Origin of the sequence: Pseudovibrio japonicus, assembly GCF_014651595.1 — a bacterium.
In the GTDB taxonomy this organism is placed as follows: domain Bacteria; phylum Pseudomonadota; class Alphaproteobacteria; order Rhizobiales; family Stappiaceae; genus Pseudovibrio; species Pseudovibrio japonicus.
The window spans coordinates 517,745-574,457 of record NZ_BMXE01000002.1 but is presented as its reverse complement, the minus strand read 5'-3'; the positions used below and the strand labels follow the sequence as shown (position 1 = coordinate 574,457).

Genomic DNA, 56,713 nt, shown 5'->3' with positions numbered 1-56,713 from the left:
ATTGTCCTTATCATCTTGCTAGCGCTAAGTTATTTCACTTTCTGGCTATTTTATAGAGCGCAAATCTTTGCAGCCTGGCTCTATCTGCCCTATGTCCTTTGGGTTAGCTTTGCAGCCATACTGAATGCCTCTATTGTGGTTCTGAATTAATCTGAGCCTCACCCGAGGCAAATCGATATTGGAGATTTTGATGAGCGGTATTGTTGCCACTCTGGTTCCTATTGCCCTTCTCGCCGTCGCAGTAGTCCTCGCCCTTGGCCTCTGGAACATGATGCGCGGCGGAGATCCCAATCGCTCGCAAAAGCTGATGCGCTACCGCGTTCTGCTACAGTTCGCAGCTATCATACTGATTATGCTGGCTGTTTATCTAGCAAGCACATCCTGATACTGGATTGAAACTGGTACAAAATGGTCACTCTCAATAAGATCTACACAAAAACCGGCGATGACGGCACCACTGCACTCGGCAGCGGTGAACGCAGACCCAAACATGATCTGCGCATCGAAGCCTACGGAACCGTGGACGAAACCAACTCAGTCGTCGGAATTGTCCGCCTCCAAGCCTCAAAAGAAATGCCAGTCCTGGACGAACTGCTGGGCCGCATTCAAAACGATCTATTCGATCTCGGCGCCGACCTGGCCACACCAGACACCGGCGAAGACTTAGGATATGAGCCACTGCGGATCACAGAAAATCAGGTAAGCGCGCTGGAAGACGCCATCGACCAGCTGAACGTTGAGCTTACGCCTTTGAAATCATTTGTCTTACCGGGCGGAACGCCGCTGGCCACCTATCTGCATCAGGCCAGAACAGTTGCTCGACGAGCAGAACGCCTCGTTGCTGAACTCTCGCAAAAAGAGAAGATCAACAAACAATCCCTGCAATACCTTAACCGCCTCTCGGACCTCTTCTTCGTTGCCTCGCGCTACGCAAACCTGAAGGGCGAAGGTGATGTTTTATGGGTTGCGGGCAAAAACAGGTAGCGATCTTTAGGTAAAAATATCGACCAGCAATCGTTGACCAATAGGTAAACTATCAACACTTATGGACAACTATCTACACTATAAGGCCACCCCGCCTTATACAATGGTTGAAATCCAATACCTATTTACCCTAGGCGATCGTTGACAGCCCCCAAATTGCTCATTACGGTCGCCGCAATTGCAATGCAATATGCATTCCCTTTTGGCCCTGGTAGCCCGGCGGAAAGTGTGTCTGAACATCTTTGTTGCGACGCAAACTCCCCTGAATTTCTAGTGGAGGTTCTAGGAACATGAAAATTCTCGTGCCCGTAAAACGGGTCGTTGACTATAACGTAAAAGTTCGCGTGAAGGCGGATGGCTCCGGCGTTGAACTGGCAAACGTCAAAATGTCCATGAACCCTTTCGACGAAATCGCCGTTGAAGAGGCTCTTCGACTGAAAGAGGCTGGTAAAGCGACTGAAATCGTTGTCGTTTCCATCGGCCCTAAGCAAGCAACTGAAACCATCCGCACCGGCCTCGCAATGGGCGCTGATCGCGGTATTCTGGTTCAGACCGACGACATCGTCGAGCCACTCGCTGTTGCGAAGACCCTCAAAGGCATCGTTGAAGAAGAAGAGCCTGGCCTCGTAATCCTTGGCAAACAGGCGATTGATGACGACTGCAACCAGACTGGCCAGATGCTCGCTGCTCTCCTTGGCTGGGCGCAGGGCACCTTCGCTTCCAAGGTTGACCTTGGTGACAACACTGTAGACGTCACCCGCGAAATCGACGGCGGCCTGCAGACTGTTAAGCTGAACATGCCAGCAATTGTCACCACTGACCTACGTCTGAACGAGCCTCGCTACGCTTCCCTGCCTAACATCATGAAGGCAAAGAAGAAGCCGATCGCTGAGAAAACGCTCGCAGACTTCGGTGTAGACGCAACCCCTCGCCTGAAGGTTCTCAACACTGCTGAGCCTGAAGCACGCAAGGCAGGCGTTAAGGTCGCTTCCGTTGATGAGCTGGTAGACAAGCTCAAAAACGAAGCTGGCGTTCTTTAAGATAGGTCAAGAGGAGTTAGCATTATGACCACGCTTCTTGTGGCTGAACATTCCAATTCTGCTTTGAACGAAGCAACCGCTAAGGCGCTGACCGCAGCTGTAGAGATGGGCGGCGACGTTCATATTCTCGTTGCTGGTAAAGACTGTGGCGCAGCAGCTGAAGCTGCTTCCAAACTGTCTGGCGTTGCTAAAGTTCTCGTTGCTGACGATGCAGCATTTGAGCACCAGCTTGCTGAACCAGTTGGCGATCTGATCGTTGCTCTTGCAGGTAACTATGACGCAATCGTTGCTGCTGCGACAACCAACGGCAAGAACACTCTGCCACGCGTTGCTGCAAAGCTCGACGTGATGCAGATTTCTGACATCATCGCCGTTGAATCTGCAGACACCTTCAAGCGTCCAATCTACGCAGGTAACGCAATCCAGACCGTACAGTCTGCAGATGCCAAGAAGGTTCTGACTGTTCGTACAGCATCCTTCGCAGCAACTGCTGAAGGCGGTTCCGCACCAGTTGAAGCTGCTGCAGCTTCTGCTGATCCGGCAATCTCCTCCTTCGTTGGTGAAGAAATCGCTGCTTCTGATCGTCCGGAACTTGCAGGCGCTAAGATCATCATCTCCGGTGGTCGGGCTCTCGGTTCTGAAGAGAAGTTCAACGAAGTCATCACCCCTGTTGCTGACAAGCTCGGCGCAGCAATCGGCGCATCCCGTGCCGCTGTTGACGCTGGCTACGCACCAAACGATTGGCAGGTTGGTCAGACCGGTAAGGTTGTTGCACCAGATCTTTACATCGCTTGCGGCATCTCCGGTGCGATCCAGCACCTTGCAGGTATGAAAGATTCCAAGATCATCGTCGCAATTAACAAAGACGAAGAGGCACCAATCTTCCAGGTTGCAGATTACGGACTTGTCGCTGACTTGTTCGAGGCACTTCCTGAATTGGAAAAGTCCCTCTAATCATAATTGATTAGCTTTTCAGGAACCCCGGGATGTTAATATTTCATTCTGGGGTTCTTGCTGTTTGAGGCAAGACTTGCGATGTATGTTGCTACAACAAGGTCACAGCACACTAAAATGGTGCTTGTAAGAATTTGGATCTGACAATGGTGGTCGAAGTAAAGAAAGTCGGTGTAATTGGCGCCGGTCAAATGGGCAATGGCATCGCACACGTCAGCGCTTTGTCTGGATTTGATGTCGTGCTTCACGACATTGATCAGGAGCGTATCGACAGCGGCCTCGCCAGCATCAACGGCAATATGGCGCGCCAGATCTCCAAGGGAACGATCACAGAAGAAGATCGCGACCTTGCTCTGACCCGCATTAAGACATCCAATGATGTTGCAGCCCTCAGTGACGCAGACCTGGTTGTGGAGGCTGTAAGTGAAAACGAGCAGGTAAAACGCAAGGTTTTTCAGAGTGTTTGCCCAATTCTGAGACCTGATGCGATCCTCGGTACAAACACCTCCTCTATTTCCATCACGCGTCTGGCATCCGCCACTGACCGACCGGAAAAATTCATCGGCATCCACTTCATGAATCCGGTTCCTGTCATGGAACTCGTCGAACTTGTACGTGGCATTGCGACCAGCGATGAAACATTCGAGATTTCGAAGGCCTACACTCTCGGCCTGAACAAGACCATCGCGGTATCAGAAGACTTCCCTGCCTTCATGGTGAACCGCATTCTGCTGCCGATGATCAACGAAGCGATCTACACCCTTTACGAAGGTGTGGGTTCCGTTGAAGCGATCGACACAGCAATGCGTCTGGGTGCAAATCACCCAATGGGTCCTCTGCAACTGGCTGATTTCATTGGCCTGGACACCTGCCTCTCCATCATGCAGGTGCTGTACGAAGGCCTCGCAGACAGCAAATACCGCCCATGCCCACTGCTGGTTAAGTACGTCGAGGCTGGCTGGCTCGGACGCAAAACCCAGCGCGGTTTCTACGACTACCGCGGCGAAGTTCCGGTCCCGACCCGCTAAGGCGACATTCAGAAACACAAAAGCCCGCTAACTGAGCGGGCTTTTTTTTACTAGCTATTCAGCAGCTTACTTGAACGTACCACTGAACCCACCAATAGAAAGCGGATTGTCCATCATAGCTGTCCGGTCAGGCGTGTCAGCTGCGACACCGCCGGTAAACGCATCAAACATCTTCTTCACAAAGCCCTCGGGGAGACCTTTGGTAATGAAGACGAGCCGCGTTCTGTGATCCGCGTCGGGCCACTGAGCAAGCCGTGCAGGCGGATGGAAGACATGTTGCACCCCATGGATCACCAGAGGCTGGTCTGGCTGCTCTACGGTCTTGATAATTCCTTTAACGCGCAGCAGCTTAGGCCCATGTGAGGAACGCAGGAGATCCAGAAACATCTCAAGCGCAGCCTCTGGAATTGCCCTGTCAGTCTCAAGCGTAAAGGCGCGCACATCCTTGCCATGACGGTTCGGGTCATGGTGGTGATCATGACCATGCCCTTCCCCATGATGATGATCATGGGAGGCCTGCTCATCCTTGTACGCCTCTTCGCGCAGCCACTTCTGAACATCCGGAATCTTGCTATCAGGATCGTACAGGCCGCAGTTGATCAAAGCCGCAGCTGTTGCCGATCCATCTTGCGCATTTAGAACGCTCGCTCCCGGGTTCAGATGCTTCAGCTCAGCCATCAGATCATCAGAAGGCTCTTGCAGGTCTGTCTTCGTCAACACGATGCGGTCCGCAACAGCAATCTGCTTCACCGCTTCCTCGTGAGAATGGATCGTGTCCAGCCCGTTGACTGCATCAACAAGCGTGACCACGCCATCAAGCCGATAGCGCATCACCAGATAAGGATGCAGCATCACCGTGTGCAACACCGGAGCGGGATCTGCCAAACCCGTGGTCTCAATAATCACACGATCGATTTTCTTCATGCGGCCATTGTCGATACGGCGCAGAATATCTTCCAGTGTATTGATAAGATCACCGCGAATAGTGCAGCACAGGCAACCAGAGGAAAGCTCGATAATGCCATCATCAATAGTATCGACAAGCAGGTGATCCAGACCGATCTCACCAAACTCGTTGATGATAACCGCGGTATGCTCCAAAACTGGCTCTTTGAGAATTCGATTAAGAAGCGTTGTTTTACCTGCTCCCAGAAAGCCTGTAATCACGCTCATCGGGATCGGTGTTGGCGGACTCCGCCTCTCTTGGGTATTAGCCATTGTTCTGCACTGCCTATAGCTACGGTTACTGCGTTTTACCGAAGATAGGCGAATTAGCATAGAGCCCACCGGGACTGCCAAACAATTCTCGTGTAGACGACGGCTTCAATGGCTGTAGCAATGCACCTTTGCCTACGGGTGCACCAAGCATCCGCTGCTGGATCCCACCAGCCGGATTCGCACTCAAGTCACTCTCAGCCCCTGGCTTGGGCATCGGCAAAGGCACTGAATCTCCAAGCTTTTTCAGCACCACGATAGGATGCTCATTGCCAACGCGAACTCTCACAGGAGCATATGCCTTGGTCTGTGGACCCAGGATTTCTTCATACATCAGGCCCCAGTTTACTTTCGTCTTGGAAAGCTTGATAGATTTGCCTTCTGGACTTGGGCTGGACCCATTGGAATAAGCCAACATACTGACAGAGCCGCGCTTGGACCCAAAGCGATCAACAAGCTCTTGCGCACTTGGTTGGGTATTGCGCTTACAATATCTGTCTGCAGGAGGGCTCGATTTGCCGCTTCCCTGGAAGGAAGAGATATTGGTGCCAACCGTCGTCTCAAAACCGCCATCAATAAGCTTTTTGGCAAAAGCAGCTCGTTCCAGACCCGAAGCCGCGCCCAAAACAATCGCAATAATGGTCCGTCCGTTCCGCGTCGTAGACGTCGCAACATTGTAGCCTGAGTTACAGATATAGCCCGTCTTCATGCCATTCGCACCGTCAATACGCAGAAGAAAGTCTCGATTGCCAGACCGGAAGGTCCTCTTACCAAACCGGATGCCGGGATAGCTCATATAGGATCGGTATTGAGGAAACTGATTCCACAACGCCTCAGCAAGCACCGCCATATCACGCGCTGTTGTCACCTGACGATTATCAGGCAACCCATGCGGATTCACGAAATTGGTATCGTTCATACCTAACCGAGTTGCCGTCGAGTTCATCATCTTAATGAAGTCTTCCTCTGTGCCGCCAATCCGCTCTGCAATGGCAACCGCAATATCGTTGGCGGACTTCACAAGGATCATCTTCAAGGCATTGTCGAGCGTAATAGTCGTCCCGACCTTGAACCCCATCTTACTCGGTGGCTGATTAAGCGCATTCTGGGAGACCATGACCATATCATTCATCGCCATAGTGCCATTCGAAACATGCTGGAAGGCGATAAAAGCGGTCATCATCTTGGTAAGTGAAGCAGGGTACCAGCGGTCGAAGGCGGCGTTATGCTCCAACACGCGGCCACTGTCTGCATCCATCACTAACCAAGCGGCAACATCAGCACGAGCCCCTGTCAGCGCCATGACCAAAGTTATTGCAAAAACCGCAAAAAATCGAATTTTCTGCGCAATCCAATGAACCAAAAAATTCACGATCTCGTTGCTCCACACCTACCAGTTTTCGCAGCAAACATTTTTTGCCTCGCTGCCTTCGATAGCTCCGTTGCCAGTTTAGTTTTTTAAACATCCCAAGCTATCGCTGGGTGGTACCGTAGAGGCAAACAATAAAAACTATGTCACCAGGCACCGGAAATTTGGTTTGGCGCCTATCCCCAAATATTGGGGTAACATTATCAGCAAGGAGCCACTATTTCCAAACATTTCAGGGCACTTTCTTCTAATGGTTATTTGGTCGAAACAGGCTATCAAACAGACACTGCAGCAATCACCCCTTTAGTTGTTAGGGTCTACTCACTTTTATTGACGTGGTTAATGATTATAGGGACCGATTTAACGACACCTCCCCTCCGCTTTGACAGGTTATCCTCAAAGCCCACTTTTTCCCGCTTCCCTTTTTCGCCCTCTGCGCAGATGATCAGGGCCATAAGAGGAGGATCATATGTACAAAGTTATTGGACACCCGCAATCAAGGACCATGCGGGTACTCTGGTTGTTGGAGGAGTTGGGCTTGTCCTACGAGGTTGTACCAAGCAAACCTCATCAGGAAGACGTTTATGCCGTGAATCCATCCGGCAAGATCCCTGCTCTGATCGTTGATGGCGAAACGATCTATGATTCAACCGCAATATGCACCTATCTGGCAGACAAACATTCCGGCCTGACATTTCCGGCAGGAACTTTGGAACGCGCCCGGCAGGACAGTTTCACAAACTTTGCGCTAGATGAAATGGATTCCATTCTTTGGATGTCGGCAAAGCATTCATTTATCCATCCGGAAGACCGCCGGGTTCCAGACATCAAACCGGCCTGCCGCTATGAGTGGACTAAATCAATGAAGCAACTCGAGAAACGCCTCGGTGAAAACACTTGGGTGATGGGCGATACCTTCACAATCGCAGATCTCATCATCGGACACTGCGCAATTTGGGCCAAGCTTTCCAAGTTTGAATGGCCTGAGGGTCCAGTGAGCGAATATTTTTCTCGGGCCCTTGCACGACCAGCACTTGCAAGAGCAAATGAAAAAGCTTCCGCACTACAGTAACCCATAAAGGCACGAGGGTGGCTGGCTCCACCCTCCTCCAACTCTGCATACCACTTCAAATCAGAGGCTCACCTAATCATGAAGGGAGCAGAAAGTCCGGTTAAGTAAATCCACCTACCACACGCACTCATTGCAATAATTATCTAGGACTCATCGCGTCCAACGAGTCCCTATGCAATTTTTTATTTCTAGATAGAAGCTCCTGTTTTTAAGCCAATTTTGGCTAAATCCATCCAGTTTTACGTAGCGTTTTAATGAACTTATCGGAGACATGCAGACCTAGTGACAGTAGGACCTACGAAAGTTCGAAGCATATTCGGTAGACGCCCCAGCGGCAGCTGCCCATAATAAGTTGCAGAATTTGGGTACGGGAGTGCCCGTGGAGGAAATTGGGAGAGTGACTATGACTGGCGACGTGTATCCAGTACCGGCTGAAACTGCCAAAAATGCCTTGCTCAACAACGAGCAGTACCAGCAAATGTACAAGAAGTCTGTTGAGGATCCCGATGCTTTCTGGGGGGAACACGGCAAACGCCTCGACTGGATCAAGCCGTACACCACTGTCAAAAACACCTCTTACGACTACCACAATGTTTCCATCAAATGGTTTGAAGACGGCACGCTGAACGTAGCAGCCAACTGCATTGACCGCCATCTGGCAGAGCGCGGTGATCAACCGGCAATCATCTGGGAGGGTGATGAGCCGGATCAAAGCAAGACAATCACCTACAAGCAGCTCGCGGAAGCCGTAAACCGCTTTGCAAACATGATGCTTGCCAACGGTGTAATGAAGGGTGACCGTGTCACCGTTTACATGCCAATGATCCCGGAAGCTGCCTACGCCATGCTTGCCTGTGCCCGCATCGGCGCCGTGCATTCCGTGGTATTTGGTGGCTTCTCGCCGGACAGCTTGGCCGGACGCATCGAAGACTGTCAGTCACGCTTCGTCGTCACTGCTGACGAAGGCGTACGCGGCGGCCGAACCGTGCCTCTCAAAGAGAACACAGACCGTGCAATCGAGAAATGCGGAAATGTCGACAAAGTCTTCGTCGTGAAGCGCACGGGCGGCGACATCAACATGATGGAAGGCCGCGATCTTTGGTATCACGAAGAGGTAGAAAAGGTCTCCGCAGATTGCCCACCAGCGGAAATGAACGCAGAAGACCCACTCTTCATCCTCTACACTTCAGGCTCCACCGGCCAGCCCAAAGGCGTAATGCACACCTCCGGCGGCTACCTCGTCTATGCCTCCATGACACATCAATACGTCTTCGATTATCATCCGGGCGAGGTTTATTGGTGTACCGCTGACGTGGGTTGGGTAACCGGACACAGCTACATCCTTTATGGCCCGCTCGCCAACGGCGCAACAACGCTCATGTTCGAGGGCGTACCAACCTACCCTGATGCAGGCCGTTTCTGGGACGTCTGTGACAAGCACAACGTCAACATCTTCTACACCGCCCCAACCGCTATCCGCGCGCTCATGGGAGCCGGTGACGAATATGTGACCAAAACCTCTCGCAAATCGCTGCGCATACTTGGTTCTGTTGGCGAGCCGATCAATCCTGAAGCGTGGCTCTGGTATCACAACGTGGTTGGCGAACAGCGTTGCCCAATCGTTGATACGTGGTGGCAGACAGAAACCGGCGGCATCCTGATCACACCACTTCCCGGTGCAACAGATCTCAAGCCAGGTTCCGCGACACGCCCCTTCTTTGGCATTCAACCAGCAATTGTCGATGCAGAAGGCAATTTCCTGGAAGGCGCGACTGAAGGTAACCTTGTCATCGCAGACAGCTGGCCGGGTCAGATGCGTACGGTCTACGGAGACCATGAGCGCTTCATCCAGACCTACTTCGCCACCTACAAAGGCTTGTACTTCACTGGCGACGGCTGCCGTCGTGACGAAGACGGCTACTACTGGATTACAGGGCGCGTCGATGACGTGATCAACGTATCCGGCCACCGCATGGGAACCGCAGAAGTAGAAAGCGCCCTCGTCGCCCACCCAGACGTCTCAGAAGCCGCTGTTGTAGGCTATCCGCACGACGTAAAGGGGCAAGGCATCTACGCTTATGTCACGCTTATGGAAGGCCTGGAGCCATCTGAAGAGCTGAAGAAAAAACTGGTCAAGCACGTGCGAGCCGAAATCGGCCCAATCGCCTCACCAGATCTGATCCAGTTTGCTCCTGGCCTGCCCAAAACCCGAAGCGGCAAAATCATGCGCCGTATCCTGCGCAAAATCGCAGAAGACAGCTTCGAAAACCTCGGCGACACCTCAACCCTAGCCGACCCAGCCGTCGTCGGCGACCTGATCGAAAACCGCCAGAACAAATCTGAAACCGTGTAGGTCAGACCGCCCAATAAGCCCACAAACACAAAACCCCGCTTCATCGGCGGGGTTTTCATTGGGATGGAACTCTGTTAAGTTACTGAGATAGATATATATCCTTGATATCATTGGCAATTTTTTCGAAGGCCTGAATAAGTTTACTCTCATTATCGGCGTGATAGAATGTACTATCGCTTGTCGCGCAATCCTTCATAACGCTTTTCGCGCTAACGCCACTTCCATAATACACAGAATAGATCGTAATTTCTTTCGCCTTCATATTCGTACATATATCTTTTGCCCTGACAGAGGCCGTACCCAATTCGCCAGACGACGACCCTTCTTTCCAAATTACTTCTTTTGCAAATTTAATATTTTCGGGGCCTGTAAAATAATTACTACCGTTTGGATTTGAGCCAGCTTTCCTTGGTCCCCTGTTCTCTCCTTTTTCGATTTTCGAAGCTCTTGCCTGATCTACTTCTTCGTATTTTTCAGCGTAATAGTGCAGGTTGAATTCACCATCTGTCATAAAGATAGCATATTTACGAAGGTTTTCCGTATCATACGGCAAAGGCGCACTGTCTGTTGGCCAGAAACCTGCCCATTTTGGCGAGATTGTATACCATCCCCAAGCTATCCCAGTATGACCTGCTGTGGTCCCCTTAGCTTCCAATTGACCAATAGACGCTTCAATCTTGCTACGGTCTGCTGTAAGCGGGACAACTTCTGCCTTCTTGGGACATTCCTTAAAGATGGATCCAATATAATCGGTTTTCCCATCGTCATCTTCATAATCATGAGCTACGTCAGTGGCCGCTTGATCCCTTACTCGCTCATGGACGCATGAACCGTGGCTCACAGTAAAAGTTGCTTTCTGTGCATCCGAAGCATGAAGTCTGACGCCCTCGCTATACGGCACAAGAGCAACACGGATCCTACTCTTCTGTACATTTGTTCCCACTGGCAGCAAAGCATCCAGCATACTTCTGGATGCTCTTTTTAGTGCACCAATATGAGACCTCATGGAACCGGTCACATCAACGATCACCGTGACCTCAACATGATTGATAGGGAAGCGGGCGCTTGAGCTAGTTCCAACCTCGAGCTTGCGATTCTCTCCATCACCGCCGCCAGTCAGAAGATTGATTATCGGCAAAAAGTTATTCGTTAACTCGATAGAGGCGCTTGCGGAGACCACATCACTGCCCAGCTCATACTTAACCACGGGATCTTTGATGGTGATGCCTTCAGCAATTGAATTTTTCAGATTCGCTTTGTAGTAGTCCTTGATAAGCGTCTCGACGTCAGCTTCTGTCAAATCTTCCGTCGACAATTTATTAGCAGCAGCAAGCACTGCAGCGTCCAATGCCTGGTTAACAGCGCGGCGCGTGTTATAGCCCATACCGAAATCAATCGCCATTCCAGCAAACACAATCAGCAAAACCATGAGAACTGCGACAAGAACCGCAACCACCCCATCTTCAGAACGATTGAATCTTCTGAGTAACGCTGAAAACTGCCTAAAATAACCCATCGTGATGCCCACCAAAGACGCCCATGTAATTATGCCTAACACAATTTTCAGGAGTATCTCAGGGATTATTCAATTGGATTTAATAAAATTTCCAATAAATACCTAACAAATCATTAACTTCATTTACGGCTCGAGCTCACTGTCCCAATAAAGGAAATCCAGCCAGCTTTCGTGAAGGTAATTCGGTGGGAACAGGCGGCCATTGTTGTGCAGGTCCCACACCCGCGGAACAAACGGCATTTGCATCGGGCGCATATTCATTTCCTGCCAGGATTTATTCGCCTTGCGTAAGTTACAGGGCGAACATGCCGTTATGACATTATCCCAAGTAGTCAAACCGCCCTTACTGCGGGGAATGAGATGATCGAAGGTCAAATCCTCCTGCACACCGCAATACTGGCATTGAAATCGGTCTCTCAGGAAAACATTAAACCGCGTAAATGCCGGATTTCTCTCAGTTTCTATAAAGGATTTGAGAGCAACCACGCTTGGAAGCTGCAGTTCTAGGCTCGGACTTCTGACAACCTGATCATATTCAGAAACAATATTCACCCGCTCCAGAAACACAGCCTTGACTGCTTCCTGCCACCCCCACAGGGACAAGGGGTAGTAAGACAAAGGTCGGTAATCTGCATTCAATACAAGCGCCGGGAATGCGCCTTCTGACACGACTGCGTTCACAACATACTCCCGAGTCTCGTCCGGAACATGAGCGTTCCAACGGAAATCATCTTGAGATGTTATTGATATTGTAGGCATCAAATGACAGCGATGTGAAGTCTGTCAAGCGCACTTCTGCGAAGGATGATAAAGCAGGTGTAAAGCACACATACGCAAACCTAAAGTAGATCAGGCAATTAGATCTAGCGCACACAATTCAACAGATCGATTGTGTGAAAACAAAAAAAGCGGGAATAGTCACCTATTCCCGCTTCTCTATAAATTTTTACCTGAGATTACTTCCAGTCACGCACGTCAACAAAGTGTCCGGCAATTGCAGCCGCTGCTGCCATGCCCGGAGAAACAAGATGAGTACGGCCTTTGAAGCCCTGACGGCCCTCAAAATTTCGGTTAGAAGTAGAAGCACAGCGCTCACCCGGCTTCAACTTGTCAGCATTCATGGCCAGACACATGGAGCAACCAGGCTCACGCCATTCAAAGCCAGCGCTCTTGAAAATCTCATCCAGACCTTCAGCCTCAGCCTGCGCCTTTACCAGACCAGAACCCGGTACGATCATTGCACTGACCGTGTCAGCAATCTTCTTGCCTTTCACAACGGCAGCTGCTTCACGCAGATCTTCGATACGGCCATTGGTGCAAGAACCGACGAACACACGATCAATCTTGATATCAGTGATCTTCTGGCCTGCTTTAACATCCATGTATTCCAGAGCACGCTCTTTGGAAGCACGGCGGGTCTCGTCTTCAATCTCAGCTGGGTCTGGAACCACACCGGTCACAGACACAACATCTTCCGGAGAAGAACCCCAGGTCACGATTGGAGGCAGGTTCGCTGCATCCAGAACGATTTCCTTATCAAACTCGGCGTCTTCATCGGTGAACAGCGTTTCCCAGTATGCCTGTGCCAACTCCCATGCAGCACCCTTCGGAGATTTCGGACGGCCCTTCAGGTATTCAAAGGTCTTCTCATCCGGGGCAATCAGACCTGCACGCGCACCTGCTTCGATGGACATGTTACAAACGGTCATACGACCTTCCATGCTCAGATCACGGATTGCTTCACCAGCATATTCAATAACATAACCCGTACCGCCAGCAGTACCCAGCTCGCCGATGATAGCCAGAACGATGTCCTTCGCGGTCACGCCTGCTGGCAGCTTGCCATTCACAATCACACGCAGGTTCTTGGCCTTCTTCTGGATCAACGTCTGGGTTGCCAGAACGTGCTCAACTTCAGAAGTACCAATACCGTGTGCAAGTGAACCAAACGCACCATGTGTGGATGTATGACTGTCGCCACAAACAATGGTCATGCCTGGCAGCGTAAAACCCTGCTCCGGACCAATAATGTGCACAACACCCTGACGTTGATCCAGCTCTGAATAGTACTCAACACCAAACTCAGCAGCATTTTTCGCCAGCGTATCAACCTGCAGCGCGCTTTCAGGATCATCAATGCCTTTGGAACGGTCGGTTGTTGGGACATTATGGTCAACAACAGCCAGTGTACGCTTTGGGTGACGAACCGGACGGCCAGCCATACGCAGACCTTCAAACGCCTGCGGGCTTGTAACTTCGTGTACCAGGTGGCGGTCAATGTAAAGCAGGCAAGTGCCGTCTTCTTGCGTGCTGACCACATGGTGGTCCCAGATCTTATCGTAAAGAGTTTTGGCCTGCGACATTGCGCTTGTCTCCTGGAAACGACTGACCCTTGCCTACAACCCAGTTCTGATCGCACCTGCCAAGCGCTCAAGATCCGGGAGAACAGGATCATTCACTTATTACCTGCAGCTCTCTGCGGCCGCATAAATCTTCAAAACACGGAGAATCTGAAACAGCAAACTCCGCTATGCTGGCCCTATTAATCCTCCCGGATCGGAAAAATATCAAGCTTCTTTGCATTGAGATTCTCTCAAGACCAGGGTGTAATCATAGGAAATTCAATGGGAACACAGGGGCGACCGTGGCTGATCAATGCTCTGTGATCTAAGCGTATATTTCGACAAGTAAAAGTTCTGGCCTACAGAGAAAACGGATTGGAAGCCCCGAGCACCCCAGCCCGCTCCCAACAATAAGATTGCTTCCATTTTCCTCAAATGCGCCCTTCGCATACTTCCGGTCAAGTTGCGATGGAATGGTCAATGCACCAACGAAAGGCAGACGAACCTGCCCGCCATGCGTATGCCCACTCACCGTCAGATCTACGAATTCTTGCGCTTCTGGGAAAATATCGGGCTCATGAGCCAGCAAAATACGTGGCGCCTTGTCATCCTCAACCTGACTTAAGGCAGCCTCAAGGTCATCCCGCCGACCCATTCCATGTATCTGACAGGCATCTCCATACTGATCCCCAAGCCCTATGAGCCAGATGTGGGAGTTCCCACGTATTGAGACCCGCAGAGCCCTATTCTCCAGAATAGTCACGCCGTGAGCTTCCAGAGCGTCTCTGGCATCCTCACCACCCTCGAGCCAGTCATGGTTGCCAAGCACACCGAAGGCACCCAAAGGAGCGGTCAGTCGCTCCATCGGCTGCGCCCAATGCGAAGCAGTTGCCAGTGGTTTTGCAAAAGGAGGGTGCATGGCAGTGTGATAATCACCGAGAAGAGCAACTAGATCAGCTTCCAGCCCGTTCACACGGTCCACAATGCCGCTTATTCGCTTTGGCCGCATCCATGGCCAGCACGCGTGCAGGTCCGTCAGAACAGCAATGCGCACGGGTTGCTGCCCAAGCGCCTCAGGAGACACAACAACCTTGTGTCGGGTCACCTTCGGAGAGAGCAACGGCTCGACAAACACAGCGTAGACGCCCAGCCCCCCGACAAAAACGATGATAAATGCGATCACCATTCCTTCTCAAGTCTCCCTTTCCTAAGCATCTGCCTACCTCGTCTCGCAGCATCCTACAGCAAATAAGTTGACGGTATCCCTATCCAATCTGAAGGCTTATACCGGGACTGAAGATGTTCTCTGAACACAAAAAACCCCGCCGATTACTCAGCGGGGTTTTGGAAACCATAGAGGCTTGAGAGTAAATCTTACTCTGCAGAACCTTCAGCTTCAGCAGCCTTTTCAGCAGCTGCAGCAGCTTTTGCAGCAGCAACAGAAGCGCGAGCTTCGTCATTAAGGCGCTTTGCGCGTACGTTGGTAGCTTCAACGATACGTGCGGACTTACCGCGACGTTCACGCAGGTAGTAGAGTTTCGCACGGCGTACTTTACCGCGGCGTACAATCTCCAGACCTTCAACCATTGGGCTGTAAACTGGGAATACACGCTCTACACCTTCGCCGTAAGAGATCTTACGAACGGTGAAGCTTTCGTTGATGCCGCCGCCGGAGCGTGCGATGCATACGCCTTCATAGGCCTGCACACGGGTACGAGTACCTTCAGTAACGCGTACGAGAACACGTACGGTGTCACCTGGGGAGAACTCAGGAAGCTTACGCTTCTCTTCGATGCGCGCCATTTCTTCGGCGTTGAGCTGCTCAATGATATTCATGGCAGTTTCTTCCATTTTAATCTTGGTCAGAGCGTCCCCTAATGGTCCAGCCATCGGGACGAATTCACCAAACCTTGGCATCATGCCGGGAAGTGAAGTGGAACTAAGACCCTAACGGTAAACGCTAGACAGATTCCACTCCGGTCGGCGCGGGTTTAGCCGATTTTTCTAGATTTGTCATGAAAAAATTGTAGAAAACGCCCTACCCACGGTTATTTTTTAAGTATTTCTGCCAAAGATCTGGACGCCGTGCTTCAGTAATCTTCTCAGAGAGCTCCAAACGCCACTGATCAATCAATTTATGATTGCCGCTTTTAAGAACAGCGGGGATTTCCCGGCCCTCAAAGTCTACCGGACGGGTATAGTGCGGGTGCTCCAGCAATCCGTTCTCGAAACTTTCCGTTTCACCGCTCTCTTTGTTGCCCATAACGCCCGGTATCAAGCGTACAATACTATCCAGCACCACGTGCGCGGCAACTTCTCCACCAGACAAAATGTAATCGCCAATGGAGACTTCTTCGAGCTGACGGCCTTCAATGACGCGCTCGTCCACCCCTTCAAAGCGACCACAGACAATGATAACGCCGGGACCATCCGCCAGCTCACGCGCTCTAGCCTGCGTAAACGGCTTCCCACGCGGGCTCATCAGCAGACGTGGACGCGTATCGCCCTCTTCCGTCACATCGTCGATTGCTTTGCCGAGAATATCAGGACGCAGCACCATCCCAGCCCCGCCACCAGCTGGCGTATCATCGACAGAACGATGTTTGTCAGTTGCATAATCGCGAATATTCTTTGCGGTCAGAGACCAATCCCCACGCTCCAACGCACGCCCAGACATGCTCATACCAAGATTTCCCGGAAACATCTCAGGGTACAGCGTCAAAATGGAGGCGCGAAAGCTCATGGTAATCCTGCTTTATTGGTTATCTCGACGCGTTTGCATTAACGCAAGTCTGCTCTGAAAAAAAGCTCGTCAATAAATATGACTTCAAAAACAACCAATCCAACTCCGACCACAAATGAAACAACGGTCAATGTACGTAACCAATTAAGACGTAAGCGAAATACATCATCAGATGGCGCTTTGAGGAGGCGATAGATTGCAAACCCAAATAGTATAAACGCCGCCCAAACTGCAACGGATTTGAGAAACTCAAAGATAGCAATCAATTCGCACCTCAGCCCTCACGAAATAAACTCAGTTTCCCCAAATAGAAACACAGCACCTGTACCGACCGCAATAATCGCTAACCCATAGAGCCAGAAGCGAAACGCCGAGCGGAGAGAAAACATAAATTCTTCCCGACTCTTTGCTGCGAAAAGGCGCATACAAAACATGGCACCCATAAGCAGGAAAAAGGCAGCCCCAAAAAAACCGAGCATCACCAATAGACTAAGCATCATTTTACCTAAACTAATAAAATATTTGATCGATGATGCTAAAGTGCTGGCCCTAAGTCAACGTAGCTAGGAAAAGAGATTCAGTTTGTTGCTTTCGGCTTGTGCTCAGAACCGTCTTCCGGCTCTTTTTCGCCTTCCTCATAAAAGCCTTCAGGAGCGTGAACCTCCACAAAACCTTCTTCGAGATTAATGACAGGCACAACAGCCTTCGTAAACGGGAACATCAGAGATCTCCCGGACTTGGGAGCGATTTCGATAAGATCGCCAGCTCCAAAGTCTAACAGAGCCAGAACTGTACCAATCTGCTCTTTGTTCTCATCAATCGCCTTCAGGCCGATGAGATCAGAATGGTAAAACTCATCCTCATCTTCCGTTTCTGGAAGACGCTCACGAGGAATGTAAAGCTTCACGCCATTTAAGGCTTCAGCTTCATTGCGGTCATTCACGCCTTCAAACTTGGTCACCACCACGTTTTTCTGAACGCGCGCCCGCTTCACTTTAAATTTGCGACTACCGTCTTCGCTTTCCAGCTTACCATAATCGCCAAAAGAAAGCGGGTCATCACCGAATGGCTTGACCCGCACTTCTCCACGTATTCCGTGAGCAGCCCCGATCTGAGCCATTAGAATGCGGTCTTCAGGCCTATTTGCCATTACCGGCATCTCCTCTTCTCAGATCAGGTCGCTTATCTTATTCGGAAGCTTCTGCTGCTTCTGCAGCTGCTTCTTCAGCAGCAGCTTTTGCTTCAGCTTCTGCAGCCAGCTTCTCGTCAAGGCGCTCCTGAGCTTTCTTGCCCAGTTTCGCTTTGTTAGGGTTGTTGCGTGGCTCACGCTTCAGCAGGCCAGCAGCATCAAGGAAGCGGTGTACGCGGTCGGTTGGCTTTGCGCCGTGACCGAGCCAATGCTGGATGCGCTCTTCGTTAAGCTCAACGCGGTTTTCAGCGTCTTTAGGCAGCATTGGGTTGTAGCGACCTACAACTTCAATGAAACGGCCGTCACGTGGGGAACGAACGTCTGCGATAACGATGCGGTAGAAAGGACGCTTCTTAGCACCACCGCGTGCCAGGCGAATTTTTGTAGCCATTGTTTGTTACTCCTAGGTATTCAGTCTGTGCTGTGTTCAGCAGCAATAGCTTCATGATGCCGAATGACTTCCTTCACAATGAAGTTCAGGAATTTTTCAGCAAAGTCAGGATCAAGATTGGACTCTTGCGCTAGACGGCGCAGACGCTCAATCTGAAGTTTTTCACGGGCCGGGTCAGCCGGTGGAAGACCATGGGTCGCCTTCAGCTCCCCAACAGCCTGTGTGCAGCGAAATCGTTCAGCCAACATATGCACCAAAGCAGCGTCAATGTTGTCGATGCTGGAACGAAGTCCTCCAAGAACTTTCTTGGCTTCTTCTGTCTTGTCGATCTCGCTCAATTACTTTTTCCCCTTGCCGAGCCCTGGCAAACCAGGTGCGCCACCAAGTCCGGGCAATTTAGGGCCGCCAGCTCCTGGCAATCCCCCGGGAAGCCCACCGCCCGGTAATCCTTTTGGCAGTTCCATACCGCCTGGCAGCTGACCGGACTTGGCCATCTGCTCAAGAGCTTTAGGGTCAATGTTAGGCATTCCGCCGCCCATGCCTGGCATACCGCCACCCATAGCGCCCATCATCTTGCCAAGCATGCCCTTGCCTTTTCCCTTACCCATGGCCTTCATCATATCGGCCATCTGGCGGTGCATCTTCAAAAGCTTGTTAACTTCAGCAACCTGTACCCCAGAACCGGCAGCAATACGCTTCTTGCGGCTTGCTTTCAGCAGTTCAGGCTTGGCACGTTCCTGCTTGGTCATAGAGGAGATGATCGCCATCTGGCGCTTGAACATGTTCTCATCAAGGTTGGCTGCTGCGAGCTGCTTCTTCATTTTGCCAACACCCGGAAGCATGCCCATCATGCCGGACATTCCACCCATCTTTTCCATCTGCTTCAGCTGTTCAGAAAGATCGTTCAGGTCAAAGTGACCCTTCTGCATCTTCCGAGCCATCTCTGCGGCTTGTTCCGCATCAATCGCTTCAGCAGCCTTTTCAACGAGCGAGACAATGTCGCCCATGCCAAGGATGCGATCAGCAATACGCTTTGGATGGAAGTCTTCAAGATCCTCAGATTTTTCACCGGTACCAATCAGCTTGATCGGCTTGCCGGTAACAGCACGCATGGAAAGAGCAGCACCACCGCGACCATCACCATCCATACGGGTCAGCATAATACCTGTGATGGAGCAGCGCTCATCAAAGTTCTTCGCCAGATTTACAGCGTCCTGACCAGTCAGAGCATCGGCAACAAGCAGAACTTCATGCGGGTTGGAGGCAGCTTTGATCTGCTCCATCTCCACCATGAGAGGCTCATCAATGTGACCACGACCCGCTGTATCGAGCATGACAACGTCATAACCGCCAAGCTTCGCTGCATTCAGCGCGCGCTTTGCGATATCAACTGGCTGCTGCCCTTCGATGATAGGAAGTGTATCAATTTCGTTCTGTTCACCCAGAACTCTCAGCTGCTCCTGCGCTGCCGGGCGGCGCGTATCAAGAGAAGCCATCAAAACTTTACGTTTGTCACGCTGTGTTAGACGACGTGCAATCTTGCCAGTTGCGGTGGTTTTACCCGCCCCCTGCAGACCAACCATCATAATGCAAACCGGAGCCGGAGCGTTCAGGTCGATCGGATGGGATTCTTCACCGAGCATTTCCACCAGCTGGTCATGCACGATCTTGACGACCATCTGACCCGGCTTAATGGACTTAACAACCTCAGCACCAACAGCGCGATGCTTCACCTTGTCGGTGAAAGAACGCACGATCGGCAATGCCACATCAGCCTCAATGAGTGCGCGGCGAACTTCACGAAGCGCTTCACTAACATCGGATTCAGAAAGCGCACCACGTTTTGTGAGCTTATCTAGAATGCCGCCTAGGCGATCTGACAGATTATCGAACATGTCGTTCCTTTAAAATCTCGTTTCTGCACAAACGCCCGAAAATAAACTCTCTGGCGCTGTACACTCGTTCCTTAATGAATTTGGTGTCACCCAGTCAAAATTGCCACGGCAAATCAAAAGCACATAGCAAAAAATCACCCGAGGGCGCATCGCGCTGTCGGGTGTTGACCTCCGGGATCTCTTTATACCTTTTCGGGTCCCAGTCAGTGGCTCCAAAATTCATATAGAAGGAGTTAGGTGCGGTATCTACGAGAATACAGATGCTGAGTCAAGCAAAACTGCCATTTCCTAGAGATTGTATAAGCTGGGATAAAAGGGAAAACTGACAAGTGCACCCGGTTTCCTGCCAGGCTGACGCATGATCAGCGAAAAAAGAGGCGTTGTAACGATGCAGTTGAGATCTAAGCTTCTGATTTTACTATCTGTTATTGTTCTAGTTGCTGTATTTCTGATTTATTGGAACAACACCTACGTTTCTCCCTCAATCACATTCAACGCAAGTGAAATCGGTCAGGATCCCGCAGCATACCTCGCCCGGGAAGAAGGTAGTTTTTCAGATATTAAGCCCGGTCTAGAAAAGCAAATTATCTGGCACAACCCCGATACCAGAGACAAAACAGAGTATGCAGTCATCTACATGCATGGCTTTTCCGCCAGTAAAGACGAAATCCGCCCTGTTCCTGATCTGGTCGCCAGCTCCATTCAGGCCAATCTATATTACACCCGCCTTCCCGGTCATGCCCGCACTCCAGCCGCTATGGGCGAACCCACAGTTGATGACTATTTCAATGCATTGGCGGAAGCTCTGGCCGTCGGAAAGATGCTTGGTGACAAAGTCATCGTCATAGGCACTTCATTCGGCGGCACCCTCACAGCGTGGATGGACCTGACCGACCACGCACTAAAAGACCAGGTTGAAGCAATCGTGCTCATCTCTCCGGTCTTCCAGCTCGCAGCCTCAGGAACCTCCCTTCTGACCTACCCTTTTGCGGAGTTTTACACCCCGATCATCATCGGCCAGTACCGCGTTGCAGACCCCAACGCCACCTTCGAGGAGATCTATGCATGGACCAACGCTTACCCAGCAACAGCACTCCTTCCTCTCGCCGAAACAGTAAAGCTTGTTGGCAGTCTGGACGCAGCGGACGCAACCATCCCTGCCATGTTCATCTACGACATCCGAGACCAAACTGCAGATGAACAGACCACCGCAAAATATTTCGAGAACTGGGGCGCTCCCAAACATCGCCTGCTGATCACAGAGTCTGCAGGGCCAAGCCATCACGTCATTGCAGGCGACATTACCAACCCTGAGAACAACCTTCTCGTCGCAAACGCAATCACCGAATGGCTGGGTTCGGTAGGGGTACCGACGATCTATGACAATGACAACACCAATTCCGAGTGATCTCGTTTGATATTTCAGCTTAAGATAGAATAGAGTGGTGCCCTTAAGGAACAAGGGCTCCACTCTATGATTTTTCGTTTTATTGTTATTGCAGTGCTGATTTTGCTCGTCGGCGGCACAATTGCCTACTTGGTAGGCCCAAGAGAACCACGTGATACTGAGATCACTTTCAAACCCGATGTTATGGGTGAAGATCTCGACCAGTACCTGTCAAACAGCGAAGCGAAGTTTCAGGACATCCGTGATGGCACCGCCAAGGAAATTATCTGGTTCAATGACGAGAAGAACAGCAAAACGCCTCTTTCAGTGATCTATATCCATGGCTTCTCCTCCAGCAAGCAGTCGATCCGCCCTGTACCGGATCGCGTTGCAAACGAGATGGGCGCAAATCTGTTCTACACCCGTCTGGCAGGCCACGGCCGTTCCAACGATGCAATGGCAGAGGCGACACTGAACGATTGGATCAACGATCTCGCAGAAGCGGTAGAAATTGGCCGCCGTATCGGTGAAAAGACGATCATTATATCAACATCCACCGGAAGCACACTCGCGGCATGGCTTGCAATGCAAGATCATCCTCTCAAGGATGACATCGCTGCAATGGTGTTCGTCTCACCAAACTTCGCCATTAACTCTCCCGGTGCCTTCTTGCTCGATATGCCATTTGCCAGACAATACGTACCTCTAATACTTGGTAAAACCCGCACCACCTCGGAGGCACCAACTCCGGAAGAACTAATGGGCTGGACAATCAGCTACCCAACCACGGCACTTTTGCCACTGGCAACTGCAATCTCCGTCTTACAAGAGCAGGATCCGGCAAAAGCCACGATACCGACCCTGTTCATCTACAGCGAGAACGACAAGACCGTTGATGCGTCACAAACCAACATCGCCTACGAAAAATGGAGCGCACCAAAGCAGCGACTTCTTATCGAAAGCTCTGGGGATGATGATGACCACCTAATTGTCGGCGATATCGTCAGCCCGCAGAATAACGATCTCGTGATCTCTACAACAATAAAGTGGTTGCACGATCAGCTGCAATAACTGCCAAACAAACACGGGCGAGAACCCCTCGCCCGTTCAAAACTCAACACAATGAAAATGAAGCTTACAGAGAATAGTCTCGCGCACCAAAGACAGCAGACCCAACTCGAACGTGGGTCGCGCCATGCTGAACCGCAATCGGGTAATCAGAAGACATCCCCATTGAGAGTTTCTCCAGACCATTCCGCCGTGCAATTTTCTCAAGCAAAGCAAAATGCATCCCCGGCGCTTCTTCAACAGGCGGAATGCACATCAGGCCTTCGATCTCTAGCCCATACTCATCACGACATTTTGCAATAAACGCATCGGCTTCTTTTGGAGGAATGCCGGCCTTCTGCTCTTCTTCCCCGGTGTTAACCTGAATGAACAGCTTTGGCGCTTTGCCCTGCTTATCCATCTCAGCTTTCAAAGCCTTGGCTATTTTGTCCCGGTCGACAGTGTGGATCACGTCAAAGGTCTGCACAGCCTCTTTCGCTTTGTTGGACTGCAATGGTCCAATCAGATGCAACTCAACACCACCAAACTCTTCAAGAAGCTCAGGCCACTTGCCCATCGCTTCCTGAACACGGTTCTCACCAAACACACGCTGTCCCGCTTCTAATACCGGCTTAATAGCTGAAGCTTCAAAGGTTTTAGAGACTGCAATCAAAGCAACAGAACCGCTCGGACGCTCCGCATCCTTTTCTGCTTTCCTAATGTTTTCCTTGACCTCTTTAAGGCGAAGTGCAGCAGCGTCGCTCATTCCTAACTCCAGCGAAAAATCCATATTCGAGACATGAAATGCGCTCCCTATGGCCCAAAAGCAAGAGGACTCGCGCTTCATTGAGAATTTTCTGACAAATCTTCTCGGTTTTTCCTCTGTCTAGCGCTTGACCAAGCTGGCAATTTCTGGTGACAGTCCGAGCAAACGTAATTTGCCTGTGCAAGGCAAAAAATCAAACACACGGCGGAATAAATGGCTACGGATCGGTATAATGCACGTGCTACGGAAGCACGCTGGCAAAAAGTATGGGACGAACAGAAGGTCTTTGAGACGGACAACGATGATCCGCGCGATAAGTACTACGTACTAGAAATGTTCCCCTACCCATCCGGTCGCCTCCACATGGGGCACGTCCGTAACTACTCCATGGGTGACGTGGTTGCACGCTTCAAACGTGCACGCGGCTACAACGTTCTGCACCCAATGGGTTGGGATGCATTCGGCATGCCTGCAGAAAACGCTGCTGCTGAGAAGAAAGTACACCCAAAAGGCTGGACCTATGACAACATCGCTGCAATGCGCGGTCAGCTGAAAACAATCGGTCTGTCTTTTGACTGGAGCCGCGAGTTCGCAACCTGCGATGAAGACTACTACGCACAACAGCAGGCTCTGTTCCTGGACTTCCTGGAAGCTGGCTTGGTTTACCGTAAAAACGCAAAGGTAAACTGGGATCCTGTCGACATGACGGTTCTAGCAAACGAACAGGTGATCGACGGCAAAGGCTGGCGCTCCGGTGCAGTTGTTGAACAGAAAGACCTGACTCAGTGGTTCTTCAAGATCTCTGATCATTCTGAAGAGCTGTTGGAAGCAATCGATACACTGACCGAGTGGCCTGAAAAAGTTCGTCTCATGCAGAAGAACTGGATCGGAAAATCTGTTGGTCTGAAAGTCAATTTCGAGTTCACAGAAACCGCTCCAACCGGTGATGAAACTCTGGAGATCTTCACGACGCGCCCGGACACGCTGTACGGCGCCTCCTTCATGGGCCTGTCTCCCGATCACCCGATCACCCAGAAGCTGGCTGAAACCAACACAGAGCTGCAGGAGTTCATTGCTGAATGCCGCCGCATCGGAACGACAGCTGAAGCAATTGAAACAGCAGAGAAACTCGGCTTCGACACTGGCCTCCGCGTTAAGCACCCGCTGGACCCATCCTGGGAGCTGCCAGTTTACGTCGCAAACTTTATCCTGATGGACTACGGCACCGGCGCAATCTTCGCCTGCCCTGCACATGACCAACGCGATTTGGACTTCGCTCACAAGTACAAGCTGCCGGTCAGAACCGTTGTATTGCCAGAAGGCGAAAACCCGGCGACTTTCGAAGTTGGCACCGAAGCTTACACCGGCGAAGGCTCCATCTTTAATTCTGACTTCATGAACGGCCTGTCCATCGAAGATGCGAAGAATGCCGTTTCTGACAAGTTGGAAGCGCAAAAAGTGAAGGGCAAACAGCAGGCCCACCGCGAAACCAACTACCGTCTGCGCGACTGGGGGATTTCCCGTCAGCGCTATTGGGGCTGCCCAATCCCGGTTATCCACTGCGATGACTGTGGCGTTCAGCCAGCGCCAAAAGAAAGCCTGCCAATAGTTCTGCCGGAAGACGTCACCTTCGATCGTCCGGGTAATCCGCTAGACCGTCATCCAACATGGCGCGACGTAAAATGCCCATGCTGTGGAAAAGATGCGCAGCGTGAAACAGACACCATGGACACCTTCGTGGATTCCTCTTGGTACTTCGCACGCTTCACTGATCCAAAGAACAGCAACCCGACAGATCCAAAGGTTGCCTCCGAGTGGTTGCCAGTTGATCAGTACATCGGTGGCATCGAGCACGCGATCCTACACCTGCTCTACTCCCGCTTCTTTGCCCGTGCGATGCAGATCACCAAACATCTGGATGTGAAAGAGCCATTCAAGGGCCTCTTCACGCAGGGCATGGTGAACCACGAGACCTACAAGGATGCGGATGGCAAGTGGGTCACACCCGCTGAAATCAACATCATCAGCACCGAAGGTGACCGCAAAGCGGTTCACGCAGAAACCGGTGCGCCGATCTCCATAGGCTCCATCGAGAAGATGTCCAAGTCCAAAAAGAACGTTGTGGACCCAACCGACATCATTGAAACCTATGGCGCTGATACTGCACGCCTATTTGTGCTTTCGGACAGCCCGCCAGAGCGTGACATCATCTGGACTGAAGACGGTGTAATCGGTGCTTGGCGCCACGTACAACGTGTATGGCGTATCGTCAACGAAGTTGCAGAAAAGACCGAAGCCAACATAGCAAAGCCTGCTGAGTTCAGTGATGAGGCAACCGCACTGCGCCGCGTCTCTCACAAGACACTGGCTGCCATCACAAAGGACTTCGACGGCCTCGGCTTCAACCGTGCTGTAGCCCGTCTTTATGAGTTCACCAACGCGATCAGCAAAGCACTTCAGGCAGACCTGTCCAAGCCTGATATGGCCTTTGCACTGCGCGAAGCAGTTGGCTTTATTTTGCAGCTCATGGAGCCAATTACACCTCACCTTTCCGAAGAGTGTTGGGCCATGCTCGGCAACGAAGGCTTGGTATCCACATCGAACTGGCCAGCTCTGGATGAAAACCTACTGGTAGAAAATACCGTTACGCTTCCGATTCAGATCAACGGAAAGAAAAAAGGTGAGGTTTCTGTAGCAAGAGACTCTTCCAAAGAGCATGTAGAAGAAGTTACTCTGGCACATGAAGCTGTTCAAAGGGCTCTGGACGGCAAGGCCCCACGCAAAATCATCGTGGTACCTCAGAGGATCGTAAATGTCGTTGTTTGACCGCGCTGCTAAATCAGGTCTCCCCTCCCGCCGGGTTCTTCTCGGCGGGGCAACAATTGTTGCAGGGGCCCTTCTTCTTTCTGGTTGCCAGTTTCGACCTCTTTATGGAACGAGCACAACGCTAACAGATGATGGAATGGAACGGACACAGACCGTTCCGGATCAGATGGCGTCAATCTCCTTGGATTTCCCAAGCTATGGAGATTCGTTCGCTATCACCAACATCAATCAGGTCATGCGCAACCAGCTGATCTTCGCTTTCACGCGTGGTGGCGAACCACTGCCACCTAAGTACCGGCTGGAGATTTTGTCAGACAGGCGCCGTGCTGAAGTTGGTGTTGAACGCCTTGCTGATGTACCAACCGCTTACAACATTACAGTCAATTCCAGCTTTGTTTTGAGTAACATCGAAACTGATGCTACGCTTTTGACCGGTCGTTCTTTTGCATCCGCATCCTTTGACTTTTCGAGCCAGCGTTTTGCGAACCTGAGAGCGGAAAGAGATGCGGAGACACGCGCGGCCAAAGTTGTTGCCGCCGACATCAACACACGCATCGCAAGCTACTTCGCAACGCATCCTGAAGAATAGGACCATTATGGTAGCCCTCAAAGCTGCTGAGATTGACCGATACATCGCCAACCCGCCAGCCTCTGTAAACCTCATTCTTATTTATGGTCCAGACGTCGGGTTGGTGAAGGAAAGAGCGCAAGCGCTCATCTCCAAAGCAGCAGCAGAGAATGACGATCCCTTCTCTCAGGTGAAATTGGACGCTTCCGATATTGCAGCCGATCCAAGCCGGCTTATTGACGAAGCCCTCACCATCCCTCTCTTCGGCGGCCGCCGCACAATCTGGGTGCGCGACAATGGCACCAAAAGTGTCCTGCCAGCAGTAGAACCGCTCTTAAAGAACAACGATTTCTCAGCATTCGTCCTCATCGAAGCCGGGGACTTGAAGAACTCGTCGGCCCTGCGCAAGAAGATCGAAGCCAGCAAAACCGCTGTCGCTATTCCCTGCTTTGCCGATACCGGTCGGGATGTAGACCGGCTGATTGACGAAGAAACTGCCCTGGCAAGCCTGCAAATCAGCAAGGAAGCCCGCATGGCGCTTCACACCCTGCTCGGCGCAGACCGCATTGCCAGCCGCGGAGAACTCAAAAAGCTGTGCCTCTACGCAATGAATGACAACCGCATTGAAGTCCATCACGTTGAAGAGATCATCGGTGATGCCTCAGCGTTTGCCATGGATGAGCTGATTGATGCAGCCGCATTGGGTGATACGGTCACATTGGACCATGGCCTGGAGCGTCTCTCAGCCTCAGGGATGGACGTTGGTGTCATTGCCTCTCAAGCCCTCAGACATTTCCAGATGCTCCACCTGTGCCGCTTAAAAGCCAATCAACGCATTGCCGTCGAAGATGTTATCGGAGGAATGCGCCCACCAATCTTCTGGAAACGCCGCTCGAAGATTGTCAGACAGGTTGAAATCTGGAATGTGGACTTCCTGGAACGCGCACTCAGCCGCCTCAATGACGCAGTTAAAGAAGCCCGCCTCAACGCCAACCTCTCAGCAGCCATCGTCTCGCATACCCTGCTGGCCATAGCCCAGGTGGCTAAAGCATCCAACAGACGGCGGTAGGCACCATTCATTTCTACAATCAAAAACACCGCTGGAGAGCTCCAGCGGTGTTTTTTCGTATTGCAGGAAGCACCGGCAGGCGTAGCCGACGTTCAACCTAAGAGTTCTGCAAAGCTGGAACGTCTTGCTCAACAGCTCTCGGAGCATCAGCGGTACGTTCTGGAACCAATGCCGCTGTGAAGATAGCGAGATACCCCATCAGCTCAAAAGTTTCTTCCCAGACAAGGTTCGACTGAATCGGAAGGAACTCTTTTTCGAAAAGGTCCCCCAACAGAATGAACCCGAGGGAAGCAATCGCCCAAAGGAAGTTCGGGGTCGATATAAAGGCGCGAAATTCCTGCCAAGTCCGACCTAGATTCCGAGCCCACCGCACACCGAGCACACTCAGAACCACTAGTGCTAAAACGACGGTAAAAACCAACAGACCATTCTCAAGGTTCTTCCCTGCTCCATAGGTCTTAAGAAAGGAAGTTTCTCTGCCAACAACCACGAAGCTAAGCAGAGCAAAGAATGCAGCGATAGAGTAGTTAATTCCGTCATCCTGCGCATTCTGTTGCTTCTTACTGATCGCCAATTTGCCCCAAACGAAAAGGCTGGCAATCATGAAAAGCGTCTGCGCTAGTTCAAAAGGTCCCAATTCGGTAAACAAATGTGGAGCCGGATTGATTGAGAACATGCCACCCAACGCAAACAGAACAAGCAGCAGTATCATTCCAATTTTCGTATTCACTTGAACCCGATCTTTCACTAGGGGCCCAACTTCCAGAAACCTCTCAGCACACCCGCTCAGTTCAGTTCACCACCCAACGCAGCAACGCAAAGAGTGAATGCACCGAACAAGGCACTTCAGCATTTCCAGGCATCAATGATCGGACCCTTCAAATCACGCACCAATTTATCGAAATACTATGAAAACTTATTGGGCATTATTCTTATATGCTTTGACGCATTTGAAAAAGAGAAAATTTTGTGAGGTGTCTAACGAATACCAATCAGATCCTGCCGAGAAACGCAGGCCGCACCAGATCAACGCCCGAGGCGACTCTCTATGACAGACCTGACAGAGTCACTTATTCAAACACCGAGTGAGTTTGTTTCATTCCCGAATCTAACTCAGTTTTGGATACGAAACTAAATAGGCCGCGCCTCAGTTATGAGGCACGGCCTTTTGAATACAAAAGTTGGGCTATAATCAGTTCTGAATGCCCAACAGCCGGCAAACTTCGTCCAGCTGCTCAATGTTCTTGTACTTAATCTTTAGCTCACCAGTACCCTTCTCAGGCTTGTGAGCGATTGCGACCTTTAGTCCCAACCCATCAGCCAAACGTTTTTCGAGTGCGCGCGTATCCGCATCCTTCTCAGGCTTTGGAGCAGCTTCTTTCTTCTTAAAGAGGTCCGGGTTCTGAGCAAGGCGCTCTGCATCGCGAACAGTAAGCCCCTTCTCCACGATCAGCTCCGCCAAAGCGGCTGGATCTTCGGCTGTGATCAATGCACGCGCATGACCAGCAGTGAGAAGACCTTCAGCGAGATAATCCTTCACAGAGTTAGGGAGCTTCAAAAGACGCAGTGTGTTGGCAACATGACTGCGGCTCTTGCCGATAACTTTGGAGAGCTCAACCTGACTGTACTGGAACTCTTCGATCAGCTGGTCATACCCCAAAGCCTCTTCAATAGGGTTGAGGTCAGCACGCTGAACGTTCTCGATGATCGCAAGTTCCAGAGCTTCCTGATCCGTCACTTCGCGGATAACAACAGGAGCTTCATGCAGCCCGGCCTTCTGGGCAGCACGCCAGCGACGCTCACCAGCAATGATCTCAAAATGGCCTGGCATATTCGCACGAGGACGCACGAGAATTGGCTGCACGATCCCCTTCTGGCGAACAGATTCCGTCAGATTGTTCAGATCATCTTCTATGAACGATTTGCGCGGGTTACGTGGGTTTGGCTGAAGATACTCAATCGGAATCTTCCGCACATCACGGTTTCGGTCTGGTGTGGAAACAGCTGGCGCTGAGTTTACGTCACCCAACAGCGTTGCGAGGCCGCGCCCAAGTCGCTTATTGCTTCGCCCTACTTCCTCAGTTTTCGCCATTTCAATTCCACCTATTTACATCCCGGAGCCTAGAGTCGACAGCCCCTTCCCGCACGGTTTACGGGACAAATAATAAAACTCTTTCAAGTAGAAGCGGTAGCCGGATTAGGCAGCCGCCATCCGCATATCACGCTCGCGCTGAATAATTTCGGAAGCGAGTCGTAAATAAGCCTGCGAACCAGAACACTTCAAATCATAAAGCAAAGCAGGCTTACCATAAGATGGAGCCTCAGAAACTCGTACGTTACGCGGTATCACCGTGTCGTAAACCGCATCGCCCATGGTCTCGCGCACATCCTGCACAACCTGACTGGAAAGGTTATTCCGGCTATCGTACATCGTAAGCACAATACCATGGATGCTCAGCTCAGCATTAAGAGACTGTTTCACCTGCTCAACAGTACGTAGCAACTGACTCAAACCTTCAAGCGCAAAAAACTCGCACTGCAACGGCACCAAAATACTGTGAGATGCTGCTAAGGCATTGATAGTTAAGAGATTCAGGGATGGAGGGCAATCCACGAGAACATAAGAATACCCTTGAGCCTGACCAATTTCAGCAGCCTTCGCCATACCGGAAATGGCGTTCCGCAATCTGAATGTGCGGTCTGGTGCAGCAGAGATTTCCAGCTCCACTCCAAGCAAATCCATGGTTGATGGAGCGATCCATAAACGAGGAACAGCCGTTTCAAGAACAGCCTGTTCCAGTGTAGAGTCGCCGCTCAAAACATCATAGGTGGAGTACTCACGATCAGCGCGATCAATCCCAAGACCCGTGGAGGCGTTACCCTGCGGATCAAGGTCAATAATCAGAACACGCTCGCCAATAGCGGCAAGTGCGGTGCCAAGATTGATGGCTGTTGTCGTTTTACCTACGCCACCCTTCTGGTTGGCGATAGTCAATACACGAGGAGATTGCGGCAGTAAGCTCATCCGACAGCACCCTAGTTAGAGGTTTTCGGGTCAATTTTCGAAAGGACCAAAACGCGACTTAGCGGATCTACTAGACTTACTTTTTCTACCAGATCAATCGACCAGTCGGCAGATGCTTCTTCAATTTCACGGCGAAAATCTTGGCCTTTGTGGAAAACAGCTGTCGCGCCCCTTTGTACAAACTGCGAAGAAAACCTGCAAAGAACTTTTAAAGAAGCCAGTGCACGCGCTGAAACTCCGTCAATCGGAGCTTCCCAACCCTTTGTAACCGCTTCGATTCTACCCGCATGGACTTTGACGTTGCAGCCAGTTTCTCTGGCCACGGTGCGCAGGAAAGCCGCTTTGCGCTGATTGCTCTCAACCATATGCACGATACCGCCCTCCCCTTCCTGTCGCAGCAGAATCGCTGTCACAAGACCGGGAAAGCCTGCGCCGCTCCCAAAATCAATCCAGGAACGAGCATCTGGCAAGCTACGCTGAATCTGAATTGAGTCGGCCACATGCCGCATCCAGATATCGTTGATGGTGGAAGGCGCGATCAGGTTCTGTGCTGGCTGCCACTTGCGAACGAGGTCTATATAGATACCTAGACGCTCAAACGTTTCACGTGAAACATCCTCATACATACGCATGACAGATGGAATCTGGCTGTAATCAGCCCGGTTTTCGAATGACATACTAAACAGCACCAGCGATATTTTTGCCTGAGCGGCGAATATAAACAAGCAGCAAGGTCAGCGCTGCCGGGGTAATCCCGTCCATGCGCGAAGCTTGCCCAATGGTTGAAGGACGCACAGCTTCAAGCTTCTGGCGCACCTCGTTGGAAAGTCCAGTCAGGGCGCTATAGTTAATTCCGTCAGGAATAACCAAGTCCTCATCCCGTTTCAGAGCTTCAATATCTGCTGCCTGACGCTCCAGATAGACCGCGTACATCGCATCGATAGAAACCTGTTCGGCAATCTTGATATCAAGCCCCTTCAGTTCATCAAAGACCCGTGTCAGGTCGTCGAGACTGATATCCGGGTATGCAAGCAGATCAAAAGCAGAGCGCTTCACACCATCCTGATTGATCGGCAAACCATGCTTGCGACCCTCATTGGGTGTAATCTTGACGGATTGCATCAAGTCTTTTGTTCTTCGCAGTTTCTCCAACTTTGTTTCGAAAGCGACTCGACGCGTTTCACCAACGCAGCCCCACTCAACACCAAGTGGCGTCAAACGCTGATCCGCATTATCGGCACGCAGTGTAAGACGATACTCCGCGCGCGATGTAAACATGCGATACGGCTCAGAAACGCCCCGTGTGATGAGATCATCAACCATCACGCCGATATACCCGTCAGCACGACCTACGACCACCTGAGCGCCGCCCTGAGCCGTTCTGGCAGCATTCAAGCCAGCCAACAGACCTTGAGCTCCAGCCTCTTCATAACCGGTTGTTCCGTTAATCTGACCTGCGAGATAAAGGCCCTTCTGCTTCTTCACCTCGAGCGTGTTTGTCAGCTCGGTTGGGTCGATGTGATCATACTCAATGGCGTAGGCCGGTTTAAAGTACTCAACCTTCTCCAGACCCGGAATGGTCCGCAAGAACTCGATCTGCACATCTTCCGGCAGAGAGGTCGAAATCCCGTTTGGATAAACCGTCGGATCATCCAGTCCTTCCGGCTCAAGGAAGATCTGATGGCCATCACGATCCCCAAAGCGAACGATCTTATCTTCAATAGACGGACAGTACCGCGGGCCCCTGCCCTTGATCTCGCCAGAGTACATAGCCGAGCGCTTAATGTTATCGCGAATGATTTTGTGCGTCTCAGGCGTCGTCCGGGTGATGTAACACGGCACCTGACGGATCTGAATTTCCTCAGTCAGCGTGGAGAATGGAATAGGCTCGTCATCACCGGGCTGTACCTGAAGAATGTCCCAGTTAATGGTGCGACCATCCAAACGCGCCGGAGTACCAGTCTTCAAACGCCCAAGCCGGAGACCAATCTCCTCCAGAGATACAGAAAGGCCAAGCGCAGGCGCTTCCCCATCACGACCCGCCGGGATCTGTTTATCACCAATATGGATCAGACCACGCAAGAACGTCCCTGTCGTGATAACAACAGCTTTTGCGAAAACCCGGCGACCATCTCCAAGCACAACACCCTTGAGCGCATCACCCTCACGGATCAGCTTGTCAGCTTCACCTTCAACGACATCCAGATTTTCGATCGCTTTGATCTCGGCCTGCATTGCATCACGGTAAAGCTTGCGGTCAGCCTGAGAGCGTGGCCCCTGCACAGCAGGTCCCTTACGGCGATTGAGCATACGGAACTGGATACCAGAGGCATCAGCTACCCGGCCCATCAATCCATCCAGTGCGTCGATCTCTCGAACCAGATGCCCCTTCCCCAAACCACCTATGGCCGGGTTGCATGACATCACGCCAATGGTGTCAAAGCGATGAGTTATAAGCGCTGTATGTGCACCCATACGCGCAGCCGCGGCCGCAGCTTCACAGCCTGCATGGCCGCCGCCAATCACGACAACGTCAAACTCAAGATCAAAATTATCAGACATTTCGGTCCTGCATTTCGCCCGTCTAAGTACAGAGAAAGGCCAAGCACACTCTCTGTGAGCCTCTGGACCATATGAAGGCCGCAGATAAAACTTGGGGGAATTAGAAGGGCAACTACCTATTTTATTGAAGACTTGATACAACAGGTCACGCGCTGGGTCAAAGAAAACAGCGCACTGAGTCGCCAATGCCGCAGCATTAGTTACCCACGGGACTCACTAAGTTTTCCCCACCAAGTCCCATTTCTCAATAAATGTTTCACGTGAAACATCGCACTTCTACATCATTTATTTACCAACGCAGAAGTCGCGAAAGATCACATCCAGCAAATCTTCAACATCAATACGCCCGGTAATGCGCCCAAGCTGATCAGCTGCCCGTCTCAGATCTTCCCCCCTCAACTCAATCGGAAAGCCGTCCGCCTGAATGCCGCGGTTAAGATCTTCCACGCATTGAGTGAGGTGCGCTCGGTGACGTTCGCGAGTGATCAATGGGTTTTCGATCAGCCCTATGTTTTGTTCCGCAAACGACTCGAGGCTTGAAAGCAGTGCGTTCATACCACCCTCTTCCCGAACAGAGACATTGATCTCTGCGGTTGTTTCGAAGGAACCATGTTTCTCAATTGCGCCCAAGTCACTCTTGGTATTGAGCCGCCAGATCTCCGCACCACTCTGCTGCAGGCTATCAGGCAGCTCCTCTGCCACTACATTCGGTGCATGGGTCCAGAGAATGAGATCAGCCTTTTCAGCATGAACAAGCGCGCGGCGGATGCCCTCTTTCTCGATCACGCCAGCACTCTCGCGAATGCCTGCTGTATCGATCAGCGTAACCGGATAGCCGCCAAGGTCAAGATGTACCTCAAGCACATCGCGTGTCGTTCCAGCTTCCGGTGTCACGATCGCCACATCACGCTGTGCCAGCTTGTTCATCAAACTCGACTTCCCCGCATTCGGAGGGCCAAGCAGAACAACCTGCAAACCAGAGCGCAACCGTTCCCCTCTCCGCGCATCGGAAAGGTGGTCGACGATCTGGTCACGAAGTTTCGCCAGATCCACCCAGATTTCGTCAGCTACCGAATCCGGAATATCGTCTTCATCGGAAAAGTCGAGTTCAGCTTCAATCATCGCACGGCTGCGGATCAAGGTTTCGCGCCACTGCGAGTAAAGATCTCCAAGTGCCCCATCCATCTGACGCTGAGCCTGCCGACGCTGCGCATCGGTCTCTGCATCAATCAAATCAGCAAGCCCCTCAACCTCGGTGAGGTCCAGCTTGTTGTTATGAAAGGCCCGGCGCGTGAACTCACCTTGTTCAGCAGGACGCGTCCCTTCAAAGCTGGACAGAGCGCGTAGAACAGCCGCAACAACAGCACGGCCACCATGACAATGCAGCTCAACGGTGTCCTCGCCAGTAAAACTGCCCGGCCCTTCAAACCACAAAACCAACGCATGATCGAGCACGGAACCATCTACAGGATCCCATAATTTCTTAAGGCACGATTCACGTGAAACTGGGAATTTGCCCTTAATGAGCTTTCTCAGGATTGGCCCGGACTGAGGACCTGATAAACGGAGAACAGCAACGCCTGAAGGAAGTGCGCCGCTAGAAACTGCATAGATGGTTTCCTGTTGTGTATTCATTCCACGTCCGGTTCTTTAACTATATGATCTCGTATGAACTGCGTTAAACCTAGCCTTTACGCCAAGCAATACCTTGAACTCAGGATCACCTCTTTATGAGCAGAAATCGCTTAACGAACGCTTCAAGCCCCTACCTTCTTCAACACCAGAATAACCCCGTCCACTGGTGGGAGTGGAGCAAGGACGCACTGCAGGAAGCAAAGCAAACAAACAAGCCAATTCTGCTGTCTGTTGGCTACTCCGCTTGCCATTGGTGCCACGTCATGGCCCATGAAAGTTTTGAGGATGAGGCAACAGCCGCGCTCATGAATGAGCATTTCGTCAACATCAAGGTAGATCGCGAAGAGCGCCCGGACATCGACCAGATCTATATGCAAGCTCTTCATATGCTTGGTCAACAGGGTGGCTGGCCGCTGACCATGTTCCTCACGCCAGACGGCGATCCATTCTGGGGTGGCACCTACTTCCCGAAGGAAGCACGGCACGGCTCTCCAGCCTTCAAAGATATCCTGTACGCGATCGCGCAGAGCTTCACCACAGATCGCGACACTATTGAAGAAAACCGACAGGCTATCAGTCAGGCGCTCAACAAACCACCGTCAGAGGCCTCCCCTCTTTCAAGCTTCCTGATCACCGCTGCCGGCAAACAGCTCTTCACCATGCAGGATGAAGAGGAAGGTGGCATGAAGGGTGCACCGAAGTTCCCTCAGGCCTCCGTTCAGGAGCTCATTTTCAGAACCGCTAAGGCGCAGAAGAACACCTTCATGCGTGATCAGTTTTTGAAAACCACCCGCGCGATTTCACAGGGCGGAATATATGATCATGTAGGAGGCGGCCTGGCTCGTTACGCAGTCGACTCTATTTGGCTTGTCCCACATTTTGAAAAGATGCTGTACGACAATGCCCAGTTCATTGAGCATCTCTGCTGGGCCTATCAGGAAACCAAGGACGAACTGTTTCATGTCCGAATCCACGAAGTAATTGATTGGCTCGAACGCGACATGAAGCTTCCTGAAGGTGGCTTCGCTTCATCCATGGATGCAGACAGCGAAGGTATCGAAGGCAGATTTTATGTCTGGACTTACGACGAACTGAAGAGCCTCATTCCTGAAGAATACTTCGATCTGTTCTCCAACACCTATGAAGTCACTCCAGACGGCAACTGGGAAGGTAAGATCATTCTCAACCGGCGCCACTCCCCTGCCCTTCTGGAACCCTCTGAAGAGGCAGCGCTGGCATCTTGCAGAACAATCCTGCTCGACTACAGAAGCAAGCGTATTCCACCACACAAAGACGACAAGGTGTTGGCTGATTGGAACGCCATGCTCATCTGCGCTCTCGTGCAAGCAAGTGCCGTTGTTTCACATGAATCTCTGCGCTCCTCTGCCAAGGCCGCTTTTGCCTTCATCACAGAGTACATGTTCGTCGATGGAAAGCTCAGCCACTCATGGCGTCAGGGTCAAAGACTAGAAGTCGGTTTTGCCTCTGACTACGCCTGGGCCGCAAGAGCAGCACTCGCCTTGTACCAATCAGAACCAGATCCAGCTGAAAAGCAACGCTACCTGAAGCAGGCCGAAGAGTTCCTGAGCATCCTGAAAGAGCGCTTCACCCACTCCAATGGCGGCTTTTACATGACAGACAAGGATGCTGACGATCTCATCCTCCGCCCATATCACGCCTATGATGAAGCCACCCCAAACTACAACGCGGTGGCAGCCCTCGCCTTCTCAGAGCATTGGATCTTAACGGGGGACACATCATCTCGTGATCTGGCGGATGGAACGTTGAACGCCTTTGCTGCCGATGTCCCAAACAACGTCTTCGGAACGGCCTCTCTGCTCACCGCGCTAGATACCCGCACACGGTTCAAAAAAGCACTTGTTGTTTTGGGCTCTGGTTCGGAGGCAACTCCATTCCTTCAAACACTCCATACTCAGGCTGATCCAGCGCTTTATGTCGATGTGATCCCTGAGGGCGCTGCAAAGCCAGTGGAGTTGGAAAATTCAACATGGAACACAAATGAAACCACTGTCTTTATCTGTTCTGCAAAAGGTTGCTCATTGCCTGCAACGACACTAGAACAGGTGAAAGAACAAATCTGATTTGCAGATAAACTAAACGCTGACTCACAGTTTCACGTGAGTCAGCATCTCTACATACATTATTGAAGCTATTCATGATTCACGTGAAACATCACAGTATTCACAAATCACCCTTAGTGGTTATCCAATCAAGCCCAGGTCTTGGATACGCTTTCAAAACGATCCTTGTTCAAGCGATAAAGCACATGCCGCACCAGCGGGTGGTCAGGCTCCAGCATCGGATGGTCAAAATCGTCTTTCGCATTCCGCGCCATTCCAAGGCGCTGCATCAGCTTCTGAGAACGCAGATTGGTCTCGGTCGTGAAGCTAACAATCTCATCAAGCTTAAGAGTTTCGAACCCGAACTTCAGCCAGATCTTCGCAGCTTCCTGCGCAATCCCCTTCCCCCAAGCTTCGGGGATAAGCCGCCAACCAACTTCAACACAAGGGTCAAACGGAAGCGGCTTTGGGTAGGTCGGAATGTTCAAACCACAAAAGCCGAGAAACCGACCAGATACCCGATCCTCAACAACCGGACACGCATAACCACGGTCCTCCTGCTTCTCCATCAGGAACTCATGCATATGAGCGCTTTTCTCGCGAGGCATCACGTCTGGAAAGAACTCCATCACACGTGGATCAGCATTCATCTCAACAAGACCGTCCAGATCCCGCTGTTCCCACTTACGCAGAACAAGCCGTTCCGTCTCAATGCGCGGGCACTTTTCAATTAACGTCTCAACCATTTTTTAAATCCATAAATCGCTGTTTTGTAATTCGATAAAGAATGTTTCTCGCCAGCGGATCATTGGCATCCATACCAGGCTCAATAAAGTCATCACCTTCTGAATAGACCATCCCCAAACGCTTCATTGTATTCTCTGAACGAAAATTGCCAACAACCATATTAGCGACAATCTCATCCAACTTTAGAGTTTCAAAACCGAACTCAAGCCAAACACGCGCAACCTCTGTTGCAATCCCCTTGCCCCAAGCATCACGTTGGAGCCTCCAACCAATCTCAACGCATGGGCCAATGGGAATATCTGTCTCCTGAACCTTTAGTCCGCAAAAACCCAAAAGACGGCCTGATTTTCTATCCTCAACAGCTGGGAAGCAATAGCCATGCTTGGCTTGTTGGACCAGCACACGATCGAGCATTTTCTCCACTTCAGACGGCGACTTTACAGCACCAAAGAACTCCATGACCTCAGGATGCCCACAAAGTTCGATCAAACCATCCAGATCCCACTCTTCCCATTTCCGCAATACAAGCCGTTCCGTCTCAATGCGTGGGCACTTGTCAATCGCTGCCTCAACCATTTTCAAATTCCAAATACTTTTCTTTCGACAACCGATACAAGAAGTGCCGCCTTAATGGATGCCCCTCCTCAATCAAAGGATGATCAAAATCCTCAGACGCGTCTCTTACCATTCCCAGCCTCTGCATGACTTTTTCAGAGCGCCAGTTAGCAGCCGCAGCAAAACTCACAATCTCCTCTAAACGAAGGGTTTCAAACCCAAATCTAAGCCATACACGCGAGGCTTCTTGAACAATCCCCTTCCCCCACACATCAGGTATCAAGCCCCATCCAATCGCAACGCACGGGCCAAACGGAAGAGGCTTTGGATTTGTCGGGACATTCAAACCACAGAACCCCAGAAACCTTCCGGAGTCCCGCGCTTCAACCACACAAGTGCCGAAACCATGCTTTTCCTGCTTGAACATAAGACGTTCAAACATTCGCTCACTATCTTGTCGGGACATCACAGACGGAAAGAACTCCATCACTAATGGGTCAGCGTTCATCTCTACAAGACCATCCAAATCCCGCTCTTCCCACTTTCGCAGGATTAAGCGTTCAGTTTCAAAGCGTAGGCTCTTATCAGCAACATCATCAACCATGGCTCTGTCTTAAAAATTGTTCTTTTGAAAGCCGGTACAAGACATGTCGTTTCAGAGGATGCCCCTCCTCAATCAAAGGGTGATTAAAGTCCTCCGAAGCATGCCTCACCATTCCAAGGCGCTGCATCACCTTCTCGGAGCGCCAGTTGGTGGCCGCAGTGAAACTTACAATCTCGTCTAAGAGAAGAATTTCGAATCCGAATCCAAGCCAGATCCGCGAGGCTTCCTGCGCAATGCCCCTCCCCCAGGCATCAGGTATCAAACGCCAGCCAATCTCAACACAAGGGTCAAACGGAAGCGGTTCTGGATAGCTCGGAATACCTAATCCACAAAGCCCTAGAAACCTCCCTGTGGCCCGTTCTTCAACCACTGGCGTACCAAAGCCATACTTCTCCTGCTTGAACATCAGCCGCTCAAACATCCGCTCACTGTCTTGTCGGGACATCACAGACGGAAAGAACTCCATCACTAATGGGTCAGCGTTCATCTCTACAAGACCATCTAAATCCCGCTCTTCCCACTTCCGCAGAACTAAGCGTTCGGTTTCAATGTGCGGACACTTATCAATTACAGCTTCAATCATGGTTCTGCCCCGCAAACTTATCTCGTGAGAGCCGATATATAACGTGCCGCCTCAACGGATGGCCCTCCTCAATCTGAGGATGATCAAAGTCCTCAGAAACATCCCACACCATTCCCAGTCTTTGCATAACGGATCGCGATCGAGAGTTCCTGGCAGATGTACAACTCACGACTTCACCGAAACCCTGAGTGTCAAAACCAAACCCGAGCCAGAACCGCGCAGCTTCCGTTGCTATCCCCTTCCCCCAGGCATTTGAGATGAGGCGCCAACCAATCTCAACTTCTCCTTCAAAGGGCCAATCTACCGAGTGATCCAAAATCCCAAGGCCACAAAACCCAAGAAACATCCCCGACACTCTGTCTTCGACAACGGGAAAGCAAAACCCATCTGTTTCTTGTTTAGAAAGCATACGAGACAGCATTCGCTCACTAACAGCATATGAAATTTCTTGCGGGAAAAACTCTCTAACCAACGGATCTGCATTCATCTCTGCAAGACCATCCAAATCCCGCTGTTCCCACTTCCGCAGAGTTAAACGCTCTGTTTCAATACGTGGACTTTTATCAATGACGCCCTCAATCATAGTCCTGTCTCGAAAAATGCTGCCTCTTCATCCTGTAAAGCACTTGTCGTTTGAGCCGGTGCCCCTGTTCCAGCATGGGATGATCAAACTCTTGGATGCGCTCCATCCCCAGACGTTGCATTACCCTCTCAGAACGAAAATTCTGCACGGGTGTAAAACTCACAATCTCATCAAGCTGCAGAGTTTCGAGTCCATATCAAAGCCACTTTGTTGCAGCTTCAGAGGCAATCCCTTTTCCCCACTGACTGAATAAGAGCCGCCATCCAATCTCGACACATGGGCCAAATGAGAGACGGTCCTGATACCCTGGCGACTTTAATCCGCAATACCCCAGAAACCGGCCAGTTCCCTTTTCAGCAATGACAGAAAAGTAAAGCCTATCCCGCTGCTACGCCTCCACATAGCGCGCCAACATCTCCTCACTCTCAGCCCAAGTGAGTACCGAAGGATAAAACTCCATCACCCGCGGATCTGCATTCATCTCTGCAAGACCATCCAAATCCCGCGCTTCCCATTTACGCAGCACCAGACGGTCAGTTTCAAGGCGCGGGCAAAGATCTGCGCCCACCTCAGCCATTAGACTGTCCCATGAACTTATCTGCAGAAAGCCGATACAAAACATGCCGGCACAATGGATGGTCAACATCGACCCCGGGAAAGTCGAAATCATCAGCTGGATCATAAACCATGCCCAGCTTCTCCATCACTCGCCGTGACCTGTGGTTTTGAACAACAGTGTACGCCACCACTTCATCAAGCTTAAGAGTTTCAAACCCAAACCTTAGCCACCGTCGTGATGCTTCCCTTATAATCCCCTTCCCCCAGGCTTCTGGCAGAAGTCGATAGCCGATCTCAACACAAGGCTCGCATGGCAAGCGCCCGGCGGCGTAAGAAGGAATTTCAAGTCCACAAAAGCCAAGGAATGAACTAGTGTCCTTGTGCTCCACTACAGCAAAGCCGAAGCCATCCTCCGCCTGCTTTTGCATCCCTAACTGAAACCCTATTTCACAGTCTTCAATCGATGGATTGGAACGGAAGAACTCATAAACGCGTCGATCAGTGTTTAACCTGATAAATCCCTCCAGATCCCCGGGCTCGCACTTCCGCAGAACAAGCCGTTCCGTCTCAATACGCGGGCACTTATCAATCACTGTCTCAACCATTTAGCTGCTCCAAAAACCTTTTCTTTGAAAGGCGGTATAAAACATTCCGGCATAAAGGATGCTTTGGGTCTGTACCAGGAAAGTCGAAATCATCAGCTGGATCATGAACCATTCCCAGCTTCTCCATCACACGGCGAGACCTGTGGTTTTGAACAACTGTAAAGGCAACCACTTCATCAAGTTGAAGCGTGTCGAATCCGAAACTAAGCCAGAATCTGGCTGCTTCTCCTGCAATCCCCTTGCCCCATGCCTCAGGGAAAAGTTGCCATCCAATTTCAACGCAGGGCTCACAAGGCAGCAGGTCGCTGTAATCCGGAATACTAAGACCACAAAACCCGAGAAAAGCACCGCTTTGCTTATCTTCAACCACGGGAAAACAGAAACCGTTCTCCTCCTGGCTCTTAAGTGTTGATTGCAGAGCCGCCTCACAAACCTCAGAGGACGGCGTTGAACGATAATACTCAGTAACCCTCGGGTCGGAACTCAGCCGAATATACTCATCCAGATCTCGCTCTTCCCACTTCCGAAGAACAAGCCGCTCGGTCTCAACGCGCGGGCACTTCTCAACTAATGTTTCAATCATCCTCGTTCCAAATATCTTTTTCAAAAACGTTCTACCGTAGTGGAAGCTACTCGATGTAAAGAGCATTCTTCACCACGCCCAATCACTGCCTTCCCCTCTGAAATGCTAATTCTGCGCGGAAGGAAGGCTCGCTTCAGATTGTAATGTCTCTTCTTATGAGAGACATCAGATACTTCACGCTGGTACTGGAGAGGATATCAGCTTGAAGCTAGCCATTGAATTTGCGACGACCTCGCCATCTGCAAAAACGGTCGAACGCGCATAGCAAATTGACCGACCGCACTTTGTGTAATCTGTGTCGACCATCAGCCAGGCACCTTTAGCGGCTGCGCTTACAAAATTGGTTTGCAAGGAGATTGTTAAGAGCCCCTTCACCTGCGTGCCGCCAGAACGTAGAACCTGAACGCAAGATAGTCCCATCGCGTTATCCGAAAGCGCAGAAATCAACCCACCATGGACAAATCCGCGCGCATTACAGTGTGGTTCATCCAGATACAGGCCAATCTGAACCCGGTCTTCCAGGACAGACGAGTAAATCGGCTCCCAAGGATCGGTAAGGTTACTCTTTCTAAAGTGGGGTTTAAATCCATCAGGTAGTGTTAGGGTAGTCAAAACATGTCTCCTCATCATTGTCAGTAAGGCAATATCTTACCGCTCTCCCCCCTCGAAAAGTCGGTCAATAATCCAATGACATCGCCATGAAACCATCCTTGAAGCTAGGTAAGCTCTGGTCGAATCGCCAACTCGTGAAAACAAAGGTGATATAAATAAAACAATAAAAACATATACTTAAATATTTTTACCTACTCGTTGCAAGCGTTTCAGCATGGCACGAACAATCCATCTATGAGCTATCCCGACCGGAAACATATAAACCCGCCCAAACATATTATGCACGATTACTGATGACGTAACGGAAATAAAATTTCCTTCTGTCGATATACAGGTCATAACGTCAAGGTGCCGATCCCTCTCCGTTAGGACAAGCGTGGTCTCATCCACATACTCGACCAGAAAAAAGTCGAGAAAATCCCCTTCCCTAATCCTCCCGGTGACCGGAGCACTGAACCCGCCAATCTTCTTCACTCCAAACAGAGATGAAATCCGATCGCGTATCCAAAACGCCGACTGCATGAAAGGCAGCGGATGCCTCACCGAGAAATTCCAAAAATCAACTGGCCGAACTTCGCGTTCAACCTCAGCGACTTGACTGTCAAAATAGTATAGCTCCTCAACAGAGCGTAGAACATAAACATTCCTCCCAGGAAGCCTGATCATCGGATCATGCCCTCTCCTTATTTTACAAATCAATTCACCTCATAAAACCACTGATCCACGGCTTAGAAAACAAAAAAGCCCCACTCACCGAATGGCGAGCGGGGCCGATAAATTTGGACTCCAGAAAACCTAGGTGTTCATGGAATCGAAGAAGTCATCATTGGACTTGGTCTGACGCAGCTTGTCGAGCAAGAACTCAACGGCATCAACAGTACCCATCTGGCTGAGAATACGGCGCAGAACGAAGGTCTTCTTGAGTTTGTCAGCAGGAACAAGAAGTTCTTCCTTACGCGTACCGGAGCGCTGAATATCAACTGCTGGGAACACGCGCTTATCGGAGATCTTACGATCAAGGATAATTTCGGAGTTACCAGTACCCTTGAATTCTTCGAAGATAACCTCATCCATACGGCTGCCGGTATCGATCAGGGCCGTTGCGATGATGGTTAGAGAGCCACCCTCTTCAATGTTACGGGCAGCACCGAAGAAGCGCTTTGGACGCTGTAGGGCGTTTGCATCAACACCACCAGTCAGAACCTTACCAGAGGAAGGAACAACGGTGTTGTAGGCGCGGCCAAGACGGGTGATCGAATCCAGCAGGATCACAACATCACGACCATGCTCGGTCAAACGCTTTGCTTTCTCGATCACCATCTCAGCGACCTGAACGTGACGCGTTGCAGGCTCATCAAAAGTGGAAGACACAACTTCACCATTCACGGTGCGCTGCATGTCTGTCACCTCTTCCGGGCGTTCATCGATCAAAAGAACGATCAGATAACACTCTGGATGATTGGTGGTAATGGATCTGGCGATATTCTGCAGGAATACTGTTTTACCGGTTCGCGGCGGAGCAGTAATCAGTGCACGCTGACCTTTACCAAGTGGCGCAACCAGATCAATGATACGTGAAGAGATATCTTTTGATGTGCTGTTTTCAATCTCAAGATTGAAGCGCTCGTCAGGGTAAAGCGGGGTCAGGTTGTCAAAATGAACTTTGTGACGCGCCTTTTCAGGGTCTTCAAAGTTGATCTTATTCACCTTCAGAAGGGCGAAATAACGCTCACCTTCCTTAGGACTACGAATCTGGCCTTCTACTGTGTCACCGGTGCGCAAAGAGAAGCGCCGGATCTGTGAAGGTGAAACGTAAATATCATCCGGACCAGGCAAGTAATTTGCGTCTGGAGAACGAAGAAATCCAAATCCATCCTGAAGGACCTCTACGACACCTTCACCGATGATTTCAATATCTTGTTCAGCAAGTCTTTTGAGAATGGCAAACATAAGCTCTTGTTTGCGCATCGTACTTGCGTTTTCAACTTCATGCTCCTCAGCAAACGTGAGGAGTTCAGTTGCCGTTTTGGATTTGAGGTCTCTGAGTTTCATTTCCCGCATCAATAGGGATCGTCTTTACTAAGGGTTCTAATTTGCTTTAGCTGTTAAGGCTTAAGAACTTTCGAACACTAAACGTTAGGGGGGAATTGCAGCTCACGGAGGTTCGAACTTAATCGACCTACGATAATCACCAGGAGATCAGTGATCACTTAAGCTGCATCGTGAAGTTGCGGGGACAATAACTAATCGAACTGAATTCGGCAAGTCCTTATTGCCCACTAATTCTCCTTAATTCTGAATATATGTTTCCGAATGCTCGAAACACTTAGGGTTTAAATATCACTAGGAACACAATTGCAACCATTAATAGTGTCGGAATTTCATTAATAATTCTAAAGTATCGCTCGCTATTCTTATTTTGATCCTGCGCAAACTTGGTGACATGACGCGAAAGCATCACGTGATATATCGTCATCAAAACAACCAATGAAAACTTCAGCATAAACCAAAGATCAAAATAAGCGTCGAGCAAATAGACCAGCCACAACCCGAAAATCCATGTGGCCATCATGGAAGGTCCCATAATCGCTTTAAGTAAACGGCGCTCCATAATCTTGAAGGTTTCGCTCTTGTCAGAACCGATTTCAGCGGTTGCGTGATAAACGAAAAGGCGCGGCAAGTAGAAAATTCCCGCCATCCAGGCAATCACTGAAATGATGTGAAGGGACTTAGCCCAGGAAAATGCATCTGCCATGATCCGCGCCTTATCTAGTTCGCAGTACCTGCTTACAGGCCTTTAACCCGCTTCACCATCTCGGCAACATGTTCTGGCGGAGTTTGTGGAACCACGCCGTGACCAAGGTTGAAGATGTGCGGACCATTGCCCAAAACTTCGAGAGCGTGGTCTATTCCAGTTTCCAGTGCACGTCCACCGGCAACAAGACGCATTGGATCCATATTCCCCTGTACAGGAACAATTTTCTGAATTTCCTGTGCCACTTCCGCCGGAACAGTCCAGTCCAGACCTACGGCATCCACGCCAGTTCCCTCAACATAGCGCTTCAAACGAGCCGCTGATGCTTTCGGGAATCCGATGATCTTCGCATTCGGACGCTGAGCTTTCACCCCATCAACAATCCTGCGGGTCGGACCAACAGACCACTGCTCAAATCCGATGTCGTCCAAAACGCCTGCCCAGGTATCAAAGATCTGCAGCGCATCGGCGCCACCATCCAACTGAGCCACAAGATAGGTGATCGAAGCTTCAACCAGCTGATCGATGAACGCTGTCAGAAGCTCAGGATCCTTGTAGGAGCCGATACGAGCGGCAAACTGGTCCTGAGTGGTATGACCAGCCACGGAGTAGCAAGCGACCGTCCACGGGGCTCCGCAGAAGCCGAGAAGGGTGGTTTCAGTCGGTAGCTCCGCTCTCAGGCGTTCCACTGTGGCAATAACGGGAGCCAAATGCTCCATTGTCCTTGCTTGATCAAGTTTATCAACGAGTTCGGTAGAGAGTGGTTCAAGAACTGGTCCTCGACCCTCCTCAAAATTTACAGGGTAGCCAAGCGCATCTGGAACAACGAAGATGTCAGAAAATAGGATGGCAGCATCAAAGCCATACCGGCGAATGGGTTGGAGAGTAACTTCTGTTGCAAGATCGGTATTGTAGCAGAAGTCGAGAAAATTCGGTGCTTGAGCTCGTACAGCTCTGTACTCAGGCAAATACCGTCCTGCCTGGCGCATCATCCAGATTGGTGGGCGCTCTAGTTTCTCGCCTGCCAAAACGCGCATTACCGCTCTTTCATGAGATTCCATAAATCGCCTCTTTTTCCCAAGCCTGCTTAAAAAGAATCTTCTTATTTGGAAGTTTCTATTTCTATTAGTGAGTGAATAGCAGGGATCAATTTAATTCCACAATTCCTAACTGAGAAAAGCGTTCGAGGAAAAGTCAAAGATCAAAAATGGGCAAGACTCTTCACAGGAGTCGAAAACAATTTGTTTTCTCTAATGATTCAATGAGTTACAATCTGTAAAATAACCACAGATCACAGTTTTTCCCGTATGGTGTGCTGTGAATCTTTTGCGTGGGCAATGTGCAATCCCGTTTATCCAAGTCGTTTCCAAATCAGTATTCTCAAAATATGGAATTGTTGACGAAATAGGGTCAGCGGGCATTAATTCGAAAGCACAGCGAGATTTGGCCAGTTTTCCCAGATCTCCCAGGAATGTTGAGGATGATACCTTGGGTAACCACTCTAACTACTTCCATTTACACATGGTTTCGGACTCAACGGGCGAAACTTTGATGACAATTGTGCGTGCCGCGACCGCGCAATATGAGAATATTCAGCCCATTGAGCATGTTTATCCGTTGATCCGACATGATAAGCAGTTGAGTAGAGTCCTCGAAGAGATTGAATCTGCACCTGGAATCGTCTTGTACACGCTTGTGGAACAAGCCTACGCCCGCCGTCTGGAGCGCAAATGCCAGGATCTCGGGCTGCCCTGCGTGAATGTTCTCAAACCCGTCTATCAGGTCTTTCATAGCTATCTGAATGTCACTGAAACGTGGCGCGTTGGCGGTCAGCACGTGATGGATGAGGAATACTTCCAGCGAATGGAAGCGATGAACTACACCATGCTTCATGATGACGGCCAAATCGCTGGCGCTCTGGAAGAAGCGGACGTTATTCTCGTTGGTATTAGCCGCACTTCTAAGACGCCAACTTCTATCTATCTGGCCAACCGGGGCATTAAGGCGGCCAATATCCCGCTTATTCCCAATATGCGCCCTCCCCGGCAGCTTCTGAAAGCCAGACAGCCCCTTGTGGTTGGCCTTATGGCAACAGCTGAACGAATACGGGATATCCGCCAAAACCGCATCCTGTCTCTGGATGCTAAGTCAGACAACGACACCTACGTTGATCGCAAATCCATCGCCAAGGAGATTGCGATGTCGAAACGATTGTGTGCCGAACATGGCTGGCCGCTCATTGATGTCACCCGCCGCTCCATTGAAGAAACGGCAGCGGAGATCATGGATTTGCTCCGAAAGCATAAAAATGAGCTAAAAGAGACAGAAGAATATTGAGAAGCCTCGCGCTTTATCCCAATAAACAGCATAAGAAATCCTCAGATTGAGAAAGCAGAGTATGACTCGACTGGTATTAGCGAGCGGAAGTAAAATTCGCGCGACTCTCTTGGAAAACGCAGGCCTAATCTTCGACCGCATCCCGGCAAATGTTGATGAACGTCAGATCGAGGAACCTTTGCTGTCCACTGGTGTGGACCCAGAGTCAATTGCAGCCAAATTATCTGTTGCGAAAGCGAAAGAAGTTTCCGCCCGAAATCATGGTGCCTACGTTATTGGGGCCGATCAGATCCTCGCTTTTGAAGGAAAGCGTCTTGTTAAGCCGGAAGATCTGAAAGCAGCCCGCAAACAATTGGAGAGCTTCTCCGGCAAAAGCCATGCACTTCATTCAGCTGCCTGTGTGGTCAAAGACGGCGAAGTTGTTTGGGAAGGCATCTCAACAGCTACCCTTCAGGTGCGTGAACTCTCTCCGGATTTCCTTGATTGGTATATCGACCAGACCGGTAGCGAAATCCTCTCAAGCGTTGGCGCCTATCAACTGGAAGCTGAAGGTGTTCAGCTCTTTGAAAAGATTGAGGGTGACTACTTTACAGTACTCGGATTGCCGCTTCTGCCGCTGCTTTCCTTCCTACGCGAAATTGAGGTGCTGAAGAAATGAGGAAAGCTGCGGTTACAGGGCACCCGATAGGCCATTCAAAATCCCCTCTTATCCATGGTTACTGGCTCAAACAGCACGGCATAGAAGGTAGTTATGTTGCTCAAGACGTTCCTCCGGAAACTGCCAGAAGCTTTTACAGCTCTTTGCCAGAACATGGCTTCGTTGGTTGCAACGTGACAATTCCAAATAAGGAACACGCCTACAACGCCGCGGAAAAACTGGATGACGCCGCCAAGATGATTGGAGCGGTGAATACCCTCTGGTTGGATGAAAACGGTGTTCTCAACGGTTCAAACACTGACGGCCTTGGTTTTCTGGGAAATCTCGACCAATTACTGCCCAACTGGGATAAGAATGGGAACAAAGCCATTGTTCTGGGTGCCGGAGGGGCAGCTCGCGCGATTATTTGGGCATTGCTCTCAAGAGGATACACAGAAGTGTATATCGCCAACAGAACCATGGAAAAAGCGCAGAAATTAGCCGATCATTTTGGTCCGAATACTATTGCCATATCGTGGGATACTCTGGGGGAAAAGCTTGGAGAAGCCGATTTGCTGGTCAATACGACCTCTCTTGGCATGACAGGACAGCCAGAATTAAAGATTGATCTTGATAACCTGTCCAAATCAGCGGTCGTAACGGATATAGTTTACTCTCCGTTACAAACCGAACTGCTTCGGGATGCCACAGAGCGTGGAAATCGAACAGTGGATGGTCTGGGAATGCTGCTTCATCAGGCTGTACCGGGTTTTGAAAAATGGTTTGGAGTTCGTCCGGAAGTCACCGGTGAACTTCGTAAAATAATCCTGAGAGAAATGGGGCTTGCCTGAATGGTTATTCTCGGTCTGACCGGTTCAATTGGAATGGGGAAATCAACTACCTCACAACTCTTTGCAGAGGCCGGGGCAGCTGTGTACGACGCAGATGCAGCCGTACATGCGCTATATGCTGGCAAGGCCGTTGAGCCCGTCGGCAATGCCTTTCCTGGCACGATCAAAGATGGCCGGGTTGACCGGGAAGCCCTCGGCAAGGTCGTTCTTAACGACAAGACGAAGATGATGCTTCTGGAAAGTCTCATCCACCCCCTCGTTCATGAAGTCGAAGCAGAGTTTCTCGAGCAAGCCAAAAATGAGCGCCGCAAGGTGGCTGTACTCGATGTCCCGCTCCTCTTTGAGGTTGGCAAACAGCATGCCGTTGATGCCGTTGTTGTGGTTACCGCGCCCTATGATGTGCAGCGAAAGCGCGTTCTGGAAAGACCGGGCATGACAGAAGCAAAATTTGAGGCTATCTACGCAAAACAGTTAAACGACGCAGAAAAACGCAAAAGAGCGCATTTTATTATCGACACTGGCCGTGGTATTGAACCCGCTCGTCGCGCAGTAGAAGCTATCATGCGCGCTGTGTCCTCGATCGCTTCAAGAACGGTGTAATTATGCGCGAAATCTCCTTCGATACGGAAACCACAGGCCTGAACCCGCTTGATGGTGACAGACTGGTAGAAATCGGTGGAGTGGAGCTTATCAACTTTATCCCGACCGGCCGCGTTTGCCATCTCTACGTCAACCCACAGCGGGATATGCCAGAAGAAGCCTTCCGCATTCACGGTCTTTCTGCTGAATTCCTCTCGGACAAACCGGTCTTTACGGATGTTGCTGATGAATTCCTTGATTTTGTCGGTGATGCCCGTCTGGTCATTCACAACGCACCATTCGATATGGGCTTCATCAACATGGAGCTTGGTCGCTGCAATAAGCCAAAGATTCCAAACACTCAGGTGTTGGATACGCTCAAACTGGCCCGCAGAAAGTTCACCACCGGCTCTGTCTCGCTCGATGCACTCTGTTCGCGCTATGGCATAGATAACTCCAAACGTGTCTATCACGGCGCGCTCCTTGATGCGGAGTTGCTTGCTGAAGTTTATCTGGAGATGAACGGCGGGAAGCAGAAAAATCTGGGCTTGATGCCAGACGATGAAGCCAATGAGCTTGATACAACGGGTTCCGACGAACCAAAAAAACGCATCGCTGCCCAACAACGCCCGGTTCCCCTCTCCCCTACCCTGTCTGAGGAAGAGATTGAGGCACATGCCAAATTTATTGCAGGTATGAAAGCCGATCCGGCCTGGAACAAATACCTAAAATAGACTTCAAGTAAAAAAGCGCTCCAGAAATCTGAAGCGCTTCAATCTTTTATCACAGCATGGATGGCAACACACGATCCGGTGGGCGGTGGCCGTCCATAAACGCTTTGATATTGATGATGACCTTCTCACCCATATCAATACGCCCTTCAATTGTGGCTGAACCCATGTGAGGCAGCACAACAACCTTGTCGGACGCCACTAGCTTTGGATTGATTGCTGGCTCGTGTTCAAACACGTCGAGCGCGGCACCTGCAAGCTCTCCCGCTTCGATCTGACGGATCAGCGCATTTTCATCTACGATCTCACCACGCGCGGTGTTCACAATGTATGCATCAGGCTTCATCAGCTTCAAACGACGCGCCGATAGCAAGTGGTAAGTACCAGGTGTATGCGGGCAATGGATGGAGACGACATCCATACGCGCAAGCATCTGATCCAGGCTCTCCCAGAAAGTAGCCTCCAGCTGCTCCTCAAGCTCCAGAGGCTCGCGAATTCGATTGTGGTAATGGATAGACATCCCAAACGCCTTTGCGCGTCTGGCGACCGCCTGACCGATTCTGCCCATGCCGATGATACCGAGGCGCTTGCCCCAGATCCGGCGACCGAGCATCCAGGTCGGGGACCAGCCGTCCCATTCCTTGTTCTCGATTTTCCGCATGCCTTCGGAAAGGCGGCGTGGAACGGCAAGAATGAGCGCCATGGTCATGTCGGCGGTATCTTCAGTCATTACGCCAGCGGTATTGGTGACAGCAATACCGCGGTTGTTGGCTGAGGCAACGTCGATATTATCCACGCCGTTACCGAAGTTGGCGATCATCTTCAGATTCGGCCCAGCCTGAGCCAGAACCGAAGCATCAATACGATCAGTTACAGTGGGGACGAGAACATCCGCAATTTTGACGGCTTCTACGAGCTCTGCTTGGGTGAACGGCTTGTCTTGCTCATTCAGTCGGGTGTCGAAAAGTTCGCGCATCCGCGTTTCGACTACATCCGGCAGTTTTCGTGTCACAACCACAATAGGCTTCTTTTTTGGCATCGTCCCCGCCTTCTGTCAAAAATTCGAAGTTTTTTAACCGTGCCCTGATCCCCATATGAGTCAATGTCTCAAAGGTTTTAGGGGCTGTCAAAGTTTCATTACCAAATGTTCCGGTGAAAACAAGACTTGTAAAACACGTCTACATCTAATAGCAGCCACTATCGGAAATCGCGAGATCTAAGGTATGATACTTGTGTCTCGATTTTAGTGAAAATTACGGATTAGCCGACGGGAAAATTTGGTATCGCTATGAAAAATATACGTTTTCGTGCTCTGGGTGCCCTTGCAACCGCTTTTCTATTATTTCTCCTTGTTTTTCCATCCGCAATGACGGTTCAGGCGCAGTCTGGCGGTTCAGGTGTTTCTGGCCTTCCGGTTCCACGTTTTGTTAGCCTTAAATCAGATCGTGTGAACGTTCGGAAGGGCCCGAGCAGAAACCACGAGATCGGTTGGACCTTTATTCGCAGCAGGCTGCCGGTGGAAGTTATCCAGGAATATGATGACTGGCGCCGGATCCGTGATTGGGAAGGTAAGGATGGCTGGGTGTTCAAAACCCTACTGACAGGCTACCGCTCAGCCTTGGTCACACCTTGGTTAGAAGACACAATTGAAACCACACCGTTGCGTAAGCGTCCGGGCCCGAATGAAGAGATCGAGGCGTATCTTGAACCAATGGTCCTTGCGGGTGTGGTCGAGTGTGAAGATGGTTACTGCCGCGTTTCCGGTAAGGATTTTGAAGGTTGGGTCGACCAAAGCAGACTGTTTGGCGTTTACAAAAACGAGACAATCAATAATTGATCCAAGAGATCATGGAATCAAAAAAGCCTCTGAGTGTTCTCAGAGGCTTTTTTGTTTGATGGATTTCACGAAGGAAACTTAGATAGTTTCATTCTTGCGCATCAATTTTTCTGCAGTTTTCAATGCTTCCAGACGTGGCATGGAAACGATGTTGTAACCGGAATCGACAAAGTGAATTTCACCGGTAACACCACCAGACAAGTCTGAGAGAAGGTAAAGACCAGAACCGCCAAGCTGTTCGTTGGTAACAGTATGCTTTAGCGGGGAGTTGTTCTGTTGGAAGTTGAACATCAAACGAGCATCAGAGACACCAGCACCAGCAAGCGTACGAACCGGGCCTGCAGACATTGCATTCACGCGAATGCCCTGCTCACCAAAGTCCATTGCCAAATAACGTACAGAAGCTTCTAGAGCAGCCTTGGCAACGCCCATGACGTTGTAGTTAGGCATAACACTGGTCGCACCACCATAAGTCAGCGTCAGCATTGCACCACCATTTGGCATAAGCTCGGCTGCGCGCTTTGCGATCTCTGTAAATGAGAAACAGGAGATCTGCATCGTACGGGCAAAGTTTGCACGAGAGGTGTCAGCATATCGGCCACGCAGCTCATTTTTGTCGGAAAATGCAATAGCGTGCACGAGGAAATCAATCGTTCCCCATTTCTCCTTCAGCTGCGTGAACACATTATCTACGCTATCGATGTCTTCTACATCGCAGGGAAGCAGTGTATCGCTACCAACACTTTCTGCTAGCGGCTTTACACGGCGACCAAATGCTTCACCCTGATAGGTGAAGGCTATTTCTGCTCCCTGTTCTGCAAGAGCCTTGGCAATGCTCCAGGCAATGCTGTGATCATTGGCAACGCCCATAATCAGACCACGCTTGCCTTGCATAAGCTTGCTCATAGAAAACTCCCGTAATCAATGTTTGAAGGAGCTGCTTAACCTCAACTCCTTAAAACTTAGTCTTTAAATCTCTTAAACACGACGGTTGCGTTGGTACCGCCAAATCCAAAGCCGTTTGAAAGGACGCAGTTTAGCTCTACATTATCTACGCGCTCTCTTACGATTGGCATATCCTCAAAATCCGGATCCAATTCTTCAATATGGGCAGAAGCGGCAATGAATTTGCCTTCCATCATGAGCAAAGAATAGATTGCTTCATGAACACCAGCAGCACCCAGGGAGTGACCGGAAAGTGCCTTAGTCGCAGAAATTGGCGGAACCTTATCACCGAAGACAGTGCGGATTGCTTCGATCTCTTTGATGTCACCTACAGGCGTAGAGGTTGCGTGTGGGTTGATGTAGTCTACGTCGCAATCAACGTCTTTGAGCGCGATCTTCATGCAGCGCGCTGCGCCTTCACCGCTTGGTGCAACCATGTCATGACCATCAGAGGTCTGGCCGTATCCTACGATCTCTGCGTAGATTTTAGCGCCACGTGCTTTTGCATGCTCAAGTTCTTCAAGAACCAGAACACCACCGCCGCCAGCAATAACAAAGCCGTCACGGTTCTTGTCATATGGACGAGAAGCAGTAGACGGAGTGTCGTTGTACTTGGAAGACATTGCGCCCATGGCGTCAAACAGATTGGAGAGGCTCCAGTCCAGTTCTTCACCACCGCCCGCAAAAATCACGTCCTGCTTACCCCATTGGATCAACTCGAAAGCGTTACCAATACAGATATTGGTCGTCGCACAGGCTGCAGAGATGGAGTAGTTGACGCCGTGAATCTTGAATGGCGTTGCAAGGGTTGCGGAGTTCGTGGAGCTCATTGCTTTTGGAACTGCGGTAGGTCCAATACGACGTGGACCTTTTTCGCGAGTGGTATCAGCAGCTTCAACGATAGTTTTGGTGGATGGGCCACCAGAACCCATGATCAGGCCTGTGCGTTCATTGGTGACTTGGTCTTCGCTTAGACCAGCGTCCTCAATCGCCTGTTCCATGGCCATGTAGTTCCATGCAGATCCTGCACCCATAAAACGAGCAGTACGGCGGCCAAGAGCTTCCAGAGGATCAATCTTTGGGGCACCGTGAACCTGACAACGGAAGCCAAGCTTCTCATAGTCCTCGGCGGCAACAATGCCGGATTTACCTTCGTAAAGGCTCTGCTTAACCTCTTCAGCATTGTTGCCAAGTGGAGAAACAATACCCATACCAGTAACAACCACACGCCTCATTTAAGGTCTCCCGTGGGATAAATGGTTCAAATGAACCCAATTCCAAAAAAGGGTTCATCACTCCGCATGATAAACCCTCGCGCAATCTGAAAACTTATTTTTCTTCGTCTTGGAACAGACCAACACGCAGGTCTTTCGCAACGAAAATAGTCTCGCCGTCGGCCTTTACCCAGCCATCAGCAATCGCCAGTTTCAGGCGGGAGCGCATCACGCGCTTCATATCAACGCCGAATTCAAGCATTTTTACGTCAGGAGTAACCTGACCTGTAAATTTGACTTCACCAGTAGAAAGTGCACGACCACGGCCAGGCTCACCCAACCATCCAAGGTAGAAGCCAGTCATCTGCCACAGAGCGTCCAAGCCGAGACAACCAGGCATTACAGGATCGCCCTGGAAGTGACATTCAAAGAACCAGAGATCTGGATTGATGTCGAATTCTGAACGAATTACACCCTTGCCGAACTCGCCACCTTCCTCAGAAATCTCAGTGATGCGATCGAACATCAGCATCGGAGGAAGTGGCAATTGTGCATTGCCTTTGCCAAATAGCTCACCGCGACCACAGGCCAGCAGAGCTTCTTTATCGTAGCTTGAACGCTTGTCGTGCATTCTATTCCCGCATAATTTGTCGTTTGTTGAGGCCAGAAAACGTAGGGTTCACCTTACCTGAACGTAACGATGGTTCTAAGTATTAACTGTTCGGGCCTTCCTAGCACACGTACCCGAATATCGAAAGAGCGATGTATGTGAGTTTGCGTGTGCTCAATGTACGCAGTTGTGTTTAACTTATACTATTCTTATTATTGTTATAAGCAGTCCCTTTGTCCCTACTGGGTTTCAGCTTGATCTATCTAGGGTTATGCTCCCTAATATTGAGAGTGCTTGGGTACAGGTCAATAGGTTGCTTTTAATCTAATGCTGGTAGAAATGGTGTGTTGGTGATAGAACAGCAGCACCCTAAAGAACTATAGTAGGAAAAAATGAGCTCGCAGATTGCTTACGAACATCAGGATGTAACAGGGATGCTAAGAGACGCAGGTCTCCGCCCTACACGTCAGCGCGTAGCACTGGCTGAGCTTCTTTATTCTCAGGGTAATCGCCACATCTCGGCGGAAGTCCTTCACGAAGAAGCTATTCTTGCCAACGTGCCCGTCTCACTGGCAACAGTTTACAACACGCTCCATCAGTTCACAGAGGTTGGTCTGCTGCGCGAAGTTGCTGTTGAAGGAACAAAGACTTACTTCGACACCAATACTTCCGAGCATCACCATTTCTTCTTGGAAGATGAAAACCGAGTAATCGACATTCCAGACAGCGGCCTGACCTTGGACAACTTGCCAGTGCCACCTGAAGGAATGGAAATTTCCCGCGTGGAAGTTGTAGTTCGTCTCCGTAAGAAGCAGATGCAGTAAAGCTTCTGCTTTTACTTAATTAGTCCCCTTCAGAATTTTCTCTTTGCTCTTGCAAAGATCATAGATGATGCAGCGATCGCAAGCCGGTTTGCGGGCCTTACAGATGTAACGGCCATGCAGAATAAGCCAGTGGTGCGCGTGCTGCATGAACTCTGGCGGAATCACTTTTTCCAGTTTCTTCTCTACATCCAGCGGTGTCTTGCCGGGCGCGAGGCCAATTCTGTTCGCAATCCGGAAAAGGTGCGTATCAACCGCAATCGTTGGCTGACCGAAAGCGATATTCAGCACCACATTTGCCGTTTTCCGTCCGACGCCGGGCAGAGCCTCCAGCTCCTCACGGGTCTGCGGAACCTGCCCCCCGTGATGCTCAATCAGCATCTGTGAGAGCAAAAACGTATTCTTCGCCTTGTTTTTGTAAAGCCCGATTGTTCGGATCTCTTCGCGGATCTTATCCTCGCCAAGCGCCACCATTTTCTCAGGCGTATCAGCAATCTGGAACAGATGCTTTGTCGCCTTATTCACTCCGGCATCGGTGGCCTGAGCTGAGAGGACAACAGCCACCAGCAGTGTGAACTCGTTGCTGTGGTTGAGTTCCCCTTCGGGTTCAGGGTTGTCTTTTTCGAATGTCGCAAAGATCTCGTAAATCTCGGCTTTAGAATACCTTGATCTGGAAACTGTCTTTTTGCGTGTATTGGAAGAAGATACAACCTTCTTTGTTTTGGTGGCGTCAACCATAGGACTCTCAAGGGAAATAAGTGACTTTGCGTAGGCTGTGAAAGCTCTATACTCCTAAGGGAGCAAGAGTAGCAATGAAACAGAGTGCGAAATAGCACCAATGCCCCACGATCTCGAAAAGCAGGAGCTTTATCCCCCTTTCTTTCAGGCTGTTCTGACCCCGCACCGCTC

At 50.6% G+C, this 56,713-nt stretch carries 58 protein-coding genes and 1 pseudogene (2 of these 59 cut by a window edge); 22 read left to right on the top strand and 37 right to left on the bottom strand.

Features of this window, described 5'->3' with window-relative positions; genetic code table 11:
• From IE076_RS07380 to IE076_RS07355, 6 genes are all read left to right on the top strand, one after another.
• A protein-coding gene (locus IE076_RS07380) for a TspO/MBR family protein (RefSeq protein WP_189436113.1) crosses the window boundary here: on the top strand, positions 1-150 show its final stretch. It extends 306 nt beyond the left edge of the window; the window shows 150 of its 456 coding nt (coding positions 307-456); the start codon falls outside the window, past its left edge; its stop codon occupies positions 148-150.
• A gap of 40 nt (positions 151-190) precedes the next feature.
• On the top strand, positions 191-385 hold the full coding sequence (locus IE076_RS07375; protein WP_189436112.1) for a twin transmembrane helix small protein: 195 nt from the start codon (positions 191-193) through the stop codon (positions 383-385).
• A 23-nt stretch (positions 386-408) separates the two neighbouring features.
• Complete coding sequence (locus IE076_RS07370) at positions 409-984, top strand: cob(I)yrinic acid a,c-diamide adenosyltransferase (RefSeq protein WP_189436111.1); 576 nt, start codon at positions 409-411, stop codon at positions 982-984.
• A gap of 290 nt (positions 985-1,274) precedes the next feature.
• Positions 1,275-2,024 (top strand): electron transfer flavoprotein subunit beta/FixA family protein, encoded by a 750-nt coding sequence (locus IE076_RS07365; RefSeq protein ID WP_189436110.1) that lies wholly within the window; start codon positions 1,275-1,277, stop codon positions 2,022-2,024.
• A 24-nt stretch (positions 2,025-2,048) separates the two neighbouring features.
• Entirely contained in the window at positions 2,049-2,978 is a 930-nt protein-coding gene (locus tag IE076_RS07360; RefSeq protein ID WP_189436109.1) for an electron transfer flavoprotein subunit alpha/FixB family protein, read from the top strand.
• 146 nt (positions 2,979-3,124) lie between these two features.
• On the top strand, positions 3,125-4,006 hold the full coding sequence (locus IE076_RS07355; RefSeq protein WP_189436108.1) for a 3-hydroxybutyryl-CoA dehydrogenase: 882 nt from the start codon (positions 3,125-3,127) through the stop codon (positions 4,004-4,006).
• A gap of 66 nt (positions 4,007-4,072) precedes the next feature.
• Here the strand turns inward: IE076_RS07355 and IE076_RS07350 are convergent, their stop codons facing one another.
• Entirely contained in the window at positions 4,073-5,224 is a 1,152-nt protein-coding gene (locus IE076_RS07350; RefSeq protein ID WP_209008923.1) for a CobW family GTP-binding protein, read from the bottom strand.
• Between the two features lie 25 nt (positions 5,225-5,249).
• Positions 5,250-6,593, bottom strand: coding sequence for a D-alanyl-D-alanine carboxypeptidase family protein (locus tag IE076_RS07345; RefSeq protein ID WP_189436107.1), 1,344 nt, complete (start codon positions 6,591-6,593; stop codon positions 5,250-5,252).
• 466 nt (positions 6,594-7,059) lie between these two features.
• Between IE076_RS07345 and IE076_RS07340 the strand changes: the two genes are divergently transcribed.
• Together IE076_RS07340 and acs are read left to right on the top strand one after the other, a co-directional pair.
• Positions 7,060-7,662: a glutathione S-transferase family protein gene (locus tag IE076_RS07340; RefSeq protein WP_189436106.1), complete on the top strand. Its 603-nt coding sequence runs from the start codon at positions 7,060-7,062 to the stop codon at positions 7,660-7,662.
• A 403-nt stretch (positions 7,663-8,065) separates the two neighbouring features.
• Positions 8,066-10,015, top strand: a complete 1,950-nt coding sequence (gene acs / locus IE076_RS07335; protein ID WP_189436105.1) for an acetate--CoA ligase — start codon at positions 8,066-8,068, stop codon at positions 10,013-10,015.
• Between the two features lie 79 nt (positions 10,016-10,094).
• Here the strand turns inward: acs and IE076_RS07330 are convergent, their stop codons facing one another.
• From IE076_RS07330 to ffh, 10 genes are all read right to left on the bottom strand, one after another.
• Positions 10,095-11,543, bottom strand: coding sequence for a pilus assembly protein TadG-related protein (locus IE076_RS07330; protein WP_189436104.1), 1,449 nt, complete (start codon positions 11,541-11,543; stop codon positions 10,095-10,097).
• 111 nt (positions 11,544-11,654) lie between these two features.
• Positions 11,655-12,290 carry an HNH endonuclease gene (locus tag IE076_RS07325; RefSeq protein ID WP_371871471.1) on the bottom strand — a complete coding sequence of 212 codons (636 nt, stop codon included), beginning with the start codon at positions 12,288-12,290 and terminating at the stop codon, positions 11,655-11,657.
• A 197-nt stretch (positions 12,291-12,487) separates the two neighbouring features.
• Positions 12,488-13,894 carry a 3-isopropylmalate dehydratase large subunit gene (gene leuC / locus IE076_RS07320; RefSeq protein WP_189436102.1) on the bottom strand — a complete coding sequence of 469 codons (1,407 nt, stop codon included), beginning with the start codon at positions 13,892-13,894 and terminating at the stop codon, positions 12,488-12,490.
• Between the two features lie 304 nt (positions 13,895-14,198).
• Positions 14,199-15,059 (bottom strand): metallophosphoesterase, encoded by an 861-nt coding sequence (locus IE076_RS07315; protein WP_189436101.1) that lies wholly within the window; start codon positions 15,057-15,059, stop codon positions 14,199-14,201.
• Positions 15,060-15,247: 188 nt separating this feature from the next.
• Positions 15,248-15,709, bottom strand: coding sequence for a 50S ribosomal protein L19 (rplS, locus tag IE076_RS07310; RefSeq protein ID WP_189436366.1), 462 nt, complete (start codon positions 15,707-15,709; stop codon positions 15,248-15,250).
• 202 nt (positions 15,710-15,911) lie between these two features.
• A complete protein-coding gene (gene trmD, locus IE076_RS07305) occupies positions 15,912-16,616 on the bottom strand; it encodes a tRNA (guanosine(37)-N1)-methyltransferase TrmD (RefSeq protein WP_189436100.1) in 705 nt (234 codons plus the stop codon).
• A gap of 577 nt (positions 16,617-17,193) precedes the next feature.
• On the bottom strand, positions 17,194-17,766 hold the full coding sequence (gene rimM, locus IE076_RS07300; protein ID WP_189436099.1) for a ribosome maturation factor RimM: 573 nt from the start codon (positions 17,764-17,766) through the stop codon (positions 17,194-17,196).
• 37 nt (positions 17,767-17,803) lie between these two features.
• Positions 17,804-18,196: a 30S ribosomal protein S16 gene (gene rpsP / locus IE076_RS07295; RefSeq protein WP_189436098.1), complete on the bottom strand. Its 393-nt coding sequence runs from the start codon at positions 18,194-18,196 to the stop codon at positions 17,804-17,806.
• A 20-nt stretch (positions 18,197-18,216) separates the two neighbouring features.
• The gene (locus tag IE076_RS07290) at positions 18,217-18,534 is read right to left on the bottom strand and encodes a chorismate mutase (protein ID WP_189436097.1); all 318 of its coding nucleotides are present in this window, start codon (positions 18,532-18,534) and stop codon (positions 18,217-18,219) included.
• Positions 18,535-20,091 carry a signal recognition particle protein gene (gene ffh, locus IE076_RS07285; RefSeq protein WP_189436096.1) on the bottom strand — a complete coding sequence of 519 codons (1,557 nt, stop codon included), beginning with the start codon at positions 20,089-20,091 and terminating at the stop codon, positions 18,535-18,537.
• A 388-nt stretch (positions 20,092-20,479) separates the two neighbouring features.
• On the opposite strand from ffh, the gene IE076_RS07280 reads away from it, so the two are divergent.
• On the top strand, positions 20,480-21,499 hold the full coding sequence (locus IE076_RS07280; protein WP_189436095.1) for an alpha/beta hydrolase: 1,020 nt from the start codon (positions 20,480-20,482) through the stop codon (positions 21,497-21,499).
• 66 nt (positions 21,500-21,565) lie between these two features.
• Positions 21,566-22,549, top strand: coding sequence for an alpha/beta hydrolase (locus IE076_RS07275; RefSeq protein WP_189436094.1), 984 nt, complete (start codon positions 21,566-21,568; stop codon positions 22,547-22,549).
• A gap of 64 nt (positions 22,550-22,613) precedes the next feature.
• Here the strand turns inward: IE076_RS07275 and IE076_RS07270 are convergent, their stop codons facing one another.
• Positions 22,614-23,291 carry a YggS family pyridoxal phosphate-dependent enzyme gene (locus IE076_RS07270; RefSeq protein WP_189436093.1) on the bottom strand — a complete coding sequence of 226 codons (678 nt, stop codon included), beginning with the start codon at positions 23,289-23,291 and terminating at the stop codon, positions 22,614-22,616.
• A gap of 213 nt (positions 23,292-23,504) precedes the next feature.
• Here IE076_RS07270 and leuS point away from each other — a divergent pair, with 213 nt between their 5' ends.
• Genes leuS through holA form a run of 3 tightly spaced genes read left to right on the top strand, consistent with a single transcriptional unit; the run spans position 23,505 to position 27,754 of the window.
• Positions 23,505-26,117: a leucine--tRNA ligase gene (gene leuS, locus IE076_RS07265; RefSeq protein WP_189436092.1), complete on the top strand. Its 2,613-nt coding sequence runs from the start codon at positions 23,505-23,507 to the stop codon at positions 26,115-26,117.
• Positions 26,104-26,706, top strand: a complete 603-nt coding sequence (gene lptE, locus IE076_RS07260) for an LPS assembly lipoprotein LptE (protein WP_189436091.1) — start codon at positions 26,104-26,106, stop codon at positions 26,704-26,706. The genes leuS and lptE overlap by 14 nt, the downstream gene beginning before the upstream one ends.
• 7 nt (positions 26,707-26,713) lie before the next feature.
• On the top strand, positions 26,714-27,754 hold the full coding sequence (holA, locus tag IE076_RS07255) for a DNA polymerase III subunit delta (RefSeq protein ID WP_189436090.1): 1,041 nt from the start codon (positions 26,714-26,716) through the stop codon (positions 27,752-27,754).
• A 97-nt stretch (positions 27,755-27,851) separates the two neighbouring features.
• On the opposite strand, the gene IE076_RS07250 is transcribed toward holA, so the two are convergent.
• The 6 genes from IE076_RS07250 to mnmE all read right to left on the bottom strand — a co-directional run bounded on the left by IE076_RS07250 (position 27,852) and on the right by mnmE (position 34,976).
• The gene (locus IE076_RS07250; RefSeq protein ID WP_189436089.1) at positions 27,852-28,466 is read right to left on the bottom strand and encodes a hypothetical protein; all 615 of its coding nucleotides are present in this window, start codon (positions 28,464-28,466) and stop codon (positions 27,852-27,854) included.
• A 480-nt stretch (positions 28,467-28,946) separates the two neighbouring features.
• Complete coding sequence (locus IE076_RS07245; RefSeq protein ID WP_189436088.1) at positions 28,947-29,846, bottom strand: ParB/RepB/Spo0J family partition protein; 900 nt, start codon at positions 29,844-29,846, stop codon at positions 28,947-28,949.
• Positions 29,847-29,951: 105 nt separating this feature from the next.
• Positions 29,952-30,779 carry a ParA family protein gene (locus IE076_RS07240; RefSeq protein ID WP_189436087.1) on the bottom strand — a complete coding sequence of 276 codons (828 nt, stop codon included), beginning with the start codon at positions 30,777-30,779 and terminating at the stop codon, positions 29,952-29,954.
• Between the two features lie 11 nt (positions 30,780-30,790).
• Positions 30,791-31,411 carry a 16S rRNA (guanine(527)-N(7))-methyltransferase RsmG gene (gene rsmG / locus IE076_RS07235; protein WP_189436365.1) on the bottom strand — a complete coding sequence of 207 codons (621 nt, stop codon included), beginning with the start codon at positions 31,409-31,411 and terminating at the stop codon, positions 30,791-30,793.
• Between the two features lie 46 nt (positions 31,412-31,457).
• Entirely contained in the window at positions 31,458-33,341 is a 1,884-nt protein-coding gene (gene mnmG / locus IE076_RS07230; RefSeq protein ID WP_189436086.1) for a tRNA uridine-5-carboxymethylaminomethyl(34) synthesis enzyme MnmG, read from the bottom strand.
• 285 nt (positions 33,342-33,626) lie between these two features.
• Positions 33,627-34,976 (bottom strand): tRNA uridine-5-carboxymethylaminomethyl(34) synthesis GTPase MnmE, encoded by a 1,350-nt coding sequence (gene mnmE, locus IE076_RS07225; RefSeq protein WP_189436085.1) that lies wholly within the window; start codon positions 34,974-34,976, stop codon positions 33,627-33,629.
• 95 nt (positions 34,977-35,071) lie between these two features.
• Between mnmE and IE076_RS07220 the strand changes: the two genes are divergently transcribed.
• Complete coding sequence (locus IE076_RS07220) at positions 35,072-37,078, top strand: thioredoxin domain-containing protein (RefSeq protein WP_189436084.1); 2,007 nt, start codon at positions 35,072-35,074, stop codon at positions 37,076-37,078.
• 128 nt (positions 37,079-37,206) lie between these two features.
• Here IE076_RS07220 and IE076_RS07215 read toward each other — a convergent pair whose 3' ends face one another.
• The 13 genes and pseudogenes from IE076_RS07215 to hemE form a co-directional block, all read right to left on the bottom strand.
• Entirely contained in the window at positions 37,207-37,803 is a 597-nt protein-coding gene (locus IE076_RS07215) for a GNAT family N-acetyltransferase (RefSeq protein WP_189436083.1), read from the bottom strand.
• Positions 37,796-38,380 (bottom strand): GNAT family N-acetyltransferase, encoded by a 585-nt coding sequence (locus IE076_RS07210; RefSeq protein ID WP_189436082.1) that lies wholly within the window; start codon positions 38,378-38,380, stop codon positions 37,796-37,798. The genes IE076_RS07215 and IE076_RS07210 overlap by 8 nt, the downstream gene beginning before the upstream one ends.
• On the bottom strand, positions 38,373-38,963 hold the full coding sequence (locus tag IE076_RS07205) for a GNAT family N-acetyltransferase (protein WP_189436081.1): 591 nt from the start codon (positions 38,961-38,963) through the stop codon (positions 38,373-38,375). The genes IE076_RS07210 and IE076_RS07205 overlap by 8 nt, the downstream gene beginning before the upstream one ends.
• Positions 38,956-39,546: a GNAT family N-acetyltransferase gene (locus tag IE076_RS07200; protein ID WP_189436080.1), complete on the bottom strand. Its 591-nt coding sequence runs from the start codon at positions 39,544-39,546 to the stop codon at positions 38,956-38,958. Before IE076_RS07200 ends, IE076_RS07205 begins: the two co-directional genes overlap by 8 nt.
• Positions 39,539-40,129: a GNAT family N-acetyltransferase gene (locus IE076_RS07195; RefSeq protein ID WP_189436079.1), complete on the bottom strand. Its 591-nt coding sequence runs from the start codon at positions 40,127-40,129 to the stop codon at positions 39,539-39,541. Before IE076_RS07195 ends, IE076_RS07200 begins: the two co-directional genes overlap by 8 nt.
• Positions 40,130-40,325: 196 nt before the next feature.
• A pseudogene (locus IE076_RS22820) lies at positions 40,326-40,706 on the bottom strand (GNAT family N-acetyltransferase).
• Positions 40,699-41,292, bottom strand: coding sequence for a GNAT family N-acetyltransferase (locus IE076_RS07180; protein WP_189436077.1), 594 nt, complete (start codon positions 41,290-41,292; stop codon positions 40,699-40,701). The pseudogene IE076_RS22820 and the gene IE076_RS07180 overlap by 8 nt, the downstream one beginning before the upstream one ends.
• Positions 41,285-41,875 carry a GNAT family N-acetyltransferase gene (locus IE076_RS07175; RefSeq protein ID WP_189436076.1) on the bottom strand — a complete coding sequence of 197 codons (591 nt, stop codon included), beginning with the start codon at positions 41,873-41,875 and terminating at the stop codon, positions 41,285-41,287. The genes IE076_RS07180 and IE076_RS07175 overlap by 8 nt, the downstream gene beginning before the upstream one ends.
• A gap of 174 nt (positions 41,876-42,049) precedes the next feature.
• The gene (locus tag IE076_RS07170) at positions 42,050-42,487 is read right to left on the bottom strand and encodes a PaaI family thioesterase (protein WP_209008922.1); all 438 of its coding nucleotides are present in this window, start codon (positions 42,485-42,487) and stop codon (positions 42,050-42,052) included.
• A gap of 177 nt (positions 42,488-42,664) precedes the next feature.
• Complete coding sequence (locus IE076_RS23065) at positions 42,665-43,153, bottom strand: DUF2867 domain-containing protein (protein WP_189436075.1); 489 nt, start codon at positions 43,151-43,153, stop codon at positions 42,665-42,667.
• 129 nt (positions 43,154-43,282) lie between these two features.
• Positions 43,283-44,548 (bottom strand): transcription termination factor Rho, encoded by a 1,266-nt coding sequence (gene rho, locus IE076_RS07160; RefSeq protein ID WP_054661477.1) that lies wholly within the window; start codon positions 44,546-44,548, stop codon positions 43,283-43,285.
• Between the two features lie 265 nt (positions 44,549-44,813).
• Positions 44,814-45,242 (bottom strand): protoporphyrinogen oxidase HemJ, encoded by a 429-nt coding sequence (hemJ, locus tag IE076_RS07155; protein ID WP_189436074.1) that lies wholly within the window; start codon positions 45,240-45,242, stop codon positions 44,814-44,816.
• A gap of 32 nt (positions 45,243-45,274) precedes the next feature.
• Positions 45,275-46,303, bottom strand: a complete 1,029-nt coding sequence (gene hemE, locus IE076_RS07150; RefSeq protein WP_209008921.1) for a uroporphyrinogen decarboxylase — start codon at positions 46,301-46,303, stop codon at positions 45,275-45,277.
• Between the two features lie 427 nt (positions 46,304-46,730).
• Between hemE and IE076_RS07145 the strand changes: the two genes are divergently transcribed.
• From IE076_RS07145 to dnaQ, 5 genes are all read left to right on the top strand, one after another.
• A complete protein-coding gene (locus IE076_RS07145) occupies positions 46,731-47,579 on the top strand; it encodes a pyruvate, water dikinase regulatory protein (RefSeq protein WP_189436073.1) in 849 nt (282 codons plus the stop codon).
• Between the two features lie 61 nt (positions 47,580-47,640).
• Positions 47,641-48,237, top strand: coding sequence for a Maf family protein (locus IE076_RS07140; protein WP_189436072.1), 597 nt, complete (start codon positions 47,641-47,643; stop codon positions 48,235-48,237).
• Complete coding sequence (locus tag IE076_RS07135) at positions 48,234-49,067, top strand: shikimate dehydrogenase (RefSeq protein ID WP_189436071.1); 834 nt, start codon at positions 48,234-48,236, stop codon at positions 49,065-49,067. The genes IE076_RS07140 and IE076_RS07135 overlap by 4 nt, the downstream gene beginning before the upstream one ends.
• Complete coding sequence (coaE, locus tag IE076_RS07130) at positions 49,068-49,667, top strand: dephospho-CoA kinase (protein WP_189436070.1); 600 nt, start codon at positions 49,068-49,070, stop codon at positions 49,665-49,667.
• Positions 49,668-49,669: 2 nt separating this feature from the next.
• Entirely contained in the window at positions 49,670-50,380 is a 711-nt protein-coding gene (gene dnaQ, locus IE076_RS07125; RefSeq protein ID WP_189436069.1) for a DNA polymerase III subunit epsilon, read from the top strand.
• Between the two features lie 49 nt (positions 50,381-50,429).
• On the opposite strand, the gene IE076_RS07120 is transcribed toward dnaQ, so the two are convergent.
• Positions 50,430-51,416: a 2-hydroxyacid dehydrogenase gene (locus IE076_RS07120; protein WP_189436068.1), complete on the bottom strand. Its 987-nt coding sequence runs from the start codon at positions 51,414-51,416 to the stop codon at positions 50,430-50,432.
• 249 nt (positions 51,417-51,665) lie between these two features.
• Here IE076_RS07120 and IE076_RS07115 point away from each other — a divergent pair, with 249 nt between their 5' ends.
• Positions 51,666-52,214: an SH3 domain-containing protein gene (locus IE076_RS07115; protein WP_189436067.1), complete on the top strand. Its 549-nt coding sequence runs from the start codon at positions 51,666-51,668 to the stop codon at positions 52,212-52,214.
• A 78-nt stretch (positions 52,215-52,292) separates the two neighbouring features.
• Here the strand turns inward: IE076_RS07115 and fabI are convergent, their stop codons facing one another.
• The 3 genes from fabI to fabA form a co-directional block, all read right to left on the bottom strand.
• Complete coding sequence (gene fabI / locus IE076_RS07110) at positions 52,293-53,120, bottom strand: enoyl-ACP reductase FabI (RefSeq protein ID WP_189436066.1); 828 nt, start codon at positions 53,118-53,120, stop codon at positions 52,293-52,295.
• A gap of 56 nt (positions 53,121-53,176) precedes the next feature.
• Positions 53,177-54,394 carry a beta-ketoacyl-ACP synthase I gene (gene fabB, locus IE076_RS07105; RefSeq protein WP_189436065.1) on the bottom strand — a complete coding sequence of 406 codons (1,218 nt, stop codon included), beginning with the start codon at positions 54,392-54,394 and terminating at the stop codon, positions 53,177-53,179.
• A 94-nt stretch (positions 54,395-54,488) separates the two neighbouring features.
• Entirely contained in the window at positions 54,489-55,004 is a 516-nt protein-coding gene (gene fabA / locus IE076_RS07100; RefSeq protein ID WP_189436064.1) for a 3-hydroxyacyl-[acyl-carrier-protein] dehydratase FabA, read from the bottom strand.
• 371 nt (positions 55,005-55,375) lie between these two features.
• Between fabA and irrA the strand changes: the two genes are divergently transcribed.
• Positions 55,376-55,807, top strand: coding sequence for an iron response transcriptional regulator IrrA (gene irrA, locus IE076_RS07095; protein ID WP_280514293.1), 432 nt, complete (start codon positions 55,376-55,378; stop codon positions 55,805-55,807).
• Positions 55,808-55,822: 15 nt separating this feature from the next.
• On the opposite strand, the gene nth is transcribed toward irrA, so the two are convergent.
• Complete coding sequence (gene nth / locus IE076_RS07090) at positions 55,823-56,542, bottom strand: endonuclease III (protein WP_189436063.1); 720 nt, start codon at positions 56,540-56,542, stop codon at positions 55,823-55,825.
• A 100-nt stretch (positions 56,543-56,642) separates the two neighbouring features.
• Between nth and IE076_RS07085 the strand changes: the two genes are divergently transcribed.
• Positions 56,643-56,713: the 5' portion of a DUF2244 domain-containing protein gene (locus IE076_RS07085; RefSeq protein ID WP_189436062.1), read on the top strand. The gene runs 439 nt beyond the window's last position; the window shows 71 of its 510 coding nt (coding positions 1-71); it begins with the start codon at positions 56,643-56,645; its stop codon lies off the right edge, out of view.

What these genes read in the sequence shown, in the direction of transcription:
- mnmE (WP_189436085.1), bottom strand. Translation starts at nt 34,976, where the DNA reads ATGAATACACAACAGGAAACCATCTATGCAGTTTCTAGCGGCGCACTT.
- IE076_RS07315 (WP_189436101.1), bottom strand. Translation starts at nt 15,059, where the DNA reads ATGGTGATCGCATTTATCATCGTTTTTGTCGGGGGGCTGGGCGTCTAC.
- IE076_RS07355 (WP_189436108.1), top strand. Translation starts at nt 3,125, where the DNA reads ATGGTGGTCGAAGTAAAGAAAGTCGGTGTAATTGGCGCCGGTCAAATG.
- mnmG (WP_189436086.1), bottom strand. Translation starts at nt 33,341, where the DNA reads ATGTCTGATAATTTTGATCTTGAGTTTGACGTTGTCGTGATTGGCGGC.
- IE076_RS07360 (WP_189436109.1), top strand. Translation starts at nt 2,049, where the DNA reads ATGACCACGCTTCTTGTGGCTGAACATTCCAATTCTGCTTTGAACGAA.
- coaE (WP_189436070.1), top strand. Translation starts at nt 49,068, where the DNA reads ATGGTTATTCTCGGTCTGACCGGTTCAATTGGAATGGGGAAATCAACT.
- IE076_RS07210 (WP_189436082.1), bottom strand. Translation starts at nt 38,380, where the DNA reads ATGGTTGAGGCAGCGATTGACAAGTGCCCACGCATTGAGACGGAACGG.
- rplS (WP_189436366.1), bottom strand. Translation starts at nt 15,709, where the DNA reads ATGAATATCATTGAGCAGCTCAACGCCGAAGAAATGGCGCGCATCGAA.
- IE076_RS07180 (WP_189436077.1), bottom strand. Translation starts at nt 41,292, where the DNA reads ATGGTTGAGACAGTGATTGATAAGTGCCCGCGTATTGAGACGGAACGG.
- IE076_RS07200 (WP_189436080.1), bottom strand. Translation starts at nt 39,546, where the DNA reads ATGATTGAAGCTGTAATTGATAAGTGTCCGCACATTGAAACCGAACGC.
- leuS (WP_189436092.1), top strand. Translation starts at nt 23,505, where the DNA reads ATGGCTACGGATCGGTATAATGCACGTGCTACGGAAGCACGCTGGCAA.
- IE076_RS07135 (WP_189436071.1), top strand. Translation starts at nt 48,234, where the DNA reads ATGAGGAAAGCTGCGGTTACAGGGCACCCGATAGGCCATTCAAAATCC.
- IE076_RS07370 (WP_189436111.1), top strand. Translation starts at nt 409, where the DNA reads ATGGTCACTCTCAATAAGATCTACACAAAAACCGGCGATGACGGCACC.
- IE076_RS07175 (WP_189436076.1), bottom strand. Translation starts at nt 41,875, where the DNA reads ATGATTGAAACATTAGTTGAGAAGTGCCCGCGCGTTGAGACCGAGCGG.
- IE076_RS07340 (WP_189436106.1), top strand. Translation starts at nt 7,060, where the DNA reads ATGTACAAAGTTATTGGACACCCGCAATCAAGGACCATGCGGGTACTC.
- dnaQ (WP_189436069.1), top strand. Translation starts at nt 49,670, where the DNA reads ATGCGCGAAATCTCCTTCGATACGGAAACCACAGGCCTGAACCCGCTT.
- fabB (WP_189436065.1), bottom strand. Translation starts at nt 54,394, where the DNA reads ATGAGGCGTGTGGTTGTTACTGGTATGGGTATTGTTTCTCCACTTGGC.
- rho (WP_054661477.1), bottom strand. Translation starts at nt 44,548, where the DNA reads ATGCGGGAAATGAAACTCAGAGACCTCAAATCCAAAACGGCAACTGAA.
- IE076_RS07240 (WP_189436087.1), bottom strand. Translation starts at nt 30,779, where the DNA reads ATGAGCTTACTGCCGCAATCTCCTCGTGTATTGACTATCGCCAACCAG.
- trmD (WP_189436100.1), bottom strand. Translation starts at nt 16,616, where the DNA reads ATGAGCTTTCGCGCCTCCATTTTGACGCTGTACCCTGAGATGTTTCCG.
- IE076_RS07205 (WP_189436081.1), bottom strand. Translation starts at nt 38,963, where the DNA reads ATGGTTGATGATGTTGCTGATAAGAGCCTACGCTTTGAAACTGAACGC.
- nth (WP_189436063.1), bottom strand. Translation starts at nt 56,542, where the DNA reads ATGGTTGACGCCACCAAAACAAAGAAGGTTGTATCTTCTTCCAATACA.
- IE076_RS07350 (WP_209008923.1), bottom strand. Translation starts at nt 5,224, where the DNA reads ATGGCTAATACCCAAGAGAGGCGGAGTCCGCCAACACCGATCCCGATG.
- IE076_RS07220 (WP_189436084.1), top strand. Translation starts at nt 35,072, where the DNA reads ATGAGCAGAAATCGCTTAACGAACGCTTCAAGCCCCTACCTTCTTCAA.
- fabI (WP_189436066.1), bottom strand. Translation starts at nt 53,120, where the DNA reads ATGAGCAAGCTTATGCAAGGCAAGCGTGGTCTGATTATGGGCGTTGCC.
- rimM (WP_189436099.1), bottom strand. Translation starts at nt 17,766, where the DNA reads ATGGCAAATAGGCCTGAAGACCGCATTCTAATGGCTCAGATCGGGGCT.
- IE076_RS07245 (WP_189436088.1), bottom strand. Translation starts at nt 29,846, where the DNA reads ATGGCGAAAACTGAGGAAGTAGGGCGAAGCAATAAGCGACTTGGGCGC.
- rpsP (WP_189436098.1), bottom strand. Translation starts at nt 18,196, where the DNA reads ATGGCTACAAAAATTCGCCTGGCACGCGGTGGTGCTAAGAAGCGTCCT.
- ffh (WP_189436096.1), bottom strand. Translation starts at nt 20,091, where the DNA reads ATGTTCGATAATCTGTCAGATCGCCTAGGCGGCATTCTAGATAAGCTC.
- IE076_RS07140 (WP_189436072.1), top strand. Translation starts at nt 47,641, where the DNA reads ATGACTCGACTGGTATTAGCGAGCGGAAGTAAAATTCGCGCGACTCTC.
- IE076_RS07280 (WP_189436095.1), top strand. Translation starts at nt 20,480, where the DNA reads ATGCAGTTGAGATCTAAGCTTCTGATTTTACTATCTGTTATTGTTCTA.
- leuC (WP_189436102.1), bottom strand. Translation starts at nt 13,894, where the DNA reads ATGTCGCAGGCCAAAACTCTTTACGATAAGATCTGGGACCACCATGTG.
- hemE (WP_209008921.1), bottom strand. Translation starts at nt 46,303, where the DNA reads ATGGAATCTCATGAAAGAGCGGTAATGCGCGTTTTGGCAGGCGAGAAA.
- IE076_RS07325 (WP_371871471.1), bottom strand. Translation starts at nt 12,290, where the DNA reads ATGCCTACAATATCAATAACATCTCAAGATGATTTCCGTTGGAACGCT.
- holA (WP_189436090.1), top strand. Translation starts at nt 26,714, where the DNA reads ATGGTAGCCCTCAAAGCTGCTGAGATTGACCGATACATCGCCAACCCG.
- IE076_RS07120 (WP_189436068.1), bottom strand. Translation starts at nt 51,416, where the DNA reads ATGCCAAAAAAGAAGCCTATTGTGGTTGTGACACGAAAACTGCCGGAT.
- IE076_RS07365 (WP_189436110.1), top strand. Translation starts at nt 1,275, where the DNA reads ATGAAAATTCTCGTGCCCGTAAAACGGGTCGTTGACTATAACGTAAAA.
- irrA (WP_280514293.1), top strand. Translation starts at nt 55,376, where the DNA reads ATGAGCTCGCAGATTGCTTACGAACATCAGGATGTAACAGGGATGCTA.
- fabA (WP_189436064.1), bottom strand. Translation starts at nt 55,004, where the DNA reads ATGCACGACAAGCGTTCAAGCTACGATAAAGAAGCTCTGCTGGCCTGT.
- IE076_RS07215 (WP_189436083.1), bottom strand. Translation starts at nt 37,803, where the DNA reads ATGGTTGAGACGTTAATTGAAAAGTGCCCGCGCATTGAGACGGAACGG.
- IE076_RS07375 (WP_189436112.1), top strand. Translation starts at nt 191, where the DNA reads ATGAGCGGTATTGTTGCCACTCTGGTTCCTATTGCCCTTCTCGCCGTC.
- hemJ (WP_189436074.1), bottom strand. Translation starts at nt 45,242, where the DNA reads ATGGCAGATGCATTTTCCTGGGCTAAGTCCCTTCACATCATTTCAGTG.
- IE076_RS07115 (WP_189436067.1), top strand. Translation starts at nt 51,666, where the DNA reads ATGAAAAATATACGTTTTCGTGCTCTGGGTGCCCTTGCAACCGCTTTT.
- acs (WP_189436105.1), top strand. Translation starts at nt 8,066, where the DNA reads ATGACTGGCGACGTGTATCCAGTACCGGCTGAAACTGCCAAAAATGCC.
- rsmG (WP_189436365.1), bottom strand. Translation starts at nt 31,411, where the DNA reads ATGCGTATGTATGAGGATGTTTCACGTGAAACGTTTGAGCGTCTAGGT.
- IE076_RS07275 (WP_189436094.1), top strand. Translation starts at nt 21,566, where the DNA reads ATGATTTTTCGTTTTATTGTTATTGCAGTGCTGATTTTGCTCGTCGGC.
- IE076_RS07270 (WP_189436093.1), bottom strand. Translation starts at nt 23,291, where the DNA reads ATGAGCGACGCTGCTGCACTTCGCCTTAAAGAGGTCAAGGAAAACATT.
- lptE (WP_189436091.1), top strand. Translation starts at nt 26,104, where the DNA reads ATGTCGTTGTTTGACCGCGCTGCTAAATCAGGTCTCCCCTCCCGCCGG.
- IE076_RS07195 (WP_189436079.1), bottom strand. Translation starts at nt 40,129, where the DNA reads ATGATTGAGGGCGTCATTGATAAAAGTCCACGTATTGAAACAGAGCGT.
- IE076_RS23065 (WP_189436075.1), bottom strand. Translation starts at nt 43,153, where the DNA reads ATGATCAGGCTTCCTGGGAGGAATGTTTATGTTCTACGCTCTGTTGAG.
- IE076_RS07250 (WP_189436089.1), bottom strand. Translation starts at nt 28,466, where the DNA reads ATGATACTGCTGCTTGTTCTGTTTGCGTTGGGTGGCATGTTCTCAATC.